Annotated in this window: 53 protein-coding genes, 1 tRNA gene and 2 riboswitches (2 of these 56 only partly in view); of the genes, 19 read left to right on the top strand and 35 right to left on the bottom strand. The window is 65.5% G+C overall.

From position 1 onward, the window contains the following. Both eutC and WKW82_RS12275 read left to right on the top strand, forming a co-directional pair. Positions 1–142 carry the 3' portion of an ethanolamine ammonia-lyase subunit EutC gene (gene eutC, locus WKW82_RS12280; protein WP_340342568.1) on the top strand. 644 nt of this gene lie to the left of the window's left edge, so the window shows 142 of its 786 coding nt (coding positions 645–786); its start codon lies beyond the left edge, outside the window; it ends in the stop codon at positions 140–142. 54 nt (positions 143–196) lie between these two features. Continuing rightward, a complete protein-coding gene (locus tag WKW82_RS12275) occupies positions 197–784 on the top strand; it encodes a peroxidase-related enzyme (RefSeq protein ID WP_340342567.1) in 588 nt (195 codons plus the stop codon). A 22-nt stretch (positions 785–806) separates the two neighbouring features. Here WKW82_RS12275 and WKW82_RS12270 read toward each other — a convergent pair whose 3' ends face one another. Both WKW82_RS12270 and WKW82_RS12265 read right to left on the bottom strand, forming a co-directional pair. Further along, positions 807–2,483, bottom strand: a complete 1,677-nt coding sequence (locus WKW82_RS12270; protein ID WP_340342832.1) for a phosphoethanolamine transferase — start codon at positions 2,481–2,483, stop codon at positions 807–809. A 56-nt stretch (positions 2,484–2,539) separates the two neighbouring features. Further along, on the bottom strand, positions 2,540–3,283 hold the full coding sequence (locus WKW82_RS12265) for a phosphatase PAP2 family protein (protein ID WP_340342566.1): 744 nt from the start codon (positions 3,281–3,283) through the stop codon (positions 2,540–2,542). A 124-nt stretch (positions 3,284–3,407) separates the two neighbouring features. Here WKW82_RS12265 and WKW82_RS12260 point away from each other — a divergent pair, with 124 nt between their 5' ends. Then, positions 3,408–4,079: a response regulator gene (locus WKW82_RS12260; protein WP_340342565.1), complete on the top strand. Its 672-nt coding sequence runs from the start codon at positions 3,408–3,410 to the stop codon at positions 4,077–4,079. Next, positions 4,076–5,410 (top strand): sensor histidine kinase, encoded by a 1,335-nt coding sequence (locus tag WKW82_RS12255; protein ID WP_340342564.1) that lies wholly within the window; start codon positions 4,076–4,078, stop codon positions 5,408–5,410. Before WKW82_RS12260 ends, WKW82_RS12255 begins: the two co-directional genes overlap by 4 nt. A gap of 66 nt (positions 5,411–5,476) precedes the next feature. Here WKW82_RS12255 and WKW82_RS12250 read toward each other — a convergent pair whose 3' ends face one another. The 3 genes from WKW82_RS12250 to WKW82_RS12240 form a co-directional block, all read right to left on the bottom strand. Continuing rightward, complete coding sequence (locus WKW82_RS12250) at positions 5,477–5,896, bottom strand: acyl-CoA thioesterase (RefSeq protein WP_340342563.1); 420 nt, start codon at positions 5,894–5,896, stop codon at positions 5,477–5,479. Continuing rightward, entirely contained in the window at positions 5,893–6,780 is an 888-nt protein-coding gene (locus WKW82_RS12245) for a DMT family transporter (protein ID WP_340342562.1), read from the bottom strand. The genes WKW82_RS12250 and WKW82_RS12245 overlap by 4 nt, the downstream gene beginning before the upstream one ends. 158 nt (positions 6,781–6,938) lie before the next feature. Next, positions 6,939–7,721, bottom strand: coding sequence for an SDR family oxidoreductase (locus WKW82_RS12240; RefSeq protein ID WP_340342561.1), 783 nt, complete (start codon positions 7,719–7,721; stop codon positions 6,939–6,941). A gap of 138 nt (positions 7,722–7,859) precedes the next feature. On the opposite strand from WKW82_RS12240, the gene WKW82_RS12235 reads away from it, so the two are divergent. The 9 genes from WKW82_RS12235 (at position 7,860) to WKW82_RS12195 (ending at position 19,073) form a co-directional block, all read left to right on the top strand. Beyond that, positions 7,860–9,560 (top strand): electron transfer flavoprotein-ubiquinone oxidoreductase, encoded by a 1,701-nt coding sequence (locus WKW82_RS12235; RefSeq protein WP_340342560.1) that lies wholly within the window; start codon positions 7,860–7,862, stop codon positions 9,558–9,560. Positions 9,561–9,696: 136 nt separating this feature from the next. Then, a complete protein-coding gene (gene denD / locus WKW82_RS12230; protein WP_340342559.1) occupies positions 9,697–10,707 on the top strand; it encodes a D-erythronate dehydrogenase in 1,011 nt (336 codons plus the stop codon). A gap of 51 nt (positions 10,708–10,758) precedes the next feature. Further along, positions 10,759–11,730, top strand: coding sequence for a TRAP transporter substrate-binding protein (locus WKW82_RS12225; RefSeq protein WP_340342558.1), 972 nt, complete (start codon positions 10,759–10,761; stop codon positions 11,728–11,730). Between the two features lie 81 nt (positions 11,731–11,811). Continuing rightward, positions 11,812–12,324, top strand: coding sequence for a TRAP transporter small permease (locus WKW82_RS12220; RefSeq protein ID WP_340342557.1), 513 nt, complete (start codon positions 11,812–11,814; stop codon positions 12,322–12,324). Positions 12,325–12,334: 10 nt separating this feature from the next. Continuing rightward, the gene (locus WKW82_RS12215) at positions 12,335–13,627 is read left to right on the top strand and encodes a TRAP transporter large permease (RefSeq protein ID WP_340336807.1); all 1,293 of its coding nucleotides are present in this window, start codon (positions 12,335–12,337) and stop codon (positions 13,625–13,627) included. Between the two features lie 24 nt (positions 13,628–13,651). Then, positions 13,652–13,737: riboswitch (glycine riboswitch) on the top strand. A gap of 20 nt (positions 13,738–13,757) precedes the next feature. Further along, positions 13,758–13,860, top strand: a riboswitch (glycine riboswitch). Positions 13,861–13,905: 45 nt separating this feature from the next. Continuing rightward, on the top strand, positions 13,906–15,081 hold the full coding sequence (gene gcvT / locus WKW82_RS12210; RefSeq protein WP_340342556.1) for a glycine cleavage system aminomethyltransferase GcvT: 1,176 nt from the start codon (positions 13,906–13,908) through the stop codon (positions 15,079–15,081). 39 nt (positions 15,082–15,120) lie between these two features. After that, entirely contained in the window at positions 15,121–15,495 is a 375-nt protein-coding gene (gcvH, locus tag WKW82_RS12205; protein WP_340342555.1) for a glycine cleavage system protein GcvH, read from the top strand. A 103-nt stretch (positions 15,496–15,598) separates the two neighbouring features. After that, on the top strand, positions 15,599–18,496 hold the full coding sequence (gcvP, locus tag WKW82_RS12200; RefSeq protein WP_340342554.1) for an aminomethyl-transferring glycine dehydrogenase: 2,898 nt from the start codon (positions 15,599–15,601) through the stop codon (positions 18,494–18,496). Between the two features lie 118 nt (positions 18,497–18,614). Beyond that, positions 18,615–19,073 (top strand): GNAT family N-acetyltransferase, encoded by a 459-nt coding sequence (locus tag WKW82_RS12195; RefSeq protein WP_340342553.1) that lies wholly within the window; start codon positions 18,615–18,617, stop codon positions 19,071–19,073. Positions 19,074–19,095: 22 nt separating this feature from the next. On the opposite strand, the gene WKW82_RS12190 is transcribed toward WKW82_RS12195, so the two are convergent. The 5 genes from WKW82_RS12190 to WKW82_RS12170 all read right to left on the bottom strand — a co-directional run bounded on the left by WKW82_RS12190 (position 19,096) and on the right by WKW82_RS12170 (position 24,676). Continuing rightward, complete coding sequence (locus tag WKW82_RS12190) at positions 19,096–19,575, bottom strand: GNAT family N-acetyltransferase (protein ID WP_340342552.1); 480 nt, start codon at positions 19,573–19,575, stop codon at positions 19,096–19,098. 13 nt (positions 19,576–19,588) lie between these two features. After that, entirely contained in the window at positions 19,589–20,923 is a 1,335-nt protein-coding gene (gene glmM / locus WKW82_RS12185; protein ID WP_340342551.1) for a phosphoglucosamine mutase, read from the bottom strand. Beyond that, positions 20,920–21,852: a dihydropteroate synthase gene (folP, locus tag WKW82_RS12180; protein WP_340342550.1), complete on the bottom strand. Its 933-nt coding sequence runs from the start codon at positions 21,850–21,852 to the stop codon at positions 20,920–20,922. Before folP ends, glmM begins: the two co-directional genes overlap by 4 nt. Before the next feature lie 64 nt (positions 21,853–21,916). After that, on the bottom strand, positions 21,917–23,836 hold the full coding sequence (gene ftsH / locus WKW82_RS12175) for an ATP-dependent zinc metalloprotease FtsH (protein ID WP_340342549.1): 1,920 nt from the start codon (positions 23,834–23,836) through the stop codon (positions 21,917–21,919). A gap of 171 nt (positions 23,837–24,007) precedes the next feature. Beyond that, positions 24,008–24,676: an RlmE family RNA methyltransferase gene (locus WKW82_RS12170; protein ID WP_340342548.1), complete on the bottom strand. Its 669-nt coding sequence runs from the start codon at positions 24,674–24,676 to the stop codon at positions 24,008–24,010. Positions 24,677–24,929: 253 nt separating this feature from the next. On the opposite strand from WKW82_RS12170, the gene WKW82_RS12165 reads away from it, so the two are divergent. Beyond that, positions 24,930–25,409 (top strand): YhbY family RNA-binding protein, encoded by a 480-nt coding sequence (locus tag WKW82_RS12165; protein WP_340342547.1) that lies wholly within the window; start codon positions 24,930–24,932, stop codon positions 25,407–25,409. Positions 25,410–25,412: 3 nt separating this feature from the next. Beyond that, positions 25,413–26,180, top strand: a complete 768-nt coding sequence (locus WKW82_RS12160; protein WP_340342546.1) for a glycosyltransferase — start codon at positions 25,413–25,415, stop codon at positions 26,178–26,180. A gap of 6 nt (positions 26,181–26,186) precedes the next feature. Here the strand turns inward: WKW82_RS12160 and WKW82_RS12155 are convergent, their stop codons facing one another. The 21 genes from WKW82_RS12155 to rpsB form a co-directional block, all read right to left on the bottom strand. Beyond that, positions 26,187–26,621 (bottom strand): DUF4149 domain-containing protein, encoded by a 435-nt coding sequence (locus WKW82_RS12155; RefSeq protein ID WP_340342545.1) that lies wholly within the window; start codon positions 26,619–26,621, stop codon positions 26,187–26,189. Positions 26,622–26,626: 5 nt separating this feature from the next. After that, the gene (greA, locus tag WKW82_RS12150) at positions 26,627–27,103 is read right to left on the bottom strand and encodes a transcription elongation factor GreA (protein ID WP_213954295.1); all 477 of its coding nucleotides are present in this window, start codon (positions 27,101–27,103) and stop codon (positions 26,627–26,629) included. 63 nt (positions 27,104–27,166) lie between these two features. Then, positions 27,167–28,036 (bottom strand): Kdo hydroxylase KdoO, encoded by an 870-nt coding sequence (locus tag WKW82_RS12145; protein ID WP_340342544.1) that lies wholly within the window; start codon positions 28,034–28,036, stop codon positions 27,167–27,169. A gap of 246 nt (positions 28,037–28,282) precedes the next feature. Next, positions 28,283–31,507: a carbamoyl-phosphate synthase large subunit gene (carB, locus tag WKW82_RS12140; protein WP_340342543.1), complete on the bottom strand. Its 3,225-nt coding sequence runs from the start codon at positions 31,505–31,507 to the stop codon at positions 28,283–28,285. Further along, entirely contained in the window at positions 31,500–32,672 is a 1,173-nt protein-coding gene (gene carA / locus WKW82_RS12135; RefSeq protein ID WP_340342542.1) for a glutamine-hydrolyzing carbamoyl-phosphate synthase small subunit, read from the bottom strand. The genes carB and carA overlap by 8 nt, the downstream gene beginning before the upstream one ends. A gap of 139 nt (positions 32,673–32,811) precedes the next feature. Beyond that, positions 32,812–33,591 carry a TrmH family RNA methyltransferase gene (locus WKW82_RS12130; RefSeq protein WP_340342541.1) on the bottom strand — a complete coding sequence of 260 codons (780 nt, stop codon included), beginning with the start codon at positions 33,589–33,591 and terminating at the stop codon, positions 32,812–32,814. Beyond that, a complete protein-coding gene (gene rnhB / locus WKW82_RS12125) occupies positions 33,588–34,292 on the bottom strand; it encodes a ribonuclease HII (RefSeq protein WP_340342540.1) in 705 nt (234 codons plus the stop codon). The genes WKW82_RS12130 and rnhB overlap by 4 nt, the downstream gene beginning before the upstream one ends. After that, positions 34,264–35,415, bottom strand: a complete 1,152-nt coding sequence (lpxB, locus tag WKW82_RS12120) for a lipid-A-disaccharide synthase (protein WP_340342539.1) — start codon at positions 35,413–35,415, stop codon at positions 34,264–34,266. The genes rnhB and lpxB overlap by 29 nt, the downstream gene beginning before the upstream one ends. A 42-nt stretch (positions 35,416–35,457) precedes the next feature. After that, entirely contained in the window at positions 35,458–36,246 is a 789-nt protein-coding gene (gene lpxA / locus WKW82_RS12115) for an acyl-ACP--UDP-N-acetylglucosamine O-acyltransferase (protein ID WP_340342538.1), read from the bottom strand. Between the two features lie 13 nt (positions 36,247–36,259). Then, the gene (fabZ, locus tag WKW82_RS12110; protein ID WP_213954287.1) at positions 36,260–36,706 is read right to left on the bottom strand and encodes a 3-hydroxyacyl-ACP dehydratase FabZ; all 447 of its coding nucleotides are present in this window, start codon (positions 36,704–36,706) and stop codon (positions 36,260–36,262) included. 16 nt (positions 36,707–36,722) lie between these two features. Beyond that, positions 36,723–37,691 carry a UDP-3-O-(3-hydroxymyristoyl)glucosamine N-acyltransferase gene (lpxD, locus tag WKW82_RS12105; protein WP_340342537.1) on the bottom strand — a complete coding sequence of 323 codons (969 nt, stop codon included), beginning with the start codon at positions 37,689–37,691 and terminating at the stop codon, positions 36,723–36,725. Positions 37,692–37,704: 13 nt separating this feature from the next. Continuing rightward, positions 37,705–38,259, bottom strand: coding sequence for an OmpH/Skp family outer membrane protein (locus tag WKW82_RS12100; RefSeq protein ID WP_340342536.1), 555 nt, complete (start codon positions 38,257–38,259; stop codon positions 37,705–37,707). Continuing rightward, positions 38,259–40,703 (bottom strand): outer membrane protein assembly factor BamA, encoded by a 2,445-nt coding sequence (gene bamA / locus WKW82_RS12095; protein ID WP_340342535.1) that lies wholly within the window; start codon positions 40,701–40,703, stop codon positions 38,259–38,261. Before bamA ends, WKW82_RS12100 begins: the two co-directional genes overlap by 1 nt. A 37-nt stretch (positions 40,704–40,740) precedes the next feature. Next, the gene (gene rseP, locus WKW82_RS12090) at positions 40,741–42,171 is read right to left on the bottom strand and encodes an RIP metalloprotease RseP (protein WP_340342534.1); all 1,431 of its coding nucleotides are present in this window, start codon (positions 42,169–42,171) and stop codon (positions 40,741–40,743) included. A gap of 30 nt (positions 42,172–42,201) precedes the next feature. Continuing rightward, complete coding sequence (locus WKW82_RS12085) at positions 42,202–43,392, bottom strand: 1-deoxy-D-xylulose-5-phosphate reductoisomerase (protein WP_340342533.1); 1,191 nt, start codon at positions 43,390–43,392, stop codon at positions 42,202–42,204. After that, entirely contained in the window at positions 43,389–44,234 is an 846-nt protein-coding gene (locus tag WKW82_RS12080) for a phosphatidate cytidylyltransferase (RefSeq protein WP_340342532.1), read from the bottom strand. The genes WKW82_RS12085 and WKW82_RS12080 overlap by 4 nt, the downstream gene beginning before the upstream one ends. Before the next feature lie 6 nt (positions 44,235–44,240). Beyond that, the gene (gene uppS / locus WKW82_RS12075) at positions 44,241–44,978 is read right to left on the bottom strand and encodes a polyprenyl diphosphate synthase (protein ID WP_340342531.1); all 738 of its coding nucleotides are present in this window, start codon (positions 44,976–44,978) and stop codon (positions 44,241–44,243) included. Positions 44,979–45,044: 66 nt separating this feature from the next. After that, the gene (frr, locus tag WKW82_RS12070) at positions 45,045–45,605 is read right to left on the bottom strand and encodes a ribosome recycling factor (protein WP_340342530.1); all 561 of its coding nucleotides are present in this window, start codon (positions 45,603–45,605) and stop codon (positions 45,045–45,047) included. An 18-nt stretch (positions 45,606–45,623) separates the two neighbouring features. After that, positions 45,624–46,346, bottom strand: coding sequence for a UMP kinase (gene pyrH, locus WKW82_RS12065; RefSeq protein ID WP_340342529.1), 723 nt, complete (start codon positions 46,344–46,346; stop codon positions 45,624–45,626). A gap of 86 nt (positions 46,347–46,432) precedes the next feature. Further along, on the bottom strand, positions 46,433–47,365 hold the full coding sequence (gene tsf / locus WKW82_RS12060; protein ID WP_340342528.1) for a translation elongation factor Ts: 933 nt from the start codon (positions 47,363–47,365) through the stop codon (positions 46,433–46,435). A gap of 79 nt (positions 47,366–47,444) precedes the next feature. Then, positions 47,445–48,200, bottom strand: coding sequence for a 30S ribosomal protein S2 (gene rpsB / locus WKW82_RS12055; RefSeq protein WP_340342527.1), 756 nt, complete (start codon positions 48,198–48,200; stop codon positions 47,445–47,447). A gap of 179 nt (positions 48,201–48,379) precedes the next feature. Here rpsB and WKW82_RS12050 point away from each other — a divergent pair, with 179 nt between their 5' ends. The 3 genes from WKW82_RS12050 (at position 48,380) to WKW82_RS12040 (ending at position 52,603) form a co-directional block, all read left to right on the top strand. Then, positions 48,380–49,705: an amidase gene (locus WKW82_RS12050; protein ID WP_340342526.1), complete on the top strand. Its 1,326-nt coding sequence runs from the start codon at positions 48,380–48,382 to the stop codon at positions 49,703–49,705. A gap of 168 nt (positions 49,706–49,873) precedes the next feature. Continuing rightward, positions 49,874–51,130 (top strand): D-amino acid dehydrogenase, encoded by a 1,257-nt coding sequence (locus WKW82_RS12045; RefSeq protein ID WP_340342525.1) that lies wholly within the window; start codon positions 49,874–49,876, stop codon positions 51,128–51,130. A gap of 15 nt (positions 51,131–51,145) precedes the next feature. Continuing rightward, a complete protein-coding gene (locus WKW82_RS12040; protein ID WP_340342524.1) occupies positions 51,146–52,603 on the top strand; it encodes an NAD(P)H-hydrate dehydratase in 1,458 nt (485 codons plus the stop codon). 9 nt (positions 52,604–52,612) lie between these two features. On the opposite strand, the gene WKW82_RS12035 is transcribed toward WKW82_RS12040, so the two are convergent. Then, positions 52,613–53,380, bottom strand: coding sequence for an SDR family oxidoreductase (locus WKW82_RS12035; protein WP_340342523.1), 768 nt, complete (start codon positions 53,378–53,380; stop codon positions 52,613–52,615). Between the two features lie 43 nt (positions 53,381–53,423). Then, entirely contained in the window at positions 53,424–55,715 is a 2,292-nt protein-coding gene (rnr, locus tag WKW82_RS12030; RefSeq protein WP_422823463.1) for a ribonuclease R, read from the bottom strand. A gap of 83 nt (positions 55,716–55,798) precedes the next feature. Between rnr and WKW82_RS12025 the strand changes: the two genes are divergently transcribed. Beyond that, positions 55,799–55,883, top strand: a tRNA-Leu gene (locus tag WKW82_RS12025). A 105-nt stretch (positions 55,884–55,988) separates the two neighbouring features. On the opposite strand, the gene rimO is transcribed toward WKW82_RS12025, so the two are convergent. Together rimO and phaR are read right to left on the bottom strand one after the other, a co-directional pair. Next, complete coding sequence (gene rimO, locus WKW82_RS12020) at positions 55,989–57,395, bottom strand: 30S ribosomal protein S12 methylthiotransferase RimO (RefSeq protein ID WP_340342522.1); 1,407 nt, start codon at positions 57,393–57,395, stop codon at positions 55,989–55,991. Positions 57,396–57,434: 39 nt separating this feature from the next. After that, on the bottom strand, positions 57,435–57,671 hold the 3' end of the coding sequence (phaR, locus tag WKW82_RS12015; protein ID WP_340342521.1) for a polyhydroxyalkanoate synthesis repressor PhaR. 297 nt of this gene lie beyond the right edge of the window; the window shows 237 of its 534 coding nt (coding positions 298–534); its start codon lies beyond the right edge, outside the window; its stop codon occupies positions 57,435–57,437.

The following is a 57,671-nucleotide window of genomic DNA, read 5'->3' as shown; positions in this document are numbered from 1 at the left end:
GGGACTGGCCTACGCCACCGCCGCCTTCAAGCTGTCATGGCTCCTGCGCGAGGCGCTACAGCGAGGCATGAGCGGCGTCGCACTCAAGGACGAGAGCGACCACGCCGTATTGCAAGACGACCCGAAACCGGCACTCCCCTGAGCCGCGCAGCGGGCGCGCCCTATCATGCCCATCCGACCACTAGACGAGACAACCATGCCCGCGCGCTACCCCCTGGCCGAACTGGCCGACCTGCCCGAAGACATCCGCACCGCCATCCTCGCCGTGCAGGAAAAGGCCGGCTTCGTGCCCAACGTGTTCCTCGGCTTGGCGCGGCGCCCCGCTGAATGGCGCGCCTTCTTCGCCTACCACGACGCGCTCATGCTCAAGGAGGAAGGTTCGCTCACCAAGGGCGACCGCGAGATGATCGTCACCACCACCAGCGCCCGCAACCAGTGCCTCTACTGCGTGGTGGCGCATGGCGCGTTGCTGCGCATCTACGAGAAGAAGCCGCTGGTCGCCGACCAGGTGGCCGTCAACTATCGCAAGGCCGACATCACGCCGCGGCAACGCGCCATGCTCGACTTCGCGATGAAGGTCTGCGACCGCTCGCACGAGATCGACGAGGCCGACTTCCCGCTCCTGCACGCCCACGGCTTCGACGACGAGGACATCTGGGACATCGCGGCGATCACCGCATTCTTCGGCCTCTCCAACCGCCTGGCCAGCTTCAGCGGCATGCAGCCGAACCCGGAGTTCTTCCTGATGGGCCGCCTGCCCCGCGAGAAGAACGAAAAGAAGTAGCAGCGCCTACGGCAAAGTCGTATCAGGCGGCCGGGGCCCGGCACTTGCCAAACATGTCCAGCGCTGGCTTGAAGCTCGGCGTCTTCACATCCATCATGGCCAGTGCCGTGTGATAGAGGTTGTCATGGGTGTAGGCCGTCTGCCGGTCACCCTTCATGCAGGCCGCCGACAAGTCCGCGCGTCGCCGCAAGCCGTCGCTCAACCAGGCCACCACCGGCACGTGCTTTTGGACGTCCGGCGCCAAGCCATACGGCAAGCCGTGCAGGAACAGGCCGAACTCGCCCAGTGATTCTCCATGGTCACTCATGTAGAGCATGCCGGTGTCGTAGTCGCTCGACTTCGTCTTGAGCCAGTCGATCGCGCCGGCCAGCACGTGGTCGGTGTAGCGGATCGAGTTGTCGTAGGCATTGACCAGGTCGGCATGCGCGCATTCGGCCAACGCATTGGTGGTGCATTCAGGCTGGAACGCCTTCGCCGCGAGCGGTGAGCGCTTGTAGTACTCCGGACCGTGGCTGCCCATCTGGTGCATGACCAGGACCACACCCTTGGCACGACGCTCCGGCGGCAACGCTGCGAGACGAGCGTCGAGCCCCTCGAGCAAGGCCTCGTCAAGGCATTCGTCGCCGCCCGCGCACAGCTTCGCCTTGATATCGGCCGGCAAGCCGTCCGCGGCGAAGGCATGCGGCACGCGGTTGCACACGTCCTTGCACCCTGACTGGTTGTCGATCCAGAACACGGCCAGGCCGGCTGCCTGCAGCACATCCATCAGGTTCTCGTAGTCGTCCTTGCGCGCCTCGAAGGCGGCCTTGCCGAGCGGCGAGAACATGCAAGGCACGGACGCCAGCGTGTTGGTGCCGCACGAATGCACGTTGTCGTAGCTCAACACCCCGCGCGCCGACAACTCGGGATTGGTGTCGCGCGCATAGCCGTTCAGCGCGAAGTGATCGGCTCGTGCCGTCTCCCCGACCACGATCACGAAGAGCGGCGGTCGCTCCTGCTGCGCATAGCTCGGCCCGAGCGCAGCGCCGGCCGTCATCGGGACCAGCTTGCGCTTGTGCTGGAACAGCGGACGCACGACCACTGTCGCGGTCGAGTACACGGTGGCCAGCGGATTGAGCATGTAGCGCAAGTGCACGTTGTTGCGCATGAGTGGCGCCAGGTCGCGATTCATGGCGACCACGCAACCCGCCGCCACCCCCGCGGCCGCCAGCAACATCACGAGGTTGCGCCAGAGCTGGCCCCCGAGGCCGATCCGCGCGATGCGGACCCGCCAGATCCACCACACCGGCAGCACCGCGACCAGCGCCACGTTCACGAGCATGCGCCAGCTGAGCAGGTCGCGCACCTCGTGCACGTCGGTTTGCGTGGCATTGGCCAGCATGCTCGGGTCGATGACGATGCGGTAGGCCATCATGTAGTGCTGGACCACGGCGGCCAGCACGACGAGGGCGATCCATACCGGCTTGAACCAGCGCGACCATGCCGTGAACGAAAGCAACCCGACCAGGCCGGACACCAACAGCACCGCCATGCCGCCAGTCGTGCGGAGATAGACGCTCGGCGCGCCGCCGATGCGTGCCAGGTCCATCCAGAGCGGCCAGTTTGCGGCCACCGCAAGGTAGACGCTCAGCCACAGGATCACTGTGCGCGCCGAGCGCGGCCGGGACATCCAATCATTCAAGCTGGCGAGCCAGCCCATGGCGCGGTGATCGCCCGCTGCCAGCGCCCATCGCGGCTGCAATCCAAAGGCACGCATCACTCGGCACCTCCTACGGCCGGGCACAGGCGCGGCGCGGCGGATCCAGAGGCCTGCACCGACGGATCGCGAAAATCGCGAACCCGCACCGCGCAGAATTCGATCGCGAGGCCCACCGCCCAGCAGATCCAGGCGGTCCACAGGGTGTGACTCATGTAGTGGGCGCCGCGCATTTGCTGCGCCAACCCCAGTACAAGGCCAACCAGCAGCGCCACCGCGAGCCATCGCCCGGCCACCTTGGGCGCACGATGGCGAAGCACGAACCAGCCGCCCAGGTAGCCGAAAGCGGCCGAGGCATGTCCGGCCGGGAAGCACTTGCCCGGCCCGCCATCGCCCGCACCGAAAGCCCAGTGCGACACATGGCGCGCCATGCCGCCGAAGGCCTGCAAGTCCCAGGGGCAACTCGTGCGGCTCCCGGTCTTGATGATCGAGACGACGGCCACCGACAGGCAGACGGTCAACGCGAGCTGCACACGCCCGGCACGATCGATCTGCCGCAGGAATGACACCGGCCAGCGGATCGCGAGCAGCAACCCGGCCAGCAGCACCCAACTCGCATAGCGTGGCACCTCGTGCAACCAGAGCAGCAGGGGCTCGCTGCTCCGCCACGGGAACCCGTAGGGCTGGCCGAACAAGCGTGCGGCGGGCAAGTCCAGTCCGGAGAAATCCCAGGCCAGTATCAGGATGAGGGAGACAAGTGCGGCCGCGAGCGGGCCACGGAAAGAGGTGCGGGATGAGGTCATGAGAACGTCCGCCCAGCTTAGAAATCGGGACTGAACGCAGCCTGAAAGGTTCGTTCAGGCTTCGGCAATGCGCCGCTCCCACTGGCCGTAGACTCCACGACATTCACACCTCGAGGAGCCCTGCGTGCGTGTACTGCTGGTCGAAGACGACATCGCCCTGGCCGAGGCCGTGTGCGGCTACCTGCGTGCCAAGGCATTCGTCGTCGATGCCGTGCCCAGTCTCGCCGGGGCACGCGCCGCGCTGGCGGGTGCCCAATACGCCGCCATCCTGCTCGACCTGCACCTGGGCGATGGCGATGGCCTCGCCCTGCTGCCCTCGATCCGCATGCTGAAGGAGCGGCCGATCGTGATCGTGCTCACCGCCCGCGACCAGGTCACCGACCGCATCCGCGGCCTGGATGCCGGTGCCGACGACTACCTCATCAAGCCCTACGACCCCGGTGAACTGCTCGCCCGCCTGCGCGCTGCAGAGCGCCGCCGCAGCATCGGCAATGCGCCGCTGCTGCAACTGGGCAGCATCGAGATCGACCTGGCGCGCGACCTCGTGCTGCGCAACGGCGCGCCCGTCCTCCTGACGCAGAAGGAGTGGTCGCTGCTGCGCGTCATGGCGACCCGGCCTGACCGGATCCACACGCGCGAAGTGCTGCAGGACGCGCTCTACGGCTTCGACGACGGCACCGACAGCAACACGCTGGAAGTCTTCATCAGCCGCCTGCGTCGCAAGCTCGGCCGGGCGCACATCCAGACCCTGCGCGGCCTGGGCTATCGCCTCGCGTTTTCCACCACCGATGAATGAGTGACACCGACACGCTGGCCGGGCGGCTGACCCGGACGCTGGTGCTCTGGGTCGGCGGCATCTGGTTGCTCAGCGTGCTGGCCGTGGTCTGGTACGTGGACCGAGAGATCAACTACAACTTCGACAACGAACTGGTCGAAGTCTCGCATCGCATGTTCGACATCGCCGCCGAAGAGCTCGACCGCCGCCTGCCGGACAAGCCGTCCGACGCACCGTTGATCGCGCCCACGCCGCTGTTCCACGATGCGGCCGTGATCTACCAGCTCGTCGACGGCAACGAGCGCGTCCTGATGCGGTCGGCCGAGACGCCGCCCGGCACTTTCGACGTGCCAGTATCGCCCGGCTTTGCCAACCTGGAGAAGTGGCGCGTCTACACCGTTCGCCATCCGACGCGCAACCTGTACCTGCAAGTGGCCGATCCGCTCGACGAACGGCGTGACACGCTCAACCGCACGCTGGTCGGCCTGCTGGTCCCGTTGATCGCGGTGCTGCCGCTGCTGGCGTTCCTGCTGCGACGCATCGCCCGCAACCAGTTGCAGGTGCTGCGCCAGCTCGCCAACGAGATCGCCCGGCGCAGCGGCACCGACCTGCGCGCGATCGACCTGCCCGGCCTGCCGCGGGAATTGAAGCTCGTGGGCGACGATGTCAATCGCCTGCTCGAGCGGCTGTCGCACTCGCTCGATGTGGAACGCGCGCTCGCGGCCAATGCCGCGCACGAGTTGCGCACGCCGCTCACCGCCGCCCGCCTGCGCCTGCAGACCGCGCTCGACCACGACTTGCGCCGCACCGACGTCGAGGCCGCGCTGGAGGCATTGCGCACGCTGGCCCACCGTGCGGAGAAGCTGCTGCAGCTCTCGCGCGCCGAGTCCGGTGCATCGCTCACACGCGGGCGGGTCGACCTGGTGCGCCTCGCGGCCAGCGTGGCGCAGGAGTTCTGGCAGGAGGCCCGCGCACGCGACCGGCTCGACCTGGAAGTGCCGGAAACGGAAACAGTCCCGATGGCCATCGGCGACGATGACGCGCTGGCCATCGCCCTGCGCAACCTCATCGAGAACAGCCTCAACTACGCGGGCAAGAGCCGGGTGCTGCTGGCGGTGACGACCGACTGCACGCTCATCGTGCGCGACACCGGCCCCGGCGTCAGCGCGGCCGAACTGCTGACGCTGCAGCAGCGCCACATGCGTCACACGGCCGAACGCACAGGCTACGGCCTGGGGATGTCGATCGTTGCGACCATCGTGACCAAGCATGACGCACGACTCGAATTGCGCTCGCCGCCGGAAGGCGCTGCGTCGGGCTTCGAAGCGCGAATTGTGTTGCCTCGCGCCTGATGCGCGGCCGGCACGACGCCGCCACCTTTGCACTTGCCTCGCCCTGTTCCTTGCGAACGAGGCCTTTCACTCCACCAACTTGCGCAGCCAGCCCGGCAAGTCCACCGCCTTCTGCTTCGCGTAGTCCACCCAGATCGTGGTCGCGCCGCCGGCCGCGAAGATGACATCCGGCGCCTCGGTGCGCGCCATCGTCGCCCAGGTCTCGAAGGTCGTGCGGCCCGGGTCGCTCACGTACAGGCGCATCAGCACGTTGCCGGGGTATTCGAGCTGCCGGTAGAAATTGCAGAAGGCGTTGGCGATGACCATGCCTTCGCCGTTCGTTTCAGTGGGCGCATCGAGGGTGTGGACCCAGTCGATGCGCACCGTCTCCAGGTAGCGGAAATAGCTGGCGTTGTTGAGATGCTTCATCGCATCCATGTCGCCCCAGCGGATGGGGATCGTCATCTCATAGACGAACTTCTTTTTCTCGGGAATGGCGTACTTCATCGGTGTGCCTTGATGGATGCGAGGATGCCAAGGACGAACATTACCGCCGCCGCCCATTCGGACGCATGCGGCCAGCGGCCATCCCAGGCAAAGGAATAGAGCAACGCGAACAGCGTCTCGCTCACGATCAACTGGCCGCAGAGGCTGGCCGACAGGCGCTGGCTGGCCACGTTCCACAGCACCGTGGCCAGCCAGGAGGAGCCCACGCCGCTAGCGATCGCGATGATCCAGAACAATAGTAAGTTGGGCTGCGCGCTGAACACCGCCACGCCGGAGCCGGCCACCCACCACAGTAGCAGCGAGCCCAGCCCCGTCGCGATGCCGAGCCAGTTGGCCCAATCGGCCGCCGCCACATCCGCGTGCCGGCGCAGCCACGCTGCATTGAGCAAGCCGAAGGCCGTCCAGCTCGCCATCGCCAGCAGCGCGAGCAACAAGCCGATTCCGAAGGACGGCCCGCCCCCGCCGGACTCCGGCCATGCGGTGGCCACCATCAGCCCGATCCCGGCCGCGGTCAACGCCAGCCCGGGCAACAAGGTCCGCAGCAGCAGGCCGGGCGGCCGTCCCAGCAACATCATCCAGACCGGGATGGTGCCGATGACGAGGCTCGGTACCGCCGTGCCGGCCAGCTCGATGCCGAAGGCCAGCAGCACGTAGTAGCCCGTGAAGCCAAGCACGCTCAAGGCCAGCGCCGCCGCGCCCTGCCGCAAGGTGGGCCAGCGCCGCACGGCCGGCCGCGTGAACAGCATCAGTGCCGACACCACGCCGAACACCACGAAGCGCGCCGCCGCGATGTCGACCATGCCGAAGTTGCCGACCATGCGCGGCGCCACGAACACCAGGCCCCACAGCGCACCCGCCGCCAGGCCGGCGACGATGCCCGTCATCGCAGAAGACTTCAACAAACGCAGCCCGGAAACTTCATGCGAGACGCATCCCTTCCACGAACACCGCAGAAGCGGCTTCGCCGGGCCGCTGGCGTTGCCCCCGGTGAGGGGGTTGGAGGAGCGACATGAAGTGCGCGGATCCTGGGGGAGAGCAACATCTACAGCGCGAACCCGTCGTCGGCAGCGATGACAGCGCCGTTCACGAAATGGCTCTGCGCACTCGACAACAGCACCACCAGCCCATCCAGGTCCTCCGGCTTGCCCACGCGCTTGCGCGGCAGCATCCCGACGAGCTTCTGCCCGCCATCGGTACCCCAGTGGTGCTGGTTGATCTCGGTCTCGATATAGCCGGGGCACAGCGCGTTCACGTTGATGCCGAAGCGCCCCCACTCCAGCGCCATGGCCCGCGTCATCTGCACCACCGCCGCCTTGCTCATGCAATACACGCCGATCTGCGGCAGCACCTTGAGCCCCGCCATCGATGCGATGTTGATGATGCGGCCACCCGTGTAGGTGCCCGGCGCCGCGCCACGGGCGCGCTGGATCATGCGCCTGGCCACTTCCTGCGCCACGAAGAAGGAGCCCTTGGCATTGGTGTCGAAGATGAAGTCGTAGTCCTCCTCGTCCACGTCGACGAGGCGCCGCGTGTTGCTGACGCCCGAGTTGTTGACGAGGATGTCGATGGAGCCGACCTCGGTCTCGGCGCGCGCCACCGCCGCCTTGATGCTCTGCCGATCGGTCACGTCGAGTTCGACCACATGCGCATCGCCGCCCTCGCCTTCGATGCGGGCGCGCAGTTCCTTGAGCTTCTCGATGCGGCGGCTGGCCAGCACCACCGCGGCGCCAGCGCGCGAGAGCGTCTTGGCGAATTGCGCGCCGAGCCCGCTCGACGCGCCCGTGACGAAGGCCACGCGGCCTGCGAGATCGATGCTGTATGTCATGGCGGGAGTCCCTCGTGCGTCTCGCGGGCGACACCCATGGGGTATCACCGAATGACAGGGGACGAGACCATGTGCCGCATAAAATGCCGCGCATCCCCCCGCTCCCCTGCAACCAAAAAACATTATCGGCCAGACCCCATGACCCAAGACGAAATCCTCGCCCAGTTCGGCCCCCGCGAAGCCATGGAGTACGACGTCGTCGTAGTCGGTGGCGGCCCCGCGGGCCTGTCCACCGCGATCCGCCTGAAGCAGCTGGCCGCCAAGAACAACACGGAAGTCTCCGTCGTGGTGCTCGAGAAGGGCTCCGAGCCGGGTGCGCACATCCTGTCGGGCGCCATCATGGACCCGCGTGCGCTCAATGAACTGCTGCCCGACTGGGCCGAACTCGGGGCACCGCTGAACCAGCCCGTCACCGACGACGCGATGGTCTTCCTCAGCGAGAAGACCGGCTACCGCACCCCCAACTTCTTCCTGCCGGAGTGCTTCAACAACCACGGCAACTACATCATCAGCCTGGGCAACTTCACCAAGTGGCTGGCCCAGCAGGCCGAGAACCTCGGCGTCGAGATCTTCCCCGGCTTCCCTGCCGCTGAAGTGCTCTACAACGAAGACGGCTCGGTGCGCGGCGTCGCCACCGGCAACATGGGCGTCGGCAAGGACGGCGAACCGACCGAGAACTTCCAGCTCGGCATGGAATTGCACGGCAAGTACACGATCTTTGCGGAAGGCGCGCGCGGCCACCTCGGCCGCCAGCTCATCGCCAAGTTCAAGCTCGACGCCGGCAAGGACCCGCAGGCCTATGGCCTCGGCGTCAAGGAAGTCTGGGAGATCGATCCCAAGCGGCACCAGCCCGGCTTCGTGCTGCACACGGCCGGCTGGCCCATGAAGAGCGACACCTACGGCGGCGCCTTCCTCTATCACATGGAGGACAACAAGGTCACGCTGGGCTTCATCACCGGCCTCGACTACAGCAACCCGTACCTCAGCCCCTTCGAGGAGATGCAGCGCTGGAAGACGCATCCGAACATCCGCTGGTACCTCGAAGGCGATGAAGCGCACGGCATCAAGCCGGCCAAGCGCATCGGCTACGGCGCCCGCGCCATCACGGCCGGCGGCCTGATGTCGCTGCCCAAGACGATCTTCCCGGGTGGCGCGCTGGTCGGCTGCGACGCCGGCTACCTCAACGTGAGCCGTATCAAGGGCAGCCATGCCGCGATCAAGACCGGCATGCTCGCCGCCGAAGCCGCCTACGCCGCGCTGCAGGCCGGCCGCCAGCACGATGAACTCTCCGCCTATCCGGCCGCCTTCGAGAAGAGCTGGCTCTACAAGGAGCTGTACAAGGCGCGCAACTTCAAGAGCTGGTTCAAGAAGGGTCTTGGTATCGCGACGCTCATGAACGGCATCGAGCAATTTGCGCTCAAGGGCCATATCCCATGGACCCTGCACCGCGACAAGCCTGACCACCTAGCGCTCAAGCCGGCGTCCGAATGCGAGCCCATCGTCTACCCGAAGCCGGACGGCAAGCTCACCTTCGACCGGCTCTCGAGCGTGTTCATCAGCAACACCAACCATGAAGAGCACCAGCCGGCCCACCTGACGCTGAAGGACGCGTCGGTGCCGGTCAACGTCAACCTGGCCAAGTTCGCCGGCCCAGAATCGCGCTACTGCCCGGCTGGCGTGTACGAGTTCGTGCCCGACGGCGATGCCGGCAAGCAGCGCCTGCAGATCAACGCGCAGAACTGCGTGCACTGCAAGACCTGCGACATCAAGGATCCGACCCAGAACATCGTCTGGGTTACGCCGGAAGGCGGAGGCGGACCGAACTACGTGGGTATGTAATTCCCTACCTCCCGCCGGAACGCGCCCTCGAGGCGCGTTTTTTGTTTACATTTTGTATCGGCGTGTTTCCTGCTTCCCAGGACGGAGGCGATGCGTTATGACAACGTCCTAAGCTGCAAGGACAGGAGAACATCGGATGCAAATTGTGATCACCGGCGGTGCGGGTTTTCTGGGGGCCAGGCTGGCGCGCAGGCTCCTGGCCAGGGGCGGCATCGGCGTGGGCGGCGGCAAGGAGCATCGCATCGGCACGATCACGCTGGTCGACCGCGTGCAACCGCCGGACGACCTGTTGGACCATCCCAAGGTGAACGTCATCGTCGGCGACCTGTGCGAGCTGCTGGCACCGGACAGTCCGCAGCGGGCCCTTCCACCGGAAACAGCGGTGGTCTTCCACCTCGCGTCGGCCGTGAGCGGCGAGTCCGAGGCCGACTTCGAACTCGGCATGCGCAGCAATTTCCTCGCGACCTACGCCCTGCTGGAGGCTTGCCGTGCGCAGCACACCCGGCCCCTGGTCGTCTATGCAAGCTCCCTGGCCGTGTACGGCGCGCCGCTGCCCTACGTGATCGAGGACGACACGCTGCCCACGCCGCAGACCAGCTATGGCACCCAGAAGTACGTCGGCGAGCAGTTGATGGCCGACTATGGGCGCAAGGGCTACATCCACGCCCGCAGCGTGCGCCTCATGACCGTGGCGGTGCGGCCGGGCCAGCCGAACGGCGCCGCGTCGAGCTTCCTCAGCGGCATGTTCCGCGAGCCGCTGGCCGGCTTCCCCTCGCGCTGCCCGGTGCCGCCAGAGACGATGGTGGCGCTTTCATCGCCCGCACGCACCATCGAGGGGCTGATCTGCGCCGCGACCGCGCCGCACGCCAAATGGGGGCCGCGCACCGCCGTCAACCTCCCATCCCTGTGTGTCAGCGTGGACGAGATGGTCCAGGCGCTGCACCGCATCGGCGGCTCCGCCGCCACCGACCTGCTCGACATGCGGCCCGACCGCACCATCACCGAGATCATCACCGGCTGGCCCGGCCGCTTCGAATGGGTGCGCGCACGCGACCTGGGCCTGTTCGCCGACGAGAGCATCGATGCCATCCTGCGCGACTACGTCCGTGAAAATCCCGACGCGGTAACGCTACCACTTGCGGCATAGTTGACGGTTTTTTGCACACTCTGTGCAAACCTATCCCCCAACGGAGACTTCATGAAATTCGGCCACATCGCCGCCGCCTGCCTTTCGCTCGCCCTCAGCGCGGGCGCGTTCGCACAGACCACCACGCTGAAGATCGGCTACGCCACGTCCAAGGAATCGCATTACGGCGTGGGCTCGACGGTGTTCTGCGACGAGATCGAGAAGGGCACGCAAGGCCGCTACAAGTGCCAGCACTTCGCCAACTCGGCACTCGGCGGTGAACGCGAGCAGATCGAGGCGATCCAGCTCGGCACGCAGGACCTGCTGAACACCTCCACCGGCCCGGTCGGCAACTTCGTGCCCGAGGTCAAGATCGTCGACATCCCCTTCCTGTTCCGCGACTACGACCATGCGCGCAAGGTGATGGACGGCCCGATCGGCCAGGACATCCTGACCAAGTTCCCGAGCAAGGGCATCATCGCGCTGGCCTGGACCGAGAACGGCTTCCGCCACATGACGAACAGCAAGCGCGACATCGTCAAGCCCACGGATGCCGCCGGCCTGAAGATGCGCACGATGGAAAACAAGGTGCACATGGACGGCTACCGCACCTTCGGCATCCTGCCGACGCCGATGGCCTTCCCCGAACTGTTCGGCGCGCTGCAGCAAGGCACGGTCGATGGCCAGGAGAACCCGATCCCCGTCATCCTGTCGGCCAAGTTCTCGCAGGTGCAGAAGCACTTGTCGCTGACCGGCCACGTCTACTCGCCGGCGCTGCTGCTGCTGTCACCCAAGGTCTGGAACAAGCTGTCGGATGCCGACAAGAAGGTGTTCGTCGACGCTGCGCAAAAGGCCTCCGTGGCCCAGCGCAAGAAGGTCAACGACGACGAGAACAACGGCATCGCCCAGCTCGAGAAGGACGGCATGAAGGTCACCAAGACCGTCGACGGCGCCGCCTTCCGCGAGGCGCTGAAGCCTGCCTATGTCGGCTATGCCAAGGAATTCGGCGCCGACAACATCAAGAAGATCTCCGACGTCAAGTAAGCCCCCGCGGCTCCCCGATCACCGCCCGGCCCGCGAGGTGCCGGGCGGTTCGCTTTTCAAAGACCCAACGAGATTCCACCCGTGCAAGCTTTCGAGCGCTACTTCCTCGCGGCCAACCGCTGGGCCCTGATCCTCCTGCTGGCCGCGATGTCGGTCATCATCTTCACCAACGTGGCGCTGCGCTACCTTACCAACCAGTCTCTGGAATGGGCCGAGGAGGTGTCGCGCCACATGATGATCTGGCTCACCTTCCTGGGCGCCGGGCCGGTGCTGCGCTACGGCGGCCACATCGCGGTCGAGAACCTGCAGGACGCGCTGCCGCGCGCGGGCGCGATCGCGGTGCGCATGGTCGTCGCGGCGCTGCTGTTCGCCTTCTTCGGCTTCATGGTCTGGTACGGCTGGCTCTACATGCAGCGCACCATGTTCCAGCTCACGGCCGTCACGCAGATTCCGTTCGCCTACATCTACAGCGCGATGCTGATCGGCGGCGTGCTGCTGATCGTGCACTTCCTGTTCGTGGTGAAGCCGTATGTGCTGCGCAGGGAGTTCGCGTCCGACGAGCATTTCGACGCCAACGCCAGCGCGTCGCTGTAGGGAGAACGACATGGATGCCAGCATCGTTCTCATCGTTTCCGCCTGCATTTTTCTCGCGATCGGCGTGCCCGTGGCCTTCGCGCTCGGCCTGGCCACCGCGGCCACGCTGATCCTCGCCGAGAGCTATCCGCTGCTCGTGCTGCTGAAGGAGACCTTCACCGGCATCGACAGCTTTCCGCTGATGGCGGTGCCCTTCTTCATCCTGGCCGCCGAACTCATGAGCGGCGGCTCGCTGACCGAGGTGCTGCTGCGCTTCGCGGGGCAGTTCGTCGGGCACCGGCGCGGCGGGCTGGGCTACACCAACGTGGTGTCGCTGACCTTCTTCTCCGGGATCTCCGGCTCCGCGCTGGCCGATGCCGCGGGCCCCGGATCGATGCTGATCAAGATGATGGACAAGGCCGGCTACGACCGCTCGTACGCCGCGGCGCTGACCGCGTCGACCGCGATCGTCGGGCCGATCATTCCGCCGTCGATCATCATGATCATCTATGCGCTGCAGGACGAATCCGTCTCGGTCGGCACGCTGTTCGTGGCCGGCATCCTGCCGGGCATCCTGATCGCGGTGGCGATGTGCATCGTCAACTTCTACGTCTCGAAGAAGCGCAACTACAAGGGCGATGGCGAGACGCCGCCGCTGCGCGAGATCCTGCTGACCACCTGGAAGGCGCTGCCGGCGATCCTGCTGCCGGTGGTGATCCTCGGCGGCATGCGCGCCGGCTGGTTCACGCCGACCGAGGCCTCCGTCGTGGCCGTGTTCTACGCGCTGGTGTGCGGCAAGTTCGTCTATCGCACGCTGGAATGGAAGGCGCTGCCGAACATCCTGGAACGCTCGGCGCTGCTGTCGGCCTCGGTGCTGATCATCATCGGCCTGTCGGCCTCTTTCGCCTGGATCCTGACGATCGAGGGCATTCCGCAGCAGATGGCCGAGTGGCTGGTGAGCATGAACCTCTCGCCGTGGATGTTCCTGATCATCGTCAACGTGTTCCTGCTGCTGTTCGGCATCTTCATCGAGCCGCTGCCGGGCGTGATGGTGCTGGCGCCGATCCTCGCGCCGGTGGCGATGAAGCTGGGCGTGGACCCGGTGCACTTCGCGATGATCGTGATCTACAACCTGACGCTGGGGATGATCACCCCGCCGGTGGGCGGCCTGCTGTTCGTGACCTGCAACGTCTCCAAGGTGCCGATGTCGCAACTGGTGCGCGAACTGGTGCCCTTCCTGTGGGCACACGGCGCGGTGCTGGTGCTGCTGACTTTCGTGCCCGCGCTGAGCACCTGGATGCCGCACGCGCTCGGCTTCAAATAGGCCGCGAACCGCTACACTCGCGGGGTCAGGAGAGCGCCCCGCCAGACGGGGCCGCCGAAGGCGCAGGGCCCCAAAAGCATGGGTCCGAACGCTCAGGCAAAAGGACTGACAAGGCGCCCGGTCACACGGGCGTTTCCTTGCTGGAGAGAGGTCGCGGAAGCACGCGGCCCACCGAAGGAGCAAACCCCGATCGTGGGGCGAATCTCTCAGGTAAAGCGGACAGCAGGGGTGGCCCATGGCTTGCGTCATGGAACTCGACTGCCCCACTGGAAAGCCCCATGGCCTCCTCTCCCGACACTGCTTCCGACACCACGCTGCTCAAGACCCCGCTGCACGACCTGCACGTCGAACTGGGCGGTCGCATGGTCCCCTTCGCCGGCTATTCGATGCCGGTGCAATACCCGAGCGGCCTGATGGCAGAGCACAAGCACACGCGCGAAGCCGCGGGCCTGTTCGACATCTCGCACATGGGCCAGTTGCGGCTCGTCGGCCCGGATGCCGCCGCCGCCTTCGAGACGCTGATGCCGGTCGACGTGATCGGCCTCGCGCCCGGCAAGCAGCGCTACGGCCTGCTGCTGGATGACAACGGCGGCATCCTCGACGACCTGATGTTCTTCAACGAAGGCAACGACTCGATCTTCGTGATCGTGAACGGGGCCTGCAAGGCGGCTGACATCGCGCACATCACGGCCAGGATCGGCGGACGCTGCTCGGTCCAGCCGCTGCCCGACCATGCGTTGCTGGCGTTGCAAGGCCCGCAGGCCGCGGGCACATTGGCGCGCCTGTCGCCCGGCGTCGAGCGCTACGTGTTCATGACCGGCGGCGCGGTGCAGATCGGCGCGATCCCGGCTTTCGTGACCCGCAGCGGCTACACCGGCGAAGACGGCTTCGAGATCTCGGTCGCCGCCAGCGACGCCGACGCCCTCGCCCGCCTGCTGCTGGCGCAACCCGAGGTGAAGCCCATCGGCCTCGGCGCCCGCAATTCGCTGCGCCTGGAAGCCGGCCTCTGCCTCTACGGCAACGACATAGACACCAGCACCACACCAGTCGAAGCCTCGCTCAACTGGGCGATGCAGAAGGTGCGCCGCACCGGCGGTGCGCGCGCCGGCGGCTTCCCGGGCGCCGACAAGATCCTGACGCAGTTGGCCGTTGCCGGCGACCTGGCCGGCCATGTCGACCAGAAGACGCTCACGCGCAAGCGCGTCGGCCTCGTCGCACTGGAGCGCGTGCCCGTACGCGACGGCAGCGAACTGCAGTCCTTCGAAGGCCATCCCATCGGCAAGGTGACCAGCGGCCTGCTCGGCCCGACGGCCGACCGCCCGATCGCGATGGCCTACGTGGCCACGGCCTTCTCCGAGCCGGGTACCCGCATCCAGGCCATCGTGCGCGGCAAGCCCGTGCCGATGGAAGTGACCACCATGCCTTTCGTGCCGACCCGTTATTTCCGCGGCTGATTCATCCAGTTTTCGTCAGACTTTTTTCCAGGAGCATTCATGACCGTCAAGTACACCAAGGACCACGAGTGGGTCCAATCCACCGGCGCCGACACCGTCACCGTCGGCATCACCGTGCACGCGCAGGATGCGCTGGGCGACGTGGTGTTCGTCGACCTGCCGCAGGTCGGCCAGGACTACGCGCAAGGCGAAGTGGCCGGCGTGGTGGAGTCCGTCAAGGCCGCGGCTGATGTGTTCATGCCCGTGTCGGGCGAAGTCACCGAGGTGAACGAGGCTTTGCGCGCCGACCCGTCGCTGGCCAACACCGACCCGCTGGCCGCCGGCTGGTTCTTCAAGGTCAAGCTCAGCGACCCAGCGCAACTGGATGCGCTGATGGATTCGACGGCCTACGACAAGTTTTCGGCCGAGGCTTGATCCAACGCCGCTGAATGCGGACCGGGTCGTACGTGAAGGACGCGACCCGCGCGTCCTCCGCAACCTCTTTCCGCATTCATCCTCCTCCTAGACAGAACACGCCATGCCCAACGCCCTGCCCTCCCTGCGCCAACTCGAAAATGCCGAAGAATTCGTCGCGCGCCACATCGGCATCGAGCCCGCCGACGAGGCGCGCATGCTGCCCGTCATCGGGCATGCCACGCGCGCGGAACTGATCGACGGCATCGTGCCGCCGGCCATCCGCCGCTCGCATCCGATGGACTTGCCGCCCGCCATCACCGAGGCCGCCGCGCTGGCCGAGCTGAAGGCCATCGCCAGCAAGAACAAGGTGGCGCGCAACTTCATCGGGCAGGGTTACTACGGCACGCACACGCCCGGCGTGATCCTGCGCAACATCCTGGAGAACCCGGCTTGGTACACCGCCTACACGCCCTACCAGGCCGAGATCTCGCAGGGCCGCATGGAGGCGCTGCTCAACTTCCAGACCATGGTCTGCGACCTCACGGGCATGGCCATCGCCAATGCCTCGATGCTCGACGAAGCCACCGCCGCCGCCGAGGCCATGACGCTCGCCCGTCGCAGCGTCAAGAGCAAGAGCAATGTGTTCCTGGTGGCCGGCGACTGCCATCCGCAGACCATCGAAGTCATCAAGACCCGCGCCGCGCCGCTGGGCATCGAGATCAAGGTCAGCACCGCGACCGAAACCCTGCCGCACCTCATGGCGAGCGGCGATTTCTTCGGCGTGCTGGCCCAGTACCCCGGCACTACCGGCCAGGTGCATGACCTGCGCCCGCTGGCCGGCCATGCGCATGCCAACCACGCCGCACTGTGCGTCGCCGCCGACCTGCTGGCGCTCACGCTGCTCGCGCCGCCCGGCGAATGGGACGCCGACATCGTCTGCGGCACCACCCAGCGCTTCGGCATGCCGCTGTGCAACGGCGGCCCGCACGCGGCCTACCTCGCCTGCCGCGACGAGTTCAAGCGCTCGCTGCCGGGCCGGCTGGTGGGCGTCAGCGTCGACGTGCACGGCGCGCCCGCCTATCGGCTCGCGCTGCAGACGCGCGAGCAGCACATCCGCCGCGAGAAGGCCACCTCGAACATCTGCACCGCGCAGGTCTTGCCGGCGGTGATCGCCAGCATGTACGCGGTCTACCACGGTCCCCAGGGCCTGCTCCGCATCGCGCAGCGCGTGGCCGCGTTGACGGCCATCCTCGCCGAGGGCCTCGAGGAAATGGGCCGCGTGCTGTCCAACACCACCGCCTTCGATTCGCTGACCATTCAGACCGGCGACGACACCCAGGCCATCCTCGACCGCGCCGCAGCCGCCAACATCAACCTGCGCTGCCGGCTGCAAGGCCATCTCGGCCTCTCGCTGGACGAGACCAGCACCTATGCCGACGTGGAAGATCTGTGGGCCCTGTTCGCGCCGAAGGACGCGCACCTGCCGCACTTCGAGCTGCTGGCCGAAGGCGTCACGCCGCGCATCCCAGACGAACTGCGTCGCAGCAGCAACTTCCTCACCCACCCGGTCTTCAACACGCACAAGAGCGAGACCGGCATGCTGCGCTACATCCGCAGCCTCAGCGACAAGGACGTCGCGCTGGACCGCAGCATGATCCCGCTGGGCAGTTGCACGATGAAGCTCAATGCGACGAGCGAGATGATCCCGATCACCTGGCCCGAGTTCGCGAACATCCATCCGTTCGCGCCCGCCGACCAGCGCGAGGGCTATACCGAACTCGACCAGCAACTGCGCGACTGGCTCTGCGAAGCCACGGGCTATGCCGGCATCAGCCTCCAGCCCAACGCCGGGTCGCAAGGCGAGTACGCCGGGCTGCTGGCCATCAAGGCCTTCCACGCCTCGCGCGGCGAAGGTCAGCGCAACATCTGCCTGATCCCGTCGTCGGCGCACGGCACCAACCCGGCCAGTGCACAGATGGTCGGCATGCAGGTCGTCGTGACCGCCTGCGATGCGCAAGGCAACGTCGACCTCGACGACCTCAAGCGCGCCTGCGAGAAGCACAGCGCCAACCTCGCCGCGGTGATGATCACCTACCCCAGCACGCACGGCGTGTTCGAGACCGGCGTGAAGGCGCTGTGCGAACTCGTGCATTCGCACGGCGGGCGCGTGTATGTCGACGGCGCCAACATGAACGCGCTCGTCGGCGTGGCCGCACCCGGCGAGTTCGGCGGCGACGTGAGCCACCTGAACCTGCACAAGACCTTCTGCATCCCGCACGGCGGCGGCGGACCGGGCGTCGGCCCGGTGTGCGTGGTGGAAGACCTCGTGCCCTTCCTGCCCGGCCATGCGACGGCCGGCATCGCATCGCAAGGCCCGGGCGCGGTGTCCGCCGCGCCCCTGGGCAACGCGGCCGTGCTGCCGATCAGCTGGATGTACTGCCGCATGATGGGCGCCGACGGCCTGCAGGCCGCGACCGAAGTCGCGATCCTCAGCGCCAACTACATCAGCTCGCGCCTGAAGGACCACTACCCCACGCTCTACGCCAGCCCGAACGGCCACGTCGCGCACGAGTGCATCCTGGACCTGCGCCCGCTCAAGGACACCAGCGGCGTCACTGCCGAGGACGTGGCCAAGCGCCTGATCGACTACGGCTTCCACGCCCCAACGTTGAGCTTCCCGGTGCCCGGCACGCTGATGGTCGAGCCGACCGAAAGCGAGCCGCTGGCCGAACTGGACCGCTTCGTCGACGCGATGATCGCCATCCGCGGCGAGATCCGCCGTATCGAGGAAGGCGTCTGGCCCAAGGAGGACAACCCGCTCAAGCACGCGCCGCACACGGCCGCGAGCCTGATGGCCTCCGACTGGGCGCACCCCTACTCGCGCGAGCTCGGTGCGTTCCCGCTGGCTGCGCTGAAGCAGAACAAGTACTGGTCGCCGGTCGGCCGTGTCGACAACGTCTACGGCGACCGCAACCTGTTCTGCAGTTGCGTACCGGTGGGCGAGTACGAAGAAGCGTGAGCCGCCGGGTCACTCACAAGGCGAATACCGCAGCCGTGCCGCGCGGAGCTTACCCAGTGAGCGCCGCCCGGCCGCTCGAAGGCGCTCGCACCCCAGCTTGCCGCGCGAAGGTGATGCAATGACCGAACTCATGATCCGCCCGGTGGCCGAACAGGACTACGCGTCCTGGCGGCCACTCTGGGACGGCTACAACGCCTTCTACGACCGCCAGGGCCCGACCGCGCTGCCCGAGGAGATCACGCGTACGACATGGGCGCGCTTCTTCGACGACAGGGAACCGATGCATGCCGTGGTCGCCGAGCGCAACGGCAAGCTGCTGGGGCTGGTGCACTACCTCTTCCATCGCAGCACGATCTCGATCGCGCCGATCTGCTACTTGCAGGACCTGTTCACAAGCGAGGCGGCGCGCGGCCAGGGCGTGGGACGTGCGCTCATTGAAGCGGTGTACGCGCGTGCGGCGACAGCCGGAGCCTATCGCGTCTACTGGCAGACCTTCAACACGAACAGCACGGCGATGCTTCTCTATGACAAGGTCGCGGACAAGCCGGGGATCACGATCTATCGGAAGAGTCTGTGACCTGCGCGCAGCAGGCTCGGGCTCAGAGCTTCTTCTGCATGAACACCGCCGTGCCAAAGCTGGGATCCAGTGAATACGGCCCGAAGCCCTCGCGCTCGTAGGCGCGAATCGCGCTGGCATTGCCCGACAGCACTTCCAGCGTGAGCTTGCAGGCGCCGCGCGTCCTCGCCTCCAGTTCCACACGCTCCAACATTCGTTGCGCAACCCGCTGGCCCCGATAGCGCGGCAGCACCACGACGTCGTGCACGTTGACAAGCGGCTTGCAGGCGAAGGTCGAAAAGCCTTCGATGCAATTGACCAGGCCGATCGCCAGGTCGCCGTCGATCGCCAGCACGGTGAAGGCCTGCGGTCTCTTCGCAAGCTCGCCCGGCAGTCGCGTCAGCAACTTGAGCGGAATGGCGGCGCCACCGCCCGCCGGGTCGCGCGCATAGGTGTCGAGCAAGGAAATGACAGCAGCGCCATCCGCCGAGTCGGCGTAGTCGGCCAGCCTGATCTCGATCACATGAGCTCCCGCTTCAACCCGCTTCGACCGTTGCCACGAGCCTGCGCGCGCAGCCTTCCGCCTGGACCGGATCGCGCGCCTCGACCATCACGCGCAGCAGTGGCTCGGTGCCACTTGCGCGGATGAGCACGCGTCCGGCGTCGCCGAGTTCGGCCTCAATGCGCTTCGTCTCATCCGCCAGCGCCGAGTTGTTGCGCCAGTCCTGGCCATCGCGCAGGCGCACGTTGATAAGCGTCTGGGGAAACAAGGTCACGTCGGCCAGCAACTGCGCAACACTCTGGCTGGATCGCACGCACGCCTGGAGCACCTGCAGCGCGCTCACGATGCCATCGCCCGTGGTGTGGCGGTCGAGCGCCAGCAAATGACCCGAGCCCTCACCGCCGAGCACCCAGCGGCGCTTGGTCAGTTCCTCCAGCACGTAGCGGTCGCCCACCTTGGCTCGCACGAAGTCGATGCCCTTGCTGCGCAACGCAACTTCGACCGCCTTGTTGGTCATCAGCGTGCCGACGACGCCTTCCAGCCGCTCACCGCGCGCCAGGCGTTCGTTGGTCATGAGGTAGAGCAGTTCATCACCGTTGAAAAGGCGACCACTGGCATCGACCAGTTGCAGCCGGTCCGCATCGCCGTCGAGCGCGATGCCGTAGTCGGCCTGCTGTGCCTTGACCGTGTCGATCAGGGCCTGCGGATGCGTCGCGCCGACGCCCTTGTTGATGTTGAGCCCATCCGGCGCGCAGCCGATGACCGTGACGTCGGCGCCCAGTTCATGGAACACCTGCGGAGCGACCTGGTACGCCGCCCCATGGGCCGCATCGACCACCAGCTTGAGGCCGCGCAACGTCAGGTCATTGGCGAAGGTGCTCTTGCAGAACTCGGTGTAGCGCCCGGTCGCATCGTTGAGGCGGCGCGCCTTGCCGAGGTTGGCCGAATCGGCCCACACCGGCGGTTCCTCCAGCGCGGCCTCGACGGCCAATTCCCAGTCGTCGTCGAGCTTGGTGCCCTGTGCGCTGAAGAACTTGATGCCGTTGTCCGGAAAGGCGTTGTGGCTGGCGCTGATGACCACGCCCAGGCTGGCACGTTGGGCCCGCGTGAGGTAGGCGACGCCGGGCGTGGGCAGCGGGCCCAGCAGAACGACGTCGACACCCGCCGAGTTGAAGCCGGATTCCAGCGCCGATTCCAGCATGTAGCCGGAAATTCGCGTGTCCTTGCCGATCAGCACGGTGGGTCGCGACTCCTTCTGCTTCAGCACGCGACCAACGGCGTGCGCAAGACGCAAGACGAAGTCGGGGGTGATGGGCGGTACGCCAACCATGCCCCGGATGCCGTCGGTGCCGAAATACTGCCGTGTCATGTTTCTTCCTTCCTCGGTTGTTCTTGAGTCGATGTGGCTCTGCCATCTCGACTCGATCCCCCGCGGGGGGCGGGCCGGGCAGGGCCCGGCCCTGGGGGCTCTTGATTCATTGCTCGCCACACGGCGAGCGCTTCCACTGTCTCGCGCACGTCGTGCACGCGCACGATGCGCGCACCACGTTCCACCGCAAGTACTGCCGCCACCACGCTAGGGAGCAGCCGTGCCGATGCGTCGGCGATGCCAGTCACAGCGCCGAGCGAGGACTTGCGCGACCAACCCGCCAACAGCGGATAACCCGCCGCGAGCAATTCCTGTTGCCGTGCAAGCAGCGAGAAATTCTGCGGCACAGTCTTGCCGAAGCCAATGCCCGGATCGAGCACGATGCGCGAGTCATCGATGCCCAGCGTCTTCAGTTCCTCCGTCGCATCGACCAGGAAAGCCCGCACCTGAGGCACCACGTCGCCTTCCATCGGCGACGCCTGCATGGTCTGCGGATCACGATGCATGTGCATCAGGCAAACGCCGCAGGCCGGATGCGCCGCAATCGCTTCGCGCGCGCCGGGTTGGCGCAAGGCCCAGATGTCGTTGATGATGTCGGCGCCCAGGTCGAGGACGGCGCGCATCACCTCGGGCTTGTAGGTGTCGACGGAAATCGCGACGCCGAGCCTGACCGCTTCGCGCACGACCGGCAACACGCGCGCCAGTTCAAGTTCGAGCGGCACCGCAGGGCTGCCCGGCCGGGTCGATTCGCCGCCGATGTCGAGAATGTCGGCGCCCTGCCCGATCATCTCTTCGCAATGGCGCAAGGCCGCGGCGGCGTCCGCGTAGCTGCCGCCGTCCGAGAACGAATCGGGCGTGACGTTGACGATCCCCATCACGCGCGGCTGCGCGAGGTCGATCCGAAACCGGGCGGTCTGCCAGACGTTCATGGCCGACCACTCCACCCATGAAAAAACGGGGCCGATGGCCCCGTTGCTTGCCGACGCAAGACGCTCACGCTGCGGTCGGTGTCGGGTCCGGCTTGACGGCGGTACCACCGGTGCCGCCACCGCTGCTGCCCGACGGCGGAATGCGCGGCGTCCAGTCCTTGGGCGGACGCGGCTCCTTGCCGGCCATGATGTCGTCGAGCTGCTCAGTGTCGATGGTTTCCCACTCGAGCAGGGCCTTTGCCATGGCATGCATCTTGTCGCTGTTCTCTTCGATCAGGCGACGCGCCAGGGCGTACTGCTCGTCGATGATGCGGCGGACTTCGGCGTCGACCTTCTGCATGGTCGACTCGCTCATGTTGGTCGTCTTGGTGACCGAGCGGCCGAGGAAAACTTCGCCCTCGTTCTCGGCATAGACCATCGGGCCCAGCGATTCGGTCATGCCGTAGCGCATCACCATGTCGCGTGCGATCTGGGTGGCGCGTTCGAAGTCGTTGCTGGCGCCGGTGGTCATCTGGTGCATGAACACTTCTTCGGCGATGCGGCCGCCGAACAGCATGCTGATCTGGTTCAGCATGTAGTCGCGGTCGTAGCTGTAGCGGTCCTGTGCCGGCAGGCTCATGGTCACGCCCAGGGCACGGCCGCGCGGAATGATGGTGACTTTGTGCACCGGGTCGCACTTGGGCAGCAGCTTGCCGATGAGGGCGTGGCCGGACTCGTGGTACGCCGTGTTGCGGCGCTCTTCCTCGGGCATGACCATGCTCTTGCGCTCGGGGCCCATGAAGATCTTGTCCTTGGCCTTCTCGAAGTCCTGCATCTCGACGACGCGGGCACTGCGGCGGGCGGCCATCAGGGCTGCTTCATTGCAGAGATTGGCCAGGTCCGCGCCGGACATGCCGGGCGTGCCGCGGGCGATGACATTCGGGTTCACGTCCTGGCCGAGCGGCACCTTGCGCATGTGCACGCCGAGGATCTGCTCGCGACCGCGGATGTCCGGCAGCGTCACATAGACCTGGCGGTCGAAACGGCCGGGGCGCAGCAAGGCGGCGTCCAGGATGTCCGGGCGGTTGGTGGCAGCCACGACGATCACGCCGAGGTTGGTTTCGAAGCCGTCCATCTCGACCAGCATCTGGTTCAGCGTCTGCTCGCGCTCGTCATTGCCACCGCCGAGGCCAGCACCACGTTGACGGCCGACCGCATCGATTTCATCGATGAAGATGATGCAGGGAGCGTTCTTCTTGGCGTTCTCGAACATATCGCGCACACGGGCCGCGCCCACGCCGACGAACATTTCGACGAAGTCGGAACCGGAGATCGAGAAGAACGGAACCTTCGCTTCGCCGGCGATCGACTTGGCCAGCAGCGTCTTGCCGGTGCCGGGAGGGCCGACAAGCAACAGGCCGCGCGGAATGCGACCGCCGAGCTTCTGGAACTTCTGCGGGTCTTTCAGGAAGTCGACGACTTCCTTCACTTCTTCCTTGGCCTCGTCGCAACCCGCGACGTCGGCGAAGGTGACGGTGTTGTTGTTCTCGTCGAGCATGCGGGCCTTGCTCTTGCCGAAGCTGAACGCCCCGCCCTTGCCGCCGCCCTGCATCTGTCGCATGAAGTAGACCCAGACGCCGATCAGCAGCAGCATCGGGCCCCAGCTGACCAGCAGCGTCATGAGCAGCGAGCCTTCTTCGCGCGGACGCACGTCGAACTTGACGTTGTTGTCGATCAGGTCACCGACCAGGCCGCGGTCGAGGCCGGTGGAGTTGGTGCGGATCTTGCGGTCATCCGTGCTGACCGCGACGATCTCGCCGCCCATCAGGCTTTCCGGGATGGACGCGGTCTTGATCTGCTTGCTGCGAACCATGTCCAGGAATTCGGAGTAGCTCACCGCGCCAGCGCCAGCGCCGCCACGCGTGTCGAACTGCTTGAACACGGTGAACAACACCATCGCAATGACGAGCCAAACGGCAATTTTCGAAAACCACTGATTATTCAAACCGAAGCTCCAGTCAGGCGGTGCGTGTGACAAGGCGGGAAATCCGCGCACCAGGCAGGCAATTGGCGGTCATTTTAGGCTTTTCAAGCTGCGAAATAGGCATGAATGACCTCAGCAGCCATAGGCAAAGCACGGTTATGTCCCGAAATGAGGCGTTATTCGTCGGACGTATCAATGCGTATCTGTAGTCCGAAGCCCGATGCCGACCAGGAAAGTCTCGGACGATTTGTCCCGCGAGGCCTTTGGTTTCACCTTCTTGACCACCTTGAACGTGTCCTTGAACAGCTTGTTCAGCGGGTCATAGCTGCTGCCGTGGAACAGCTTGGTCACCAGTGCGCCATCAGGCCTCAGGTGCTGATTCGAGAAGTCGACCGCAAGTTCCACCAGGTGCGCAACGCGCGCTGCATCGGCGGACGCAATGCCCGAGAGATTGGGCGCCATGTCGGACACCACCACGTCAGCCTTGCGCCCGTGCAGCGCGGCTTCCAGCTGCGCCAGCACCTCCGGCTCGCGGAAGTCTCCCAGCAGGAAGGTCACGCCCTCGATCGGCTCCATCGGCAGCATGTCGAGCGCGATGATGGTGCCCTGCAATTGGCCTGACGCCGCCCCGCCCGGAGCCATGCGGCGCCTGGCGTACTGGCTCCAGGCACCGGGCGTCGAACCGAGGTCGATGACGAGATGGCCGGGCTTGATGAGCCCCAGCGTCTCGTCGATTTCCTTGAGCTTGTAGGCGGCGCGGGCTCGGTAGCCCTCGCGGGTCGCCAGCTTGACCCAGGGGTCGTTGATATGGTCGTGCAACCAGGCCTTGTTGACCTTCTTGCCTGTGGACTTGGTAGTCAATGAGACCCCCACGCTCGGCACTTCGTGTCCTCGCTGCCCCCCGAGGGGGTGCGAGCTTGCTTGGGGCGGCCCGGCGCAGTGTCCATGGACCCCCACGCTCGGCACTTCGTGTCCTCGCTGCCCCCCGAGGGGGTGCGAGCTTGCTTGGGGCGGCCCGGCGCAGCGCTCGTCGCTCGCGGCGTTTCAGCGATCGCAAAGTGTCGAAAAATATTGTTTGGAAGGGATCGTTTCACAGTGGTTCGATAATACGGGTATGCCCGCCATTCAATTGACCCCCGCCCAGCGCAAGGAGCACCGCTCCGAAGCGCACCACCTGAACCCGATCGTGATGATCGGCAGCGATGGGCTCACCCCCGCTGTCACCAGGGAAGCCGACGCCGCGCTGAAGGCCCATGGCTTGATCAAGATCCGCGTGTTCTCGGACGACCGGCTCGCGCGCGACGCCATGCTGCAGACGCTGGCCAACGACCTCAACGCCGCGCCGATCCAGCACATCGGCAAGCTGCTGGTGCTGTGGCGTCCCAAGGTCGAGAAGGTCAAGGAAGTCGACGAGGACCGGATGCCCGGGCCGCGCGACATCAAGGTCGTCAAGTACAGCAAGCGTGCCGGCCAGCGTCCGGAGATCAAGACGCTGCGCGTGCTGGGCAACCAGCGCCTGACGGCCGGCGGCAACATCAAGCGCGCCAAGCCGCGCAAGCCGCTCTCGGTCAAGAAGCAGCGCCAGGCAGACTGAGCGATGGCGGCGGAGTCAACGGCGCAGCCGATGCGCCACATCGTCTGCATGAAGTGGGGCACGAAATACGAGGCCACCTACGTCAACAAGCTCTACGCGATGGCGCGCCGCCATCTGACGGGGGACTTCCGCTTCATCTGCCTGACGGATGACAGCGTCGGCATCCGCAGCGAGGTCGAATGCTTCCCGATCCCGCGCTTTGACATCCGTCCTGAAGCCGCCGGCGTACGCGACCGCGCCTGGCGCAAGCTCACCACGCTGAGCCGTGACTTGCCCGATGTCTACGGGCTGCAAGGCCAGGCGCTGTTCCTGGACCTGGACATCGTGGTGGTTGGCAGCCTGGACGAGTTCTTCAGCTACCCCGGCGAGTTCGTGATCATCAAGGACTACCGGCGGCCGTGGCGCGTGACCGGCAATTCATCGGTCTACCGCTACACGATCGGCGCGCATGCCGACGTGCTGGACTACTTCCGAGCGAACGAAACTGCGATGCGCGAGAAGTTTCGCAACGAGCAGACCTACCTGTCGGACTATGTGCATGAACAGGGGAAGCTGACGTACTGGCCCAGCGACTGGTGCCCGAGCTTCAAGTACGGCGGGATTCCGATCTGGCCGACCAACTACTGGCGCCGACCCTTCGTGCCGGAAGGTGCACGCGTGATGATCTTTCACGGCGAGTGCAATCCACCCGATGCGCTGGCCGGCCGCCGCAACCGCCGCTTCCGCTTCATCCGCCCTGCCACTTGGGTGGCCGAGCACTGGCACGAATAGTTTTTGTCAGCCAGGCAGCGGGTCGGGCTGCCGCAGCACACGCCAGAGCACGACGGCGGCGCTGGCCCATTGCAGGAGGTACATGCCACTGCCGACGGCATGCCACAGCGGCAGGTTGTCGCGGGCCACGATGCGTGGCGCGACGCCGAACTCGCCCAGCAAGGCCAGCAAAAGGCCCAGCAGCACGAACGGCAACGCCGCGTGCACCCGTGCTCCCAGTTCAGGCAGGCGGGCCGAGCGGCTCATCATCAAGAGCAGCATCGCGCAGCCCAGCGAAACCCAGGTCTGCGCAGTGAACAGCCTGGCCGCCATGCCACCCGCCATTGCCGGTGTCGGCAGGTTCTTGAACAAGAGCGGCACGACCAGGAAACCGATCGTGCCCAGGCTGCCCCACCACAGCGCCGCGACAAAACCCGGCAGGCGGGCAACCAGGCCACGCATCCTTGTCAGACGTAGTGGACCGCGACGATCTCGTAGCGCTTGAGGCCGCCGGGCGCCTGCACTTCCGCGGTATCGCCCTCTTCCTTGCCGATCAGCGCACGGGCGATCGGGCTGGAGATGTTGATGAGGCCCAGCTTCAGGTCCGCCTCGTCTTCGCCGACGATCTGGTATTTGACGGCCTCGCCGGTCTCCTCTTCTTCCAGTTCGACCGTGGAGCCGAACACGACGCGGCCGCCGGCATCGAGCGCCGCGGGGTCGATGATCTGGGCGGCCGAGAGCTTGCCTTCGACTTCCTGGATGCGGCCTTCGATGAAGCCCTGGCGGTCCTTGGCGACTTCGTATTCGGCGTTTTCGCTCAGGTCGCCCTGGGCACGGGCTTCGGAAATCGCGTTGATGACCCAGGGGCGGTCGACCGTCTTCAGACGGTGCAGTTCTGCGCGAAGTTTCTCGGCACCGCGCTTGGTGATCGGAATAGTGGCCATGGTTTTCAGTCTCAAAAAGCGAAACCGCCGAACGTCGCCGTTCGGCGGTGCCAAAGGTGCGAATCAGACGAGGGTTCGTCCGGTCAGCCGGCTCAGGATGGCCAGCGGACTTGCCTGCGGATTGTATTGGCTCGCGGCGGGCAAATGAAGGGTCTGTTCCGCCATGAACTGGCCCGACATCACGGCATGCGAAGTCTGGTCCGAGAAGCAAACCCACACCGACCCTGGGGGAAACAGCACGGTCTCCTGGGGCGACGACTTCTGGTAGTCCATGTCGGACTTCATCGCGTCGTGCAACTGCAGCATCAGGTGGTCGTATTCGCTGCGGAAGGACTTGGTGACGTGCAGGATCTTCAACACGCTGGCCTGCATGTGCGAATAGGGCTTCGCACGCGGCAGGAAGCGCTGCGCCACGGTCTCGAAGGGCTCACCGACACGCCAGACGCGCGGCGCACCCTGCGGATTCAGGTTGGTGAACACGCGCAGGATTCGTTCGCCGTAGTTGGGGCGCGACGGAAACGAATCCACGTGCAAGCGGCGGTCATCGGCACGCCACGATTGCACGCGCGTCTCGACCTGGGCCGGCCTGAAGCTGGTCGGCGCCATGCGCAAGGACGGGCTGTAGTGCGGCAGCAACCCGTCGATGAGTTGGCGTGCCTGCGAGCGGAAACGCCCGATCATGGCCGTGGCCGCCTGCTGCACGGACTCGTCACCCTCGACGCCCTTGAGTTTGCCGCCGCCGTCCAGGCTGATGTTGCGAACGCCCTTCGCGAGCAGCGCCGGGTCCAGCAACCTGGCTTCCGATGGCAGGAGTTCGAAACCCAGGCGCGGAAAGTACAGGACCTTGCCGGCTTCGAGTTCCGCGATCAAAGCGTCGTTGGGCTTGGCGCCGGCCCAATCGGCCAGGTCGACTTCTACAACTTGAGATTCCATAGGGCTGGTACTCCGTCCAGGACCAACGCGGAACCGGCGCTGCCGGTCCGCTGATATTGCTCGCGGAAGTGCGAGCAAACGCCAAGGTTAATGCACTCGTCCGCTGAATCGCTGAAATGGGCGGGGAGGGACGTCCGAGACTGGGTGCGATGCCAGGCGCGGCGACTACCTGCAGGTATCGCGAGCATTTGTATCGCCGGCAGCACGCCCGATTCGGGCGGACAGCACCGGCCCGATTTCAGTGATTCAGTGCATCAACTGAGCGTGCATCTCCTGCACTGAAATCACGCTCAGTTCGTTCATGTGCTTCATGCCTTCAACGGCAGCTTCGGCACCAAAGATCGTCGTGATCGTCGTCACGCGCGCCAGCAAGGCCGAGGTGCGGATCTGGCGCGAATCGGTGATCGCATTGCGGCGTTCCTCGACCGTGTTGATGACCAGCGCAATCTCGTTGTTCTTGATCATGTCGACGATGTGCGGACGGCCTTCGGTGACCTTGTTGACCACGGCGCAAGTCACGCCCGCCGCGTTGAGCGCAGCCGCCGTGCCCTTGGTGGCAATCAAGTCGAAGCCCAACGTGGCCAGGCCGCGCGCCACTTCGACGGCACGCGCCTTGTCGTTGTTCTTCACCGAGATGAAGACCTTGCCCGACTTCGGCAGGTGCGTGCCGGCGCCGAGCTGCGACTTCACGAAGGCTTCGCCGAAGGTCTTGCCCACGCCCATGACTTCACCGGTCGACTTCATCTCGGGGCCGAGGATGGTGTCCACGCCCGGGAACTTGACGAAGGGGAACACGGCTTCCTTGACGCTGAAGTACGGGGGCGTGACTTCCTTCGTCATGCCTTGCGACGCCAGCGACTGGCCGGCCATGCAGCGGGCCGCGACCTTGGCCAGTTGGATGCCCGTCGCCTTGCTCACGTAAGGCACGGTGCGCGAGGCACGCGGGTTGACTTCCAACACGTAGATCACGTCCTGGCCGTCCTTCTCCTGGATCGCGAACTGCACGTTCATCAGGCCGACCACGTTCAGTGCCTCGGCCATCGCGGCGCTCTGGCGCTTGAGTTCGGCGATCGTCGAAGCCTTGAGGCTGTAGGGCGGCAGCGAGCAGGCGGAGTCGCCCGAGTGCACGCCGGCTTGCTCGATGTGCTCCATCACGCCGCCGATCAGCGTCGCGCCAGTGGCGTCGCGGATGCAATCCACGTCGCATTCGACCGCGTCGTTGAGGAAGCGGTCCAGCAGCACCGGCGAATCGTTGCTCACCTTCACCGCCTCGCGCATGTAGCGCTCGAGGTCGCGCTGCTCATGCACGATTTCCATGGCGCGACCGCCGAGCACGTAACTCGGGCGCACCACCAGCGGATAGCCGAGTTCAGCCGCCTTGGTCAATGCTTCGGGCTCGGCACGCGCGGTGGCGTTCGGCGGTTGGCGCAGGCCGAGCTTGTGCAGCAGTTGCTGGAAACGTTCGCGGTCTTCGGCCGCATCGATCATGTCGGGCGAGGTGCCGATGATCGGCACGCCGTTGGCTTCGAGGCCGAGGGCGAGCTTCAACGGCGTCTGGCCGCCGTACTGCACGATCACGCCGATCGGCTTTTCCTTGTCGACGATTTCCAGCACGTCTTCCAGCGTCAGCGGCTCGAAGTACAAACGGTCGCTGGTGTCGTAGTCGGTCGACACGGTCTCGGGATTGCAGTTGACCATGATGGTCTCGTAGCCGTCCTCGCGCATCGCCAGCGCGGCATGCACGCAGCAGTAGTCGAACTCGATGCCCTGGCCGATGCGGTTGGGACCGCCGCCGAGCACCATGATCTTCTTCTTGTCGGTGGGTGCGGCTTCGCACTCGTCCTCGTAGGTCGAGTACATGTAGGCCGTATTGGTGGCGAACTCTGCGGCGCAGGTGTCGACGCGCTTGTAGACCGGGCGCACGTTCAGGGCGCGGCGCTTCTCGCGCACAGCCGTGTCGGTGGTCTTCAATTGGAACGCCAGACGGCGATCCGAGAAGCCCTTCTTCTTGAGCGCGAGCAACGTGTCGCGGTCGATGTCGTCGAGCGACTTGGTTTCCAGTTCGAGCTCGATCTTCACGATCTCCTCGATCTGCACCAGGAACCACGGGTCGATCTTGGTCAGCGCAAACACTTCATCCACGCTCAGGCCCATCGCGAAGGCGTCGCCCACGTACCAGATGCGCTCGGGGCCGGGTTCGCCCAGTTCCTTCTCGAGCACTTCTCGGTCTTGCGTCTTCTCGTTCATGCCGTCGACGCCGACTTCGAGGCCACGTAGCGCCTTCTGGAAGGACTCCTGGAAGGTGCGGCCCATGGCCATGACTTCCCCGACCGACTTCATCTGCGTGGTCAGACGCGAGTCGGCCTGCGGGAATTTCTCGAATGCGAAGCGCGGGATCTTTGTGACGACGTAGTCGATCGACGGCTCGAACGATGCCGGCGTGGCGCCGCCCGTGATCTCGTTGCGCAGTTCGTCGAGCGTGTAGCCCACGGCCAGCTTGGCCGCGACCTTGGCGATCGGGAAACCGGTGGCCTTCGATGCCAGCGCCGACGAGCGCGACACGCGCGGGTTCATCTCGATGACGACCATGCGGCCGTCCTTCGGGTTGATGGAGAACTGCACGTTCGATCCACCCGTGTCCACACCGATCTCGCGCAGCACTGCCAGCGAGGCATTGCGCAGGATCTGGTATTCCTTGTCGGTCAGCGTCTGCGCGGGCGCGACGGTGATCGAGTCGCCCGTGTGCACGCCCATCGGGTCCAGGTTCTCGATCGAGCAGACGATGATGCAGTTGTCCGCCTTGTCGCGCACCACTTCCATCTCGTACTCTTTCCAGCCGAGCAGCGATTCTTCGATCAGCAACTCGTTGGTCGGCGAGGCTTCCAGCCCGCGCTTGCAGATGGTGTCGAACTCTTCCGGGTTGTAGGCGATGCCGCCACCCGTGCCGCCCAGCGTGAAGCTGGGGCGGATCACTGTAGGGAAGCCGACGGTCTTCTGCACCGCCCACGCCTCGTCCATCGAATGCGCGATGCCCGAGCGGGCCGAACCGAGACCGATCTTGGTCATCGCGTCCTTGAACTTCAGGCGGTCCTCTGCCTTGTCGATGGCTTCGGGCGTCGCGCCGATCAGTTCGACCTTGTACTTGTCGAGCACGCCGTTGCGCCACAGGTCCAGCGCGCAGTTCAGCGCGGTCTGGCCGCCCATGGTCGGCAGGATCGCATCGGGGCGTTCCTTGGCGATGATCTTCTCGACCGTTTGCCAGGTGATCGGCTCGATGTAGGTGACGTCGGCCGTGGCCGGGTCGGTCATGATCGTCGCGGGGTTGCTGTTGATCAGGATGACCTTGTAGCCCTCCTCGCGCAGGGCCTTGCAGGCCTGCACGCCCGAGTAGTCGAACTCGCAGGCCTGGCCGATGATGATCGGGCCGGCGCCGATGATCAGGATGCTCTTGAGGTCTGTGCGCTTAGGCATTCTTATGTTTCTCCATGAGCGCCGTGAAGCGGTCGAACAAATAGCTGATGTCGTGCGGGCCGGGCGAGGCTTCCGGGTGGCCCTGGAAGCAGAAGGCCGGCTTGTCGGTGCGCGCCAGGCCTTGCAGCGTGTTGTCGAACAGGCTGATGTGCGTGGGTCGCAGGTTGGCCGGCAGCGACTTCTCGTCGACCGCGAAGCCGTGGTTCTGGCTGGTGATGCTCACACGGCCGCTGTCGAGGTCCTTCACCGGATGGTTCGCGCCGTGGTGGCCGAACTTCATCTTGAAGGTCTTCGCGCCGGAGGCCAGCGCCATGATCTGGTGACCCAGGCAGATGCCGAAGGTCGGGATGCCGGTCTCGATCAGTTCCTTGACCGCGCTGATCGCGTAGTCGCAAGGCTCCGGGTCACCGGGGCCGTTGGCCAGGAAGATGCCGTCCGGCTTCAGCTTGAGCACGTCGGCCGCGGGCGTCTGCGCCGGCACCACCGTGATGCGCGCGCCGCGCTGGGCGATCATGCGCAGGATGTTCTTCTTCACACCAAAGTCGTAGGCGACGACGTGGAACTTGGGGGTGATCTGGACGCCGTAGCCCGCGCCGAGCTTCCACTCGGTCTGGTTCCATTCATACGTCTGCTTGACCGACACAACCTTGGCCAGGTCCAGGCCCGACATGCTCGGCGCGGCCTTGGCGGCGGCGATGGCCTTGTCGATCAACGCCTGCGTCACGGTCTCGCCTTGCGCCAGGCCCAGGATGCAGCCGTTCTGCGCGCCATGCGTGCGCAGGTGGCGCGTCAGCTTGCGCGTGTCGATGTTCGCAATGGCAACCGTCTTGCCGGCGACCAGGTATTCGCTGAGCGTGGCCGTCTTGCGGAAGTTGGACGCGACGAGCGGCAGGTCCTTGATGATCAGGCCGGCGGCATGGATCTTGTCGGCTTCGATGTCTTCCAGGTTGACGCCGTAGTTGCCGATGTGCGGATACGTGAGCGTCACGATCTGCTGGCAATAGCTGGGGTCGGTCAGGATTTCCTGGTAACCGGACATCGAGGTGTTGAACACCACTTCGCCGGTGGTGGCGCCGGCGGCGCCAATCGAGTTGCCTTGAAAGACCGTGCCGTCTGCAAGCGCCAGGATGGCGGGCGGGAAAGCTCCCTTGAGAGACAAAAGCACTGGGGTTCTCCGAATGGATGACGCCCAGAGTGCACCCAGGATCTGACTCGCGGGGGTGCGACTTTCGTCGAGGAGTACGGCTAGTGCGCTGTGGGCGGGGGGTGTATGCGGGAAAGCCCTTGATTATAGCTGGCGGCGTTCACGCTTTCGCCGAAGCGGCGCTCGCATGCAGGCATATCCCCGCTGCAGCGGCAACATTGAGCGACTCTTCGCCACCTGGCTGCGCAATGCGAATGTGGTGGGTTGCGCGCGCTTCCAGTTCGACTGAAACGCCCTGCCCTTCGTGCCCCATGAGCCATGCACAAGGATGTGGCAAGCGGGCCTTGTGCAGCCAATCGCCGCGGTGCGAACTGGTTGCGATCAACGGCACCTGCAATGCCTCGAGCGCGTCGATCCCCACGCCTTCGATCAGGCGCAGGCCGAAGTGCGCGCCCATGCCGGCCCGCAGGACCTTCGACGCCCACAGCGCAGCCGTGCCCTTGAGCGCCACCACCTGCGTGAATCCGAAGGCCGCAGCACTGCGCAGGATCGACCCCACGTTTCCTGCGTCCTGCAGGCGATCCAGCACGACCGTCGGCGCGTCTGCGAGCAGTTCCGGCCGCGCCGGCAGATCCAGCACGAAGCCCATCGGCGCTGGCGATTCAAGGCCACTGACGCCGGCCAGCAGCGCGTCGGCCACGACGATCGTCTTGCCGGCGGACCGCACCCATTCCGGCGCCACCGATGGCCAGAACGACTCGGCAAAGACCGCGACGGCCGGGCGCACGCCACGCGCAAGCGCGGCGCGGCACAGGTGATCGCCTTCGAGCCAAAGCTTGCCCAACTTGCGATAGGCACCGGGATCCTGCGCCAGCTTGCGAAGGTCCTTCAGCAGCGGGTTGTCGCGCGATGTGATGTGCTGGATGTCGGGCGACGTCATGGCGCGGCCACGATCCCGGTCGCATCGACGACGACCCCATTCGCGACCACGACCTCCTGCGTGACGACGGCGTCCGTGCCCATGCGCGCATACGCCGCCGCGACCGGACTGAACGAACGGCGGTGATGCGCGCAGGCGCCGTGCCGCTCCAGCGCCTCCATGTGCTCCGGCGTGCCATAGCCCTTGTGGTTGGCAAAGCCGTAGTGCGGAAACTCCAGGTGCAACTGTTCGCACAAGCGATCGCGGTGCACCTTGGCGAGGATCGAGGCCGCGGAAATGGCTTTCACACGCGCATCGCCCTTGACAATGGCCTCGGCCAACACGTCGAGCACCGGCAGCCGATTGCCATCGACCAGCACCTTCGCCGGCTTGAGGCGAAGCCCATCCACCGCGCGACGCATGGCCATCATCGTCGCCTGCAGGATGTTGAATCGGTCGATTTCCTCGACGCTCGCCTGCGCCACCGAACAGCACAGCGCCTTGGCCATGATCTGGTCGTGCAGGCGCTCGCGTTGCAGCGCGGTCAGCGTCTTCGAGTCGGCCAGCCCGCGGATGGGCCGCAGGTCGTCGAGGATCACCGCGGCGGCCACGACCGGGCCGGCGAGCGGACCACGGCCGGCCTCGTCCACGCCGGCCATGAGGCCCGGCGCATCCCAGACCAGCGAGGCCTGTTCAGCTTTCAAGAACTTTCTGGATCGCATCGGCGCAAAGTGTCGGAGTGTCGCGGCGCAATTCCTCGTGCATCGTTGCAAAACGCTGCTCCAGCGCCGCGACCTTGTCGGGCGATGCCAGCCAGGACAGCGTGGCCTCGGCCAGCGCTTCCGGCGAGGCCGCATCCTGCAGCAACTCGGGCACGACGAACTCGCCGCACAGGATGTTCGGCAATCCGACCCAGGGTTGCAACTGCTGCCGCTGCATGAGCCGCCACGACAGCGAGTGCATGTTGTAGGCAATCACCATCGGCCGCTTGAACAGCGCCGCCTCCAGCGTGGCGGTGCCGCTGGCGATCAGGGTGGCATCGCAAGCGGCCAGCGCCAGGTGCGACTGGCCGTCCAGCAACTGCACCTTGCCGGCCATCGGGCTGGCCTTCAGCATCTGCTCCACCTCGGCGCGCAAGGCGGGAATGGCGGGTGCGATGAACTGGATCTCGGGTCGTGAGCGCTGCATCAACGCTGCCGCCGCGAAGAACCTCGATGCGAGATAGCGCAGTTCGGAACGCCGACTGCCCGGTAACAGCGCGACCACAGGTACGTCGGACGCAATGCCCAGCGCGGTGCGGGCCGCGGCCCGGTCCGGCACCATTGGCACCACGTTGGCAATCGGATGGCCGACGTAGCTGGCGGCAATGCCCAGCTTCTCGAGCAGCGCCGGTTCGAACGGAAAGATGCACAGGACGTGATCGGCCGCCGCGCGGATCTTGTCCGCCCGATCGGCACGCCAGGCCCAGATCGAAGGGCAGACGAAATGCACCGTCTTCATGCCGCGGCTGCGCAAGCCGGCTTCCAGGTCGAGATTGAAATCCGGCGCATCGACACCGATGAAGAGCGGCGGAAACTCCTTCAGCAGACGGGCCTTGAGCTGGCGACGGATGCCCGCGATCTCAGCGTAGTGGCGCAGCACCTCGATGTAGCCGCGCACTGCCAGCTTTTCCTGCGGCCACCAGCTCTCGAACCCGTGCGCCAGCATGCGAGGACCGCCAATGCCGACCGAGCGCATGTCCGGCCAACGCGCCTGCAGGCCATCCAGCAGCAGGCTCGCCAACAGATCGCCGGACGCTTCGCCCGCGACCATCGCGAACTGGTGCTGTGCCGAGGGGCTTGTCATTTCACTGACCCACCGCGCCCAGGCGCATACAGGGGTGGGAGTTCACCTGGCGATGCCGCGCGTGCTGGCCGCGAGGAAGTCGCTCATCAACGCGACATCGGCCGCCGCCTCGGGCACCTCGGCGGCCAACGCGCTGATCGCACCGCGCGCGTCCTCCAGCGTGCGTCCTTGGCGGTACAGCAAGCGGTGCATCTGCTTGACCGCCGCCAGGCGCTCCGCGGTGAAGCCGCGACGTCGCAGTCCGACGGTGTTGAATCCCCGCACAGCCATCGGATTGCCGTCGACCAGCATGTAGGGAGGGACGTCCTGGGACACCGCTGTGGAGAAGCCGACCATGGCGTAGGCGCCGACCTTCACGAACTGGTGGATGCCCACCAGCCCGCCCACCGTAACCCAGTCGCCCAGCTCCACGTGGCCGGCCAGCGTCGTGTTGTTGGCCAGCGTTGCGCTGTTGCCCACATGGCAGTCGTGCGCGATATGGGTGTAAGCCATGATCCAGTTGTCATGGCCGATGCGCGTAATGCCACCTGCCCCGGGCACGCCCAAGTTGAAGGTGCAGAACTCGCGGATGGTGTTGCGGTCGCCGATGACGAGCTCGGTCGGCTCACCCGCATACTTCTTGTCTTGCGGAATCGCGCCGATCGAGGAGAACTGGAAGATCCTGTTGCCGGCCCCGATGGTGGTGCGTCCCTCGACCACGCAATGCGGGCCGATGGAAGTGCCGGGGCCCACCTTCACGTGGGGTCCGATGACCGTATAGGGGCCGACCGTGACCGTGGGGTCGAGTTGCGCCCCGGGGTCGACGATCGCCGTCGAATGGACTTGCGTCATGCCCGCGCGCAGCTCAGTTGATCTGACGCATCGCGCACATCAACGTCGCTTCGCAGGCGAGCTCGGTGCCCACCAGCGCGCGTCCGCTGAACTTCGAGATGCCGGCCTTCATTCGGTCGATCGTGACCTCCAGCGTGAGCTGGTCGCCCGGCTCCACCGGACGCTTGAAGCGCGCGCCATCGATGGCGGCAAAGTAGTAGACCGTGTTGTCGTCCGGCACCATGTCCAGCGAATGGAACGACAGCAGCGCGGCGGCCTGCGCCATGGCTTCGAGCATCAGCACGCCCGGCATCACCGGGCGGTGCGGAAAGTGGCCGTTGAAGAACGGCTCGTTCATCGTCACGTTCTTCAGAGCCGTGATGCGCTTGCCCTTTTCCATGGAGAGCACCCGGTCCACCAGCAGGAACGGATAGCGGTGCGGCAGCAGCTTGAGAATCTGGTGGATATCGAGCGTGGTCATTTTTCCTGTCCTGCAATCACTTCTTTTCGAGGGCCTTGATCCGGTCGCGCAGGCTGTGGAGTTGCCTCAGCGTGGCGGCGTTCTTCTCCCACGCGGCATTGTCGTCGATGGGGAACACGCCGGTGTACTGGCCCGGCTTGAGGATGGACCGCGTGACGAGCGAGGCGGCCGAGATATGGACCCCTTCGGCCAGCGTCAGATGCCCCAGCACCATGCCCGCGCCACCCACCGTGCAATGCGGGCCGATCACCGCACTGCCGGCGACCGCCGAGCAGCCGGCCATGGCCGTGTGCTTTCCGATGCGCACGTTGTGGCCGACCTGGATCAGGTTGTCGAGCTTGACGCCGTCCTCGATCACCGTGTCTTCCAGCGCGCCGCGGTCGATGCAGGTATTGGCGCCGATTTCGACGTCATCGCCGATGCGCACCGCGCCCAACTGTTCGATCTTGACCCAGGTTCCACGTTCTGGCGCCAGACCGAAGCCGTCGGCGCCGATCACGACGCCGGGATGCAACAGGCAGCGTGCGCCGACCTGGCAATCCTCGCTCACGATCACGCTCGACTTCAGCACGGTTTCGGCGCCGATGCGTGCGCCCCGTTCGACCACGCAGAGCGGGCCGATGCGGGCCGTCGGATCGACGACAGCTTCCGGATCGACCACCGCACTGGGGTGAATGCGCGGTTGTGTATCCGTCTTGGCGTGAGCACGTTTCCAGAGTTGCGTGAGTCGCGCAAAGTAGAGATACGGGTCGGGCGTGACGATGAAGGCACCGCGCGCCGCCGCCGGCTCACGCATGGCGGGCGACACGATGACGCAGCCCGCCCCGCAGCTTGCGAGTTCCTTCACCAATTTCGGATTGCTCAGGAAACTGAGCGAGTCGGCACTCGCGCTTTGAAGGGGCGCAAGACGCGCGATTTCGAGGTCCGCGTCGCCCTGGAGTTCTCCCCCGAGGGCATCGACTATGGCTCCGAGGCGCAACGCCACTCTCGTCGCCGCCTTACTTGCCGGTACCTGCGCCGTTACCCGTGCCCGCCGCCGTGGACGCGTTCAGCGCCTTGATCACCTTGTCTGTGATGTCATGCTTGGGGTTGATGTAGATCGCCTCCTGGAGGATGGCATCGTACTTCTCCGCCTCGGCGACTTGCTTGACCACCCGGTTGGCGCGCTCATAGACCGCTTGCAACTCCTCGTTCTTGCGCGCGTTCAGGTCTTCCTGGAACTCGCGGCGCTTGCGCTGGAACTCGCGGTCCTGATCGACCAACTGGCGCTGGCGAGTGGCGCGTTGCGTTTCCGTCAGTGTGGGGGCTTCGCGCTCGAACTTCTCGGAAGCGGCTTTCAGCGCCTCACCCTGCGCCTGCAGATCCTTGTCCCGCTTGGAGAACTCGGCTTCCAGCTTGGCCTGCGCAGCCTTGGCAGTCGTGGCCTCGCGCAACACGCGATCAGGATTCACAAAGCCGACGCGAAAGGTCTCCTGCTGCGCTTGCGCTTGCGCGGCGCACAGCGCAAGAACGGGAATCAACAGGGCGCCAAAGGCACGGGCCAAATGAGTCATTAAAAGGCGGTTCCGATCTGGAATTGAACGCGCTGAATTCTATCCTTGGAGACCAACGGCGGATCGAACGGATTGCTGGTCACATTCGGGATTTCCTTTTGCTGCTTCACCGGGATCGCGTACGCAATCCGCAGTGGGCCGAGCGGCGAAATCCAGCTGATGCCGATGCCCACGGAAGCGCGAATCTTGTTCTGGGCCTTCCATTGTTGTTCAGTGAGCACGGGAGTGCCGTCTTGCTGATACTGGCGATCGCCCCACACGTTGCCGGCGTCGAAGAAGCCGTAGAGGCGCAACGTACGGTCGTTGCCCGCCCCGGGGAACGGCGTGCCCAGTTCGGCATTGAAGATGGCCTTCTTGGTGCCGCCGATCGCGGCGCCTTCGGTCTGGCCCGGGAATGGCGTGTCCTTCGGGCCAAGGGAGTTCTGCTCGAAGCCGCGAACCGAGCCCAAGCCACCCGCATAGAAGTTCTTGAAGATCGGGTAGTCCTTGCCGCCAAAGGCCTTGGCATAGCCCACCTCGGTATTGATCGCGAAGGTGTACTGCTTGCTGATCGGGAAGAACTGCTGGTATTGGTAACTGGAGCGGACGTACCGCATGTCGCCAGCGACACCCACTTCGAGATTGGCCCGTTGAAGCTTGCCACGTGACGGAACCAGGGCGCTGTCGCGATCATCGCGAGCCCAGCCCACCGTCAACGGAATGCCCCACTTTGTGTCTTCCGCACAGGTGAACCCGGACACCGTGGGACCGCAATCAAAATAGTTCTTGTAGGACGTCGGCGTGTAGAGCAAAGCCTGGGTACCCGTATCGAACTTGTACCGCTCCGCGCCGACCCCGAAGAACACGGTATCGACTTCGCTGAACGGCACCCCGAAGCGGATGCTCCCGCCATCGCTCGTCAGCCGGTAGGTCCCGTCCACGGTGTCGTTGTACGGACTGGTAGACGTGTGATACAGACTGAACGTGCGCGAGATGCCGTCCTTGGTGAAATAGGGATCGGTCGTGTTGAGCGAGATGACCCGGTTGTACTTGCTGGTGTTGACGTTCAATCCAAGGAAGTTGCCCGAACCGAAGGCATTTTCCTGCGTGATGCCGAAGGTGACGGAAACCTTGTCCGCGGTCGAGAAGCCCGCGCCCAGTTGCAGCGTGCCGGTCGGCTTTTCGACCAGGGTCACGGTCAGGTCGACCTGGTCGGGAACGCCTGGGATTTCCTGCGTGTCGACGTTGACTTCGGTGAAATAGCCGAGCCGGTCGATGCGGTCGCGCGACAGCTTGATCTTGTCGCCGTCGTACCAGGAGGCCTCGAACTGGCGGAACTCGCGCCGGACCACCTCGTCGCGCGTGCGGTTGTTGCCGCCGATGCTGACGCGACGCACGTAGACACGGCGCGAGGGCTCGGCCACCAGGTTCATGGTCACGGTGTTGTTGCTGCGATCGATCTCCGGCCGAGCCTGCACGCGCGCGAACGCGTAACCGAAGGTGCCGAAGTAATCGGTGAAGGCCTTGGTCGTCTGCGCCACCAACTCGCCGTTGTAGGGCTCGCCCGGCTTGATCGTCACGAGCGACTTGAACTCGTCGTCACGGCCGAGGTAGTTGCCGGCGAGCTTGACGCCCGCGACGGTGAACTTCTCGCCCTCGGTGATGTTTACCGTGATGGACAGGTCCTGCCGGTCCGGCGAGATGGCGACCTGCGTCGAATCGATGCGGAACTCGAGGTAACCGCGCGTGATGTAGTAGGAGCGCAGCGTCTCCAGGTCGGCATTGAGCTTGGTACGCGCGTACTGGTTGGACTTGGTGTACCAGGCGAGCCAGCCGCCGCTGTCCTGGTCGAACAGGCCCAGCAAAGTCGACTCGCTGAACTCCTTGTTGCCGACGATGCGGATGTCCTTGATACGGGCGGAATCGCCTTCGTTCACCGAGAACGTGAGGTTCACGCGGTTGCGCTCGGTCGGTGTGACCGTGGTGATGATCGTGGCGTTGTAGAGACTGCGGCTGATGTACTGGCGCTTGAGTTCCTGCTCGGCGCGATCCGCCAGCGCCTTGTCGAACGGCCGGCCTTCCGCGAGGCCGATTTCACGCAGCGCCTTGGTCAGGGCCGCCTTGTCGAATTCCTTGGTGCCGGCGAAATCGACGCCGGCGATGGTGGGCCGCTCCTCGACGATGACCACGAGCACGTTGCCATTCACATCGATGCGCACGTCTTTGAACAGGCCCAGGTCGAACAGTGCGCGGATCGCGGCCGAGCCGCGCTCGTCGCTATAGGTGTCGCCCACGCGGAATGGCAGTGAAGCGAAGATGGTGCCGGGTTCGACACGCTGCAGGCCTTCGACGCGGATGTCTCGCACCGTGAAGGGCTCGACGGCCCATGCGGCGGTGGCGGCCAGGGAGGCCGCAACCAAAGCGACCACGCTGCGCATACGAAAGCGACTGTTTGACTTGTTCATCTGAGAAGTAACCGGCACGGAAAGGGCCGGTGGAAAGTTAACCAAAGAGCCGTGAGACGTCGTTGAAGAGTGCGATCGACATCATGACCAGCAGCAAAACGAGCCCGCCATTCTGAAGCCCGTTCATCCATGCCGTAGAGACCCCCCTGCCAGTCAGCCCCTCCCAAAGATAATACATCAGGTGCCCTCCATCGAGGACCGGCAGAGGCATCAGGTTCAGTACACCGAGGCTCACGCTGATCAGGGCCAGGAACAGCAGGTATTGCGTGAAGCCGACATTGGCGGACTTGCCCGCGTAATCGGCGATCGTGAGCGGGCCGCTGAGGTTCTTCAGCGAGGCCTCGCCGATCACCATCTTGCCCATCATGCGCACGGTCAGCGCGGACACTTCCCAGGTCCGCACCACGCCGTGCCAGAAGCCGTCCACGAGGCCCTGCCGCACCGTGACCATCTCGGGGGCGGTGCCCACGTAGGCTCCGATCCGGCCGACCTTGAGCTTGCCCTCTTCGCGCGCTTCGGGCGTGACGTCGAGGGTCATGGTGCGACCGTCGCGTTCGATGCGCCAAGGCTGCGTGCGCGGCTTGTCACCATCCACCGAAGCGCGAATCGCGTCGCGCAGTTGCTGCCCGTCGACGATCGCCTCGCTGCCGACCATGCGCACCACGTCGCCGCGCTGCAGACCCGACATGGCGCCAGGGCCGCCCGCGACCACTTCACCGATCTCCGGCCGAGTCAGGGGGGCGAGGACACCGATCTTGCGGAACATCTGCGCATCGGCATCCTTGGCCTCGATGCGGCTCAGCGGCAGCACCAGCAGGCGCGCCGGCTTGCCCTGCTCTCCCGCGATCTCGACTTCGAGGTCGTGGCCATCCAGCGCGGCTCGCGTCATGCGCCAACGCAGGTCTTCGAAGGACCTCACCGGCTCCAGCGCGTCACCGACATAGGCTGCGGCACCGATGAGTTCACCGCCGCGCAAGCCCGCCTGCTCGGCCAGGGAGGCTACCGCCGGCTTCCCCAGGCGTGCCACCGGCTCCAGCACACCGATCCAGTTGACCATCGAATACAGCAGCACCGCGAGCAGCAGGTTGGCGATCGGGCCGGCAGCCACGATGGCCACGCGCGAGCGCAAGGGCTGGGCGTTGAGCGCCTGATACCTCTCCTCGGGCGCAACATCGCCTTCGCGCTCGTCCAGCATCTGGACATAGCCGCCGAATGGAAAGACGCCGAAGGCAAATTCCGTGTCCTGCCCGGGATGCTGCCGTTTCGGCTTGTACGTCCACACCGGCTTGCTGATGCGCCAGAGGAAACGTGACAGGAAGTTGGGGCTGTCAGGATCGCCAAATGGCAAGGTGGCGATGCCGAAGCGCTTGACCCTCACGCCGCACGCCACGGCCACCCGATAGTGGCCGTACTCGTGCACCGTGATCAGCAAGCCGAGCGCGACAACAAAGGCGACGAGGGTAAGCATCCGGATTCCTCTGTTGTGCGATGCCGCGCGTCAGTGGGCGAACCGTTGGGCGGTGGCGTTCGCGGCGGCGCGCGCCTCGGCGTCGAGCGCCAGCAAATCGGCCAGCGATCCTGGCTTGGAGGGCCTGACCGTCTCCAAAGTTTCAAGGTTCACCGCGTGGATGCGGTCGAAGCGCAATCGGCGCGCCAGGAAGGCTTCGACAGCGACTTCATTGGCGGCGTTCAGCACAGCTGTGGTCCCAGGCAAGGCGCGCAGCGCGTGCCATGCCAGGTGCAGCCCTGGGAAACGCGCCGCGTCGGCGTCTTCGAAAGTCAGGGCCGACAAGGCGGCGAAATCCAGGCGTCCGGCGCCGCTCTCGATACGCGCGGGCCAGGCCAGGCCGCAAGCGATGGGCACGCGCATGTCGGGCGTACCGAGTTGGGCGATCACCGAGGAATCCTGGAACTGCACCATCGAATGGATGATCTGCTGTGGGTGGATCACCACCTTGACCTGTTCCGGCGTCAGGTCGAACAGCCACTTGGCCTCGATCACCTCGAGCGCCTTGTTCATCATGGTGGCGGAGTCGACCGAAATCTTCCGGCCCATCGAGAAGTTCGGATGCGCGCAGGCCTCCTCGGGCGTGATGGCGCCGAGCGTCTTCGGGTCGCGCAACCGGAAGGGACCGCCGGACGCCGTCAGCAGCACATGGTCCACGCGCTGAGCCCAGGTGCTGCGGTCTTCCGGCAGGCACTGGAAGATGGCCGAGTGTTCGCTGTCGATCGGCATCAGGTTGGCACCGCCGTCGCGCACCGTGCGCATGAACAGTTCGCCGCCCACGACGATCGCCTCCTTGTTGGCCAGCATCAGGCGCTTGCCGGCTCGCGCCGCGGCAAGGCAAGGCCCCAGGCCCGCCGCACCGACGATGGCGGCCATCACGGCGTCGACCTCTTCATGCGAGGCGATCATTTCCAGGGCGCCCTGAGCGGTCAGGACGGTCGTGCCCAGGCCGTTCTGCTTGAGCTTCTCAGCCAGCTGGGCCGCGTGCGGCCCGCTCGCCATGGCGGCGTAGCGCGGCTTGTAGCGCGCGCACTGGGCCAGCAGTTCGTCCACCTTCGTGGCCGCCGACAACGCGAACACTTCGAAGCGCTCCGGGTGGCGCGAAATCACGTCAAGGGTGCTGACGCCAACCGAACCGGTCGACCCGAGCACCGTCACGCGGAGTTTTCGTCCTTCGTTCACAGCGATACCAGCATCATCGCCAGCGGAAGCACCGGCAACAACGCGTCGACCCGGTCCAGCACCCCGCCATGGCCCGGCAGGAGGTTGCTGCTGTCCTTGGCGCCTGCGGCACGCTTGATCAGGGACTCGACCAGGTCACCGACCACGCTCATCGCGGCCAGGAACACCACGCCGATCAGGAGCAGCCACCAGCCGCGTGCATCCAGCCGCGTGTACAGGCTGTGCACCGATGCGCCGAGCGCACGATCTGACACGACCCAGGCAAACGCCAACACCACCACGCCCGCCATGCCGCCCCACACGCCTTCCCAGCTCTTGCCGGGGCTGATGGATGGCGCGAGCTTGCCCTTGGTGAACTTGAGTCCGAACGCACGCCCCGCGAAGTAGGCAAAAACGTCGGCCACCCAGACGAGCAGCAGGATCGACAGCAGGAAATTGATGCCCACCATGCGTGCCTGCACGGCCGCCAGCCACGCCACCCACAAGGCCAGCAGCCCGCCAACCAGGCGAACCGCACGCGGTATCTTCGGCCAGCCCGGCACGGCCACCCGCAACAGCGCCGCACCGCCGAGCACCCATGCCGCGCTGGCAATGATCCAGACCATGGTCAGCGATTGCCCGAGCAGGCCGACCCACCAGGACAGCGCGCAAAGGAGCACCATCTCGCCCCCCAGCAACAGCGACAAGCGTGGCCCATAACCATTGAGTCGGCCCCACTCCCAGGCAGCGGCGCCGATCAGCACCAACATGACGACCGCAAAGGGCTCGTACGACTTGTAGAACAGGGCTGGCAGCAAGACAGCCAGCAGGGCCAGCGCTGTGATGATTCGTTGCTTGAGCATGCCGCCTCAGGCCGTTTGCCGCGGCGACTTCGAAGCGCCACCGGCGATCTGCGCCGAAGTCTTGCCGAAGCGGCGTTCGCGATTGCTGAATGCGGCGATGGCCTCGTCGAGCGCAGCCTCGTCGAACTCCGGCCACAGCTTGTCGCTGAAGAACAACTCCGCATACGCACTTTGCCAGAGCAGGAAATTCGACAGCCGCTGTTCGCCGCCGGTGCGGATGAACAGGTCCGGGTCGGGCACATGGGCCAGCGACATCGCACGGTCGAGGTTCACTTCAGTCAAGGGCTCGCCTCGCGCGGCCAGTTGCGCGGCGGCACGGGCGATATCCCAGCGGCCACCATAGTTGAAGCAGACGTTGAACACCAGGCGAGTGTTGTGCGCGGTTGCGGCCTCGGCCTGCACCAGGCTGGCGATCATCTTGTCGGACAGGCCACCACGTTCGCCGATGAAATGGAGTTGCACGCCGTCCTCACGCAGCCGCGGCACTTCCCGGCCCAGCGAACCGACCATCAGGTCCATGAGGCCGGACACTTCCTCGACGGGACGGTTCCAGTTCTCGGACGAAAACGCAAACACGGTCAGCACGCCCACACCGCGATCAGCGCAGGCACGGACGCAACGCCGCAGCGACTCGACGCCCTGCTTGTGCCCGGCCACGCGCGGTAGGTAGCGCCGCGTCGCCCAACGACCGTTGCCGTCCATCACGATGGCGATGTGATTGGGGACGGCGGATGGTGCCGTCATGTGCCGAGCAACCAGAGTCGCTGGGGCAGCGACGACACGACAGTGCCGAGCGAGGGGGTCATCACCCTATACAGCCATGATCTCGGCCTCTTTGGCCGTGATCATCTTGTCGATTTCCGCGATGTGGCGGTCGGTCACTTTCTGGATCTCGGCTTCGGCACGCTTCTGGTCGTCTTCCGACGCGGCTTTGTCCTTGACCAGCTTCTTGACCGCTTCATTGGCGTCGCGGCGCAGGTTGCGCGTGGCGATCTTGGCGGCCTCGCCCTCGTTGCGCACCAGCTTGGTCATTTCCTTGCGGCGCTCTTCGCTCATCGGCGGCATCGGCACGCGGATCAGGTCGCCCATCGAGGCCGGGTTCAAGCCGAGGTCGCTTTCGCGAATGGCCTTCTCGATCTTCGCGCCCATGCCCTTTTCCCAGGGCTGGATGCTGATGGTGCGCGAATCCAGCAGCGCCACGTTGGCGACCTGGCTCAGCGGCACCTGCGAGCCGTAGTAGTCGACATGGATCGAGTCGAGCAGCGCCGGATTGGCACGGCCCGTGCGGATCTTCGTCAGGTTGTTCTGGAATGCGGCGAGCGACTGATTCATCTTGGTATCAGTCGTCTTGCGAATATCTGCAATGGTCACTTCAATTCTCCTCAAGCCTCAAGCATGGACCAGTGTGCCTTCATCCTCGCCCATCACGACGCGCCGCAGCGCGCCGTTCTTGAAAATCGAGAACACCTTGATCGGCAATTTCTGGTCGCGGCACAACGCGAAAGCGGTGGCATCCATGATCCCGAGATTTTGCGCGATTGCTTCGTCAAAGCTGAGCGTCGCATAACGCGTGGCGCTGGGGTCTTTCTTGGGGTCAGCGGTGTAGACGCCGTCGACCTTGGTGGCCTTCAGCACCAGTTCAGCACCGATCTCGGCGCCACGCAAGGCGGCCGCAGTGTCGGTGGTGAAGAAGGGGTTGCCGGTACCGGCCGCGAAGATCACGACCTTGCCCTCTTCGAGGTACTGCAAGGCCTTGGGACGGACGTAGGGCTCGACCACCTGCTCGATCGCAATGGCCGACATCACGCGGGCCGTGAGGCCCTGCTTGTTCATCGCGTCGGCCAGCGCCAGCGCGTTCATCACGGTGGCAAGCATGCCCATGTAGTCGGCGGTCGCGCGATCCATGCCGACCGAACCGCCGGCCACGCCGCGGAAGATGTTGCCGCCGCCGATGACGACGGCGACTTCCACGCCCATGTTCACCACTTCCGCCACTTCCTCGACCATGCGAACGATGGTCGCGCGGTTGATGCCGAAGGCATCGTCTCCCATCAGCGCCTCTCCCGACAGCTTCAACAAGATGCGCTTGTGGGCTGGGCGGGCGTTGGGCATGAGGAGATTCCTTGAGTGGTTGGCGGGAGGGAGTTTAAGCGGGGAGCGTGATGGGGCCGCACGCGCGGCGCCATCGTTTGCGGCGGTCAGGCCGCGGGCTTTTCGCCCTTGGCGGCAGCGACTTGCGCAGCCACTTCGGCGGCAAAGTCGTCGACCTTCTTCTCGATGCCTTCGCCGACGATGTACATCGTGAAGCCCTTGATCGAGGTGTTGGCGGACTTGAGCATCTGCTCGACGGTCTGCTTGTCGTTCTTCACGAAAGGCTGGTTGTGCAGCGAGACTTCCTTCAGGAACTTCTGCACGCCACCTTCGACGCGCTTGGCGACGATTTCAGCCGACTGCGCCGGTTTGCCGGCGGCTTCGGCGACCTTGCGGTCTTCCTCGGCCTTGCCCATGGCAACTGCGCGCTCTTTTTCGATCAGGTCAGCGGGCACGTCGGCGGTCGAAAGCGCGACCGGCTTCATCGCGGCGATGTGCATCGCGACGTCCTTGGCAGCCGTGTCGTCGCCTTCGTACTCGACCAGCACGCCGATGCGCACGCCATGCAGGTACGAAGCCAGCTTGGCGCCGGAATTGAACTGCTTGAAGCGGCGGAAGCTCATGTTCTCGCCGATGGTGCCGATCAGGCCCTTGCGCACGTCTTCCAGCGTGGGGCCGAAGCTGTCTTGCGAATAGGGCAGTGCGCCCAGCGCGGCGACGTCGGCCGGGTTGTGCTTCGCGACCAGTTCAGCGGCAGCCTTGGCCATGGCCAGGAAGGCGTCGTTCTTGGTGACGAAGTCGGTTTCGCAGTTGATTTCGATCATGCCGCCGACGGTGCCGTCGACGTATGCGGCGACCACGCCTTCAGCCGTCACGCGCGCCGATGCCTTGCCGGCCTTGTTGCCGAGCTTGATGCGCAGCAGCTCTTCGGCCTTTTCCATGTTGCCTTCGGCCTCGGTCAGGGCCTTCTTGCATTCCATCATGGGCGCATCGGTCTTTGCGCGCAGTTCGCCGACCATGCTTGCGGTGATTGCAGCCATTTGTTTTCTCCGTTATCTCAATATTCAGATTAAAAAAAGGGGCCATGAAGCCCCTTCTTCAGGCTCGCGGGCGAGCAACTCAGGCCGAAGCGCCCTCTTCGACTTCCACGAACTCGTCGCTGTTGCCTTCGGCGATGGCCTTGACCACGTCACCGGTGGCGCTGTTGCGGCCTTCGATGATTGCGTCGGCGATACCGCGGGCGTACAGCGTGACGGCCTTCGATGAGTCGTCGTTGCCGGGGATCACGTAGTCGATGCCTTCAGGCGAGTGGTTCGAGTCGACCACGCCGATCAGCGGAATGCCGAGCTTCTTGGCTTCGGCCACGGCGATCTTGTGGAAGCCCACGTCGATCACGAAGATCGCGTCCGGCAGCGCAGCCATGTCCTGGATGCCGCCGATGTCCTTTTCCAGCTTGGCGATTTCGCGCGAGAAGGTCAGTTGCTCCTTCTTGCTCAGCGAATCGAGGCCGGCTTCCTGCTGGGCCTTCATGTCCTTGAGGCGCTTGATCGAGGTCTTGACCGTCTTGAAGTTGGTCAACATGCCGCCGAGCCAGCGGGTGTCGACGAAGGGCACGCCGGCGCGGCGGGCTTCGGTCGCGACGATTTCACGGGCCTGGCGCTTGGTGCCGACCATCAGGATCGTGCCGCGGTTGGCCGTGAGTTGCTTGGCGTACTTCATCGCGTCCTGGAACATCGGGAGCGACTTTTCCAGGTTGATGATGTGGATCTTGTTGCGATGGCCGAAGATGTACGGGGCCATCTTGGGGTTCCAGAAGCGGGTTTGGTGACCGAAGTGGACACCGGCTTCCAGCATTTCGCGCATGGTGGTCGACATAGGAATAACTCCAAAGGTTGTGTCTTAAATCCAGTCCGTCATCGCGATCCTGAAGGGGATCACGACACCTTGAGTGGGCTGGTTTGCGGATGTGTTTCTAAACTGATGATTACCTGGATTGTCCGGGTAGACCCGGATGGCGCCCTCTCAGCGAAACCCAAGGAGTATAGCATGGGGGCATGCACGACCTTTACGCCACACGCCTCGCACTGCGCGCGGGCCGGACCGACGCGCGCACCGAAATAGAGCACGCCATCACAGCCGCCGAATCGCCGGCCTGCAACCACGTCTTCACGCACCCGATGTTCGACCGGGCCCGCGAGGACGCGGCGCGCGCCAACGCGGAACAGCCCCTGGCCGGACTCGCGTTTTCCGCCAAGGACCTGTTCGACATCGAGGGCCAAACGACGCCGGCCGGCTCGAAAGTGCTCGCCCACGCGCCGGCCGCGAAAGCCGATGCGATTGCAGTGACCCGCCTGCGCGCTGCCGGCGGGGCCCTCATGGGCCGCACCAACATGACCGAATTCGCCTTCTCGGGGGTCGGCGTGAATCCGCACCACGGCACGCCCGCCAATGCCTGCGACACGGCCACGCCACGCATTCCGGGCGGGTCGTCGTCCGGCGCCGCGGTTTCCGTGGCCAGTGGCGCGGCCTTCATCGGCCTGGGCTCGGACACCGGCGGCTCGATCCGCATCCCGGCCGCGCTCAACGGCATCGTCGGCTTCAAGAGCACCGCGCGACTGGTGCCGGCCGATGGCGCGCTGCCGCTGTCGACCACGCTCGACACCGTGTGCGCCATGACGCGCTCGGTGCGCGACGCGGTCATCACCCACGAAATCCTGGCCGGGCGCCATGTCACGCGCGGCAACGCGCCGCTGGCCGCGTACCGCTTGGCCGTCCCCACCAACGTGTTCCTTGACGGGCTCGAACCGGCGGTCGCCGCCGCCTTGGACGATGCCCTGGCTCGCCTGCGCGCGGCCGGCGCCCGGATCGAGGAGATCACGCTACCCCCGCTGTCGGAACTGGCCTCGATCAACGCGACAGGCGGCTTCTCCGCCGCCGAAGCCTATGCCTGGCATCGCCTGTTGCTGGAGCGCAGCGGCGCCGGCTACGACCCCCGCGTTGCCCGGCGCATCGTCAACGGCGCCCATATGAAGGCGCACGAATACATCGAGCTGATCCACGCACGCCACGCCTGGATCGAACGGATGGAAGCCTTGCTGTCGCCTTTCGACGCCCTGCTCTCGCCCACCCTGCCGATCACGGCCCCGACCATTGCCAGCGTGGCGCCTGGCGCCGAGCGGGATGACGAGTTCTTCCGCATCAACAGCCTGTTGTTGCGCAATCCGTCCATCATCAACATGCTCGACGGCTGCGCCATCTCGATCCCGTGCCCCGTCACCGAGGGCCTGCCCGTCGGGCTGATGATCTGGCATGCGGCGCTGCATGACGACCCCGTGCTGGCCGTCGCAGCGCAGGCCGAGCAAGCACTGCAAGCAGCGTAGGAACCATCCCGCCGCGCCCGCGCAGGACGACGGCTCCGCCCCCGCCGTTGCGGCGACGGCACAACGGAGCATCGAATCCGCCTCGCCCGGGCACCTCAGCCCGCCTCGCGTCGTCTATCCTCGGCGCTTGGCGCGCAATGCGTGCCTTCTTCTGACATTTCGAATCCAATGAAAATCGCAATCGTGGGCGCCGGCATCATCGGTGTCACCACTGCCTGGGAATTGGCCTGCGACGGCCACGAAGTCATGGTGTTCGAGCGCCGGGGCGCCGTCGCGGAGGAATCCAGCTTTGCCAACGCGGGCGTGGTCGCGCCCGGCTACATCACCCCCTGGGCCGCGCCCGGCATGCGCGGCAAGGTCCTGCGCTCGCTGCTGTCCACGCATGGCGCGGTCAAGGTGCGCTGGCCGCTCGCCATGCGCGACCTGACGTTCATGAGCCGTTGGCAGCGCGCCTGCAAGCTCGAGACCTACCTGGCCAATCGCACCCGCATGCAACGGCTGGCCTTCTACAGCCGCACCCGCCTGCACGAGATCACCGAAGCCTGCGAACTCATCTACGAACGCAGCGATGGCTACATGGTGCTGCTGCGCTCCAAGCGCGACGTCAAGATGGTGCAGCCGGGCCTCGACGTGCTGCGCGCCGTCGGCACCAAGTTCCAGCAACTCGACGCCGACGAGGCCCGCAAGATCGAGCCCGCGCTCAGCACCGAGACCTCGCTCAGCGGCGCCATCCACCTGCCCGACGACGAGGTCGGCAACTGCCGGCAGTTCGCGCTGCTGCTCAAGCGCGAGGCCGGGGCGCTTGGCGTGCAGTTCCACTTCGGTTGCGACATCGCGCCACTCACGCGCGCGTCGCCGCGGGCGATCTCGCTGGCCGGCGGTTCCGAAGCGCACGAGTTCGACGCCATCGTGATGTGCGCAGGGGTCGACTCGGCCCGCATGCTGAAGCCGCTCGGCTTGCGCATTCCGCTGACGCCGGTCTACGGCCACTCGATCAGCGCCAACATCCGCGAGCCGCTCAATGCGCCGCGCAGCGCGGTGATGGACGAGCGCTACAAGGTCGCGATCTCGCGGCTCGGCCTGCGTGTTCGCGTGGCCGGCAGCGCTGAGTTGGGCGGGGCCCGCGACGAGGTCAACCCCGCCGCCTTGAAGACGCTCTACAAGGTATTGCACGACTGGTTCCCCGGCGCAGTGACGCTGCAAGCCGGCGTACAGCAATGGAAAGGTGCGCGCCCGATGCTGCCCGACGGCCCGCCGATCCTCGGGCCCAGCGGCATACCCGGCATCTGGCTCAACCTGGGGCACGGCTCCAGCGGCTGGGCCCTGTCCTGCGGCAGTGCGCGCGTGACGGCCGACCTGATCAGCGGCAACGATCCCGGCGTCGACCTCGAAGGCCTGGGCGTCGAGCGCTTGCTGGTGAACTGATCGCAGAGGCATCGAGTGCAGCGCGTCACCTCATCGACCGTTGCAGACCTGTTCGACGTCGCAGGCACGCGCAGCCTCGAGCATGCCGCAGCCGCGACGCTGCCACCGCACACGCTGATGCAGCGAGCGGGCCTCGCAGTCGCGAGGTTGGCGATGGCGCTCGCGCCGCACGCGCGCACGGTGTGGATTGCCTGCGGCCCCGGCAACAACGGCGGCGACGGCCTGGAAGCCGCCGCGCAACTGAAGCAGCGCGGCTTTGCGCCCGTCGTCACCTGGCTTGGCGATGCGGACCGCGCGCCGCCAGACGCCCGTGCTTCGCTCGAACGCGCGCGTGCCGCGGGTGTGGTCTTCGACGCATCACCACCGGCCGCTTGGGACCTGGCGATCGACGCATTGCTCGGCATCGGTGCCAGCCGCCCGCCGGACGGCGTGATGGCGCAATGGCTTCGGTCCATGAATGCCGGCGCCGCGCCGGTTCTCAGCGTCGATGTGCCGTCCGGCCTTGACGCCGACACCGGCCGCGTGTCGGCAGACTTGATGCCGTCGCGCCATCAGGGCGGACGACGCTTCTGCCTCAGCCTGCTGACCTTGAAGCCCGGCCTGTTTACCGCGCAGGGCCGCGATGCCGCAGGCGAGGTCTGGCTCGATGACCTGGGCTGCGAATCCTCCGCCGCGACGCCCGCGGGACGCCTCGCAGGCACCCCGCCCCCACGTGCGCGATGGCACGCTTCGCACAAGGGCAGCTATGGCGACGTTGCCGTGATCGGCGGCGCGCCCGGCATGGCGGGTGCGGCCTTGCTGGCGGCATCTGCGGCCCTGCATGCCGGTGCCGGTCGGGTATTCGCCGGCCTCCTCGATGGCCGAGCGGCATTGGATGCCTCTCAACCCGAACTCATGTTGCGCGACGCCGCCTCGCTGGACCTGGCTCAGATGACGACCGTCATGGGATGTGGTGGCGGCACAGCCGTTCGCGCGTTGCTGCCCCGAGTTCTGTCGACGGCGCACCGGCTGGTGATAGACGCCGACGCACTCAATGCCATCGCATTCGATCCCGCACTGCAAGTGCTGCTCGAATCACGCGGCCGACGCGGCCAGCAGACCGTGCTCACGCCTCACCCGCTGGAAGCCGCGCGCCTGCTCGACGTCGATACGTCCGCAGTACAAGCCGATCGAATCGGCGCAGCCCAACGGCTCGCGAACCGCTTCGGCAGCACAGTCGTGCTCAAGGGCTCCGGCACGGTGATCGCGGCGCCGGGCGAGCGCCCCTCCATCAACCTGACTGGCAATGCGCGCCTGGCCTCAGCCGGCACCGGCGACGTGCTGGCCGGCATGGTCGGCGCAGCATTGGCGAGCGGCCTGCCCTCACTGGCCGCGGCACGCGAAGCGGTGTGGCTGCATGGCCATCGGGCCGACCGATGGCCCGCCGACACGCCACTCACCGCCGGCGCGCTGGCACGCGGAGGCGTGCACTGAAGTTCGACTTCAGCCGCGGCCCACGAAGGGCATCTTGGTCGCCATGATCGTGTGGAACAACACGTTGGCTTCCAGCGGCAGATTGGCCATGTAGAGCACCGAACGGCCGACGATGTCCACGTCGATCACCGGCTCCACCGCGATCTCGCCATTGGCTTGCGGCACGCCATTCGCCATGCGTCCGCCCATCGCGGTCATCGCGTTGCCCACGTCGACCTGGCCGACGGCGATGTCGTACTTGCGGCCGTCCAGCGAAGCCGTCTTCGTCAGACCCTGCACCGCGTGCTTGGTCGCCGTGTAGGCGATCGAATTCGGCCGCGGCGCCGTGGCCGAGATCGAACCGTTGTTGATGATGCGGCCACCCCGCGGCGACTGCGCCTTCATGGTGCGGAAGGCCTGCTGGATGCAATAGAACATCCCGTTCAGGTTGATGTCCACGACGCCCTTCCACTGCGCGGCGGTCCAGTCCTCGAACGGGCCGGGCGGGTTGCCGATACCCGCGTTGTTGAACAGCAGGTCGACCCGGCCGAATTGCTTCACCGCTGCGGCAAACAGCGCCTCGACGGAAGCCGGGTCGGCCACGTCGGTCGGCACCGCGATCACGCGCGAGCCGGCGCCGGACTCCTTGGCAACGGCTTCCAGGGGCTCGGCCCGACGCCCGGCCAGTGCCACGCTCCAGCCGTCGCCGAGCAAGGCCAGTGCACCGGAGCGGCCAATGCCGGTGCCGGCGCCGGTCACGATCGCAATGCGCGAGCCCGGGGTTGTCTCTGCGGTCATTCAGTCTTCACTTTCTTCTTGGTTGGAGGTTTGTTGATCGGTATCAGGGACGACGCGGCTTGCGCCCCTTCATCTTGTTGGCGGCCTTTTTCACCGCCGACTTGAATGCCTGCATGGCGCTTTGCTGCCCGGGGCGCTCGGAGCCCGCCATCACGGCAGCAGCGACCTCGGCCTTGCTGTCGCCGTGCGAACGCGGCTGGCGCGACGCTTGCCGGGCCGATGCCTTGGAGGTCGAGCCCCCGCCAGGTCCGGCCTTCTCTTTCACGCCTTTCTCCTTCATTGCCCGCGCGACGAGGTCCTCGCCTTCACGGATCAGGCGGAAGTCGATCTTGCGGCCATCCAGGTCGACACGGCTCACCTGCACACGCACGCGCGTGCCGATCGCATAGCGGATGCCTGTGCGCTCGCCGCGCAACTCCTGGCGTTGCTCGTCGAACTTGAAGTACTCGCCACCCAGTTCGGTGATGTGCACGAGGCCTTCCACATACATGGCATCGAGCGTGACGAAGATGCCGAAGGTCGTGGCCGCGCTCACCACGCCGCCGTATTCCTCGCCAAGGTGCTCGCGCATGTACTTGCACTTGAGCCAGGCCTCGACGTCGCGGCTCGCTTCATCGGCGCGTCGTTCATTGGCGCTGCAATGCAGGCCGGCGGCTTCCCAGGCCTGCACTTCCTTGGTCGGCGCAACGGTCGCCTTGGCCGGCTTGGCGCTCGGCGCCTTCACGCGCGACGCGAGCCGCTTGGCCAGCTTGGCATGCGCTTCGCCCGGCGTGGGCAGCATCGGCAACTGGTAGCGGCTCTTGCTGAGGATCGCTTTGATCACGCGGTGCACCAGCAAGTCCGGATAGCGCCGGATCGGGCTGGTGAAGTGCGTGTACGCCTCGTAGGCCAAGCCGAAGTGGCCGCTGTTGATCGGCGTATAGATCGCCTGCTGCATCGAGCGCAGCAGCATCGTGTGGATCTGCTGCGCGTCGGGGCGTTCCTTGGTCGCGTCGGCGATCGCCTGGAACTCGCCGGGCTTGGGGTCGTCGGTGATCGACAGGCCCACGCCCATCGCCTTCAGGTAACCACGCAGGATTTCCTTCTTCTCCGGCGTCGGGCCTTCATGCACGCGGAACAATCCCGGATGCTTGCCTTCGGCGATGAAGTCGGCACTGCAGACGTTGGCCGCGAGCATGGCTTCTTCAATGAGGCGGTGCGCCTCGTTGCGCGTGCGCGGCACGATCTTTTCGATGCGGCCGGCGTCGTCGCAGACGATCTGCGTCTCTGTCGTTTCGAAGTCCACGGCGCCGCGCTTGCCACGCTGCTTGAGCAAGGCCTTGTACACGTCGGAAAGATTCAGCAGGTCCTTGACGCGGTCCTTGCGCTTGGCCGCTTCCGGACCGCGCGTGTTGGCGAGGATGGCCGCAACCTCGGTGTAGGTGAAGCGCGCGTGGCTGAACATCACGGCCGGATAGAACTGATACGCGTAGATCTCGCCATCGGCGGCCACCAGCATGTCGCACACCATGCACAGGCGTTCGACTTCCGGATTGAGCGAGCAGAGGCCGTTGGACAACTTCTCCGGCAGCATCGGAATGACGCGACGCGGGAAGTAGACGCTGGTCGCGCGGTCGTAGGCATCGATGTCGATGGCTGAACCGGTCTGCACATAGGCGCTCACGTCGGCAATCGCCACCAGCAGACGCCAGCCCTTTGCGCGGCCGACCTTGGCGGGCTCGCAGTACACCGCATCGTCGAAGTCGCGCGCGTCCTCGCCGTCGATGGTGACGAGCGGGATGTCCGTGAGGTCGACGCGGCCCTTCTTGTCAGCAGGGCGAACCTTGTCGGGCAGCGCCTTCGAGGCCGCGATGCAGGCTTCGGAAAACTCGTGCGGCACGCCGTACTTGCGCACCGCGATCTCGATCTCCATGCCAGGATCGTCGATCTCGCCGAGCACTTCCTTCACCCGACCCACAGGCTGGCCGAAGAGTGCGGGTGGTTCGGTCAGCTGCACGACCACGACCTGCCCTGTCTTGGCAGTGCCGGTCGCACCCTTGGGGATCAATACATCCTGGCCGTAGCGTTTGTCTTCGGGCGCGACGAGCCAGATGCCGCCTTCATGCAGCAGCCTGCCGATGATGGGTTGCTCAGGTCGCTCGACGATTTCGACGACGCGTCCCTCGGGACGTCCGCGCCGGTCTTGCCGCACGACACGCGCCTTGACGCGGTCCTTGTGCAGCACCGCGCGCATCTCGTTCGGGGGGAGATAGATGTCGGCTTCACCGTCGTCGCGTTGCACGAAACCGTGCCCGTCACGATGGCCTTGAACCGTTCCTTCAACTTCGTCCAACAAGCCGCTGGGATGGGTGCTATTTTTGATGATACAATCTCTTTCTACACTGAAAACGATACATGATTGCTTATGCAGTCATGTGGGCCCAGATGGCGGAATTGGTAGACGCACTAGTTTCAGGTACTAGCGAGTAACATCGTGGAGGTTCGAGTCCTCTTCTGGGCACCAAAATAAATAGATCCACTACCAGGATCTTGCAAACAAAGCCACCGGCCTCCGGTGGCTTTTTTGTTGCCTGAAAGGCAACGGTTGCGCGCATTTTCGGCTGCGCCCTCAAACAGGCACCGCCACCAGGTCGTGGCCCTCGGCGCCGACGATGCGGGCGCGCGTGAACTCACCAACCTTGAGTGTCTTGCTGATCTTCTCGGGCGGCAACAGGCGCACGACGCCGTCGATCTCCGGCGCATCCGCATAGCTGCGACCCACACCGCCCTTGCGCCCCATGCCGGGCGCTGAATCGACCAGCACCTGCATGCTCGCGCCGATGCGACGGCGCAAGCGCGCGATCGACACCGACTCCGCGACTTCCATGAACCGTGCCCGACGCGATTCGCGTTCGGCTTCCGGCAGCATGCCCGGGATCTCGTTGGCCGCCGCACCCGCCACCGGGCTGTAGGCAAAGCAACCCGCGCGATCGATCTCCGCCTCGCGGATGAAATCAAGCAAGTGCTCGAACTCTTCTTCCGTCTCGCCGGGAAAGCCTGCGATGAATGTGCTGCGGATCACCAGCTCCGGGCAGATCTCGCGCCACTTGGCAATCCGCTCCAGATTGCGCTCTCCGCTCGCCGGCCGCTTCATGCGCTTGAGTACCGCCGGATGGCTGTGCTGCAGCGGCACGTCGAGGTACGGCAGGATCTGGCCGCTCGCCATCAAGGGGATGACCTCGTCGACGCTCGGGTACGGGTACACATAGTGCAAGCGCACCCAGGCGCCGTAGGGCTCCGCGATTTCGCCGAGCGACTTCACCAGGTCGAGCATGCGCGTCTTCACGGGCTTGCCGTTCCAGAAGCCCATGCGGTACTTGGTGTCGACGCCGTAGGCCGAGGTGTCCTGGCTGATCACCAGAAGCTCTTTCACACCGCCCTCGAACAAGGCTTTGGCCTCGTTCAGCACATCGCCGATCGGGCGCGAGACCAGGTCACCGCGCATCGACGGGATGATGCAGAAGGTGCAACGGTGGTTGCAGCCTTCGCTGATCTTCAGATAGGCATAGTGCCGCGGCGTGAGCTTGAGGCCGGCGATGCCGAAGGTGTTGGGCACCAGGTCGATGAAAGGGTCATGCGGCTTCGGCAGGTTGGCGTGGACCGCATCCATCACCTCCTGCGTTGCATGCGGGCCAGTCACGGCCAGCACGCTGGGATGCATCTGGCGGACCATGTTGCCGCCGTCTTCGCCGGACTTGGCGCCGAGGCAGCCGGTGACGATGACGCGGCCGTTGGCGGCCAGCGCTTCGCCGATGGTGTCGAGGCTTTCTTTCACCGCGTCATCGATGAAACCGCAGGTGTTGACGATGACGATATCGGCGCCCTCGAAGGTCTTCGAGGTTTCGTAGCCTTCCGCGCTCAGTTGGGTCAGGATCAGTTCGGAATCCGTTAATGCCTTTGGACAACCAAGGCTCACGAATCCGACCTTGGGGGCAGCGACCGTGGCCGCGCGTTCGGGGAGTGCAACTTCGCTCATAACCCCGTATTGTCCCAGCTATCGCCGGAAGCGCCAGTTTCAGGGCCGCTTGATGCCAAAGGCGCCCAGGACCTGCTCTGTGTTCTTCTGCATCTGCTCCTGCATCTGCAGGAAGACATTCTTGGACTGCTCGACGTAATTGCCCATCAAGCCCTGCAGCAGCGGGGACTGCATGGTCATGAAATTGGCCCACAACTCCGGTGACAGGCCTTGCGCCTTCTCCTTGAGGTGCGCCTGCATCTCGGTCATCGCCTGGATGTTCTTTTCCAGGTAGGG

It is taken from the genome of Variovorax rhizosphaerae (assembly GCF_037889975.1).
In the GTDB taxonomy this organism is placed as follows: domain Bacteria; phylum Pseudomonadota; class Gammaproteobacteria; order Burkholderiales; family Burkholderiaceae_C; genus Variovorax; species Variovorax rhizosphaerae.
This window is presented reverse-complemented; position numbering and strand designations above follow the sequence as displayed.

Coding starts and splice junctions, on each gene's coding strand:
- uppS (WP_340342531.1), bottom strand. CDS start 44,978: ATGACGGCACCATCCGCCGTCCCCAATCACATCGCCATCGTGATGGAC.
- fabZ (WP_213954287.1), bottom strand. CDS start 36,706: ATGACCACGCTCGATATCCACCAGATTCTCAAGCTGCTGCCGCACCGC.
- rimO (WP_340342522.1), bottom strand. CDS start 57,395: ATGAGCGAAGTTGCACTCCCCGAACGCGCGGCCACGGTCGCTGCCCCC.
- greA (WP_213954295.1), bottom strand. CDS start 27,103: ATGGCCACTATTCCGATCACCAAGCGCGGTGCCGAGAAACTTCGCGCA.
- WKW82_RS12250 (WP_340342563.1), bottom strand. CDS start 5,896: ATGAAGTACGCCATTCCCGAGAAAAAGAAGTTCGTCTATGAGATGACG.
- WKW82_RS12045 (WP_340342525.1), top strand. CDS start 49,874: ATGAAAATCGCAATCGTGGGCGCCGGCATCATCGGTGTCACCACTGCC.
- rnhB (WP_340342540.1), bottom strand. CDS start 34,292: ATGCGATCCAGAAAGTTCTTGAAAGCTGAACAGGCCTCGCTGGTCTGG.
- WKW82_RS12130 (WP_340342541.1), bottom strand. CDS start 33,591: ATGACGTCGCCCGACATCCAGCACATCACATCGCGCGACAACCCGCTG.
- bamA (WP_340342535.1), bottom strand. CDS start 40,703: ATGAACAAGTCAAACAGTCGCTTTCGTATGCGCAGCGTGGTCGCTTTG.
- rseP (WP_340342534.1), bottom strand. CDS start 42,171: ATGCTTACCCTCGTCGCCTTTGTTGTCGCGCTCGGCTTGCTGATCACG.
- gcvP (WP_340342554.1), top strand. CDS start 15,599: ATGCCCAACGCCCTGCCCTCCCTGCGCCAACTCGAAAATGCCGAAGAA.
- folP (WP_340342550.1), bottom strand. CDS start 21,852: ATGAACGTCTGGCAGACCGCCCGGTTTCGGATCGACCTCGCGCAGCCG.
- WKW82_RS12215 (WP_340336807.1), top strand. CDS start 12,335: ATGGATGCCAGCATCGTTCTCATCGTTTCCGCCTGCATTTTTCTCGCG.
- WKW82_RS12235 (WP_340342560.1), top strand. CDS start 7,860: ATGACCCAAGACGAAATCCTCGCCCAGTTCGGCCCCCGCGAAGCCATG.
- lpxA (WP_340342538.1), bottom strand. CDS start 36,246: ATGACGCAAGTCCATTCGACGGCGATCGTCGACCCCGGGGCGCAACTC.
- denD (WP_340342559.1), top strand. CDS start 9,697: ATGCAAATTGTGATCACCGGCGGTGCGGGTTTTCTGGGGGCCAGGCTG.
- gcvH (WP_340342555.1), top strand. CDS start 15,121: ATGACCGTCAAGTACACCAAGGACCACGAGTGGGTCCAATCCACCGGC.
- lpxB (WP_340342539.1), bottom strand. CDS start 35,415: ATGACAAGCCCCTCGGCACAGCACCAGTTCGCGATGGTCGCGGGCGAA.
- WKW82_RS12225 (WP_340342558.1), top strand. CDS start 10,759: ATGAAATTCGGCCACATCGCCGCCGCCTGCCTTTCGCTCGCCCTCAGC.
- WKW82_RS12050 (WP_340342526.1), top strand. CDS start 48,380: ATGCACGACCTTTACGCCACACGCCTCGCACTGCGCGCGGGCCGGACC.
- gcvT (WP_340342556.1), top strand. CDS start 13,906: ATGGCCTCCTCTCCCGACACTGCTTCCGACACCACGCTGCTCAAGACC.
- WKW82_RS12240 (WP_340342561.1), bottom strand. CDS start 7,721: ATGACATACAGCATCGATCTCGCAGGCCGCGTGGCCTTCGTCACGGGC.
- carB (WP_340342543.1), bottom strand. CDS start 31,507: ATGCCTAAGCGCACAGACCTCAAGAGCATCCTGATCATCGGCGCCGGC.
- WKW82_RS12275 (WP_340342567.1), top strand. CDS start 197: ATGCCCGCGCGCTACCCCCTGGCCGAACTGGCCGACCTGCCCGAAGAC.
- rpsB (WP_340342527.1), bottom strand. CDS start 48,200: ATGTCGACCACCATGCGCGAAATGCTGGAAGCCGGTGTCCACTTCGGT.
- WKW82_RS12265 (WP_340342566.1), bottom strand. CDS start 3,283: ATGACCTCATCCCGCACCTCTTTCCGTGGCCCGCTCGCGGCCGCACTT.
- glmM (WP_340342551.1), bottom strand. CDS start 20,923: ATGACACGGCAGTATTTCGGCACCGACGGCATCCGGGGCATGGTTGGC.
- WKW82_RS12245 (WP_340342562.1), bottom strand. CDS start 6,780: ATGACGGGCATCGTCGCCGGCCTGGCGGCGGGTGCGCTGTGGGGCCTG.
- WKW82_RS12100 (WP_340342536.1), bottom strand. CDS start 38,259: ATGACTCATTTGGCCCGTGCCTTTGGCGCCCTGTTGATTCCCGTTCTT.
- WKW82_RS12270 (WP_340342832.1), bottom strand. CDS start 2,483: ATGGGCTGGCTCGCCAGCTTGAATGATTGGATGTCCCGGCCGCGCTCG.
- WKW82_RS12165 (WP_340342547.1), top strand. CDS start 24,930: ATGCCCGCCATTCAATTGACCCCCGCCCAGCGCAAGGAGCACCGCTCC.
- WKW82_RS12080 (WP_340342532.1), bottom strand. CDS start 44,234: ATGCTCAAGCAACGAATCATCACAGCGCTGGCCCTGCTGGCTGTCTTG.
- WKW82_RS12160 (WP_340342546.1), top strand. CDS start 25,413: ATGGCGGCGGAGTCAACGGCGCAGCCGATGCGCCACATCGTCTGCATG.
- WKW82_RS12145 (WP_340342544.1), bottom strand. CDS start 28,036: ATGGAATCTCAAGTTGTAGAAGTCGACCTGGCCGATTGGGCCGGCGCC.
- WKW82_RS12195 (WP_340342553.1), top strand. CDS start 18,615: ATGACCGAACTCATGATCCGCCCGGTGGCCGAACAGGACTACGCGTCC.
- WKW82_RS12035 (WP_340342523.1), bottom strand. CDS start 53,380: ATGACCGCAGAGACAACCCCGGGCTCGCGCATTGCGATCGTGACCGGC.
- pyrH (WP_340342529.1), bottom strand. CDS start 46,346: ATGCCCAACGCCCGCCCAGCCCACAAGCGCATCTTGTTGAAGCTGTCG.
- WKW82_RS12155 (WP_340342545.1), bottom strand. CDS start 26,621: ATGCGTGGCCTGGTTGCCCGCCTGCCGGGTTTTGTCGCGGCGCTGTGG.
- tsf (WP_340342528.1), bottom strand. CDS start 47,365: ATGGCTGCAATCACCGCAAGCATGGTCGGCGAACTGCGCGCAAAGACC.
- WKW82_RS12255 (WP_340342564.1), top strand. CDS start 4,076: ATGAGTGACACCGACACGCTGGCCGGGCGGCTGACCCGGACGCTGGTG.